The organism is Mycobacterium sp. MYCO198283 (assembly GCF_021213805.1).
GTDB lineage: Bacteria > Actinomycetota > Actinomycetes > Mycobacteriales > Mycobacteriaceae > Mycobacterium.
On sequence record NZ_JAJQJI010000008.1, the window covers coordinates 56,398 to 112,481 of the forward strand.

The 56,084-nt window shown below is 72.0% G+C and carries 57 protein-coding genes (2 of these 57 only partly in view); 42 read left to right on the forward strand and 15 right to left on the reverse strand.

All coding sequences use genetic code 11. The features are described from left to right. The 3 genes in view from lepB to LV457_RS15825 are tightly spaced (at most 3 nt apart) and all read left to right on the forward strand, a layout consistent with a single transcriptional unit that may run on beyond the window. Positions 1–663, forward strand: partial view of a signal peptidase I gene (lepB, locus tag LV457_RS15815; protein ID WP_374198870.1) — the 3' portion only. 231 nt of this gene lie to the left of the window's left edge; only the last 663 of its 894 coding nucleotides appear in the window; the start codon falls outside the window, past its left edge; the stop codon is at positions 661–663. 3 nt (positions 664–666) lie between these two features. After that, a complete protein-coding gene (locus LV457_RS15820) occupies positions 667–1,404 on the forward strand; it encodes a ribonuclease HII (RefSeq protein ID WP_374198871.1) in 738 nt (245 codons plus the stop codon). After that, complete coding sequence (locus LV457_RS15825; RefSeq protein ID WP_066983311.1) at positions 1,401–1,706, forward strand: DUF2469 domain-containing protein; 306 nt, start codon at positions 1,401–1,403, stop codon at positions 1,704–1,706. The genes LV457_RS15820 and LV457_RS15825 overlap by 4 nt, the downstream gene beginning before the upstream one ends. On the opposite strand, the gene LV457_RS15830 is transcribed toward LV457_RS15825, so the two are convergent. After that, the gene (locus LV457_RS15830; RefSeq protein ID WP_232172252.1) at positions 1,707–3,002 is read right to left on the reverse strand and encodes a multidrug effflux MFS transporter; all 1,296 of its coding nucleotides are present in this window, start codon (positions 3,000–3,002) and stop codon (positions 1,707–1,709) included. Positions 3,003–3,046: 44 nt separating this feature from the next. Here LV457_RS15830 and LV457_RS15835 point away from each other — a divergent pair, with 44 nt between their 5' ends. The 6 genes from LV457_RS15835 (at position 3,047) to LV457_RS15860 (ending at position 8,519) form a co-directional block, all read left to right on the forward strand. After that, positions 3,047–3,517 carry a MarR family winged helix-turn-helix transcriptional regulator gene (locus LV457_RS15835; protein WP_232172253.1) on the forward strand — a complete coding sequence of 157 codons (471 nt, stop codon included), beginning with the start codon at positions 3,047–3,049 and terminating at the stop codon, positions 3,515–3,517. Between the two features lie 89 nt (positions 3,518–3,606). Further along, a complete protein-coding gene (locus LV457_RS15840; RefSeq protein ID WP_232172254.1) occupies positions 3,607–3,975 on the forward strand; it encodes a YraN family protein in 369 nt (122 codons plus the stop codon). Beyond that, complete coding sequence (locus tag LV457_RS15845; protein WP_232172255.1) at positions 3,975–5,489, forward strand: YifB family Mg chelatase-like AAA ATPase; 1,515 nt, start codon at positions 3,975–3,977, stop codon at positions 5,487–5,489. The genes LV457_RS15840 and LV457_RS15845 overlap by 1 nt, the downstream gene beginning before the upstream one ends. After that, positions 5,486–6,622: a DNA-processing protein DprA gene (gene dprA / locus LV457_RS15850; protein WP_232172256.1), complete on the forward strand. Its 1,137-nt coding sequence runs from the start codon at positions 5,486–5,488 to the stop codon at positions 6,620–6,622. The genes LV457_RS15845 and dprA overlap by 4 nt, the downstream gene beginning before the upstream one ends. Before the next feature lie 68 nt (positions 6,623–6,690). Continuing rightward, the gene (locus tag LV457_RS15855; protein WP_232172596.1) at positions 6,691–7,545 is read left to right on the forward strand and encodes a siderophore-interacting protein; all 855 of its coding nucleotides are present in this window, start codon (positions 6,691–6,693) and stop codon (positions 7,543–7,545) included. A 62-nt stretch (positions 7,546–7,607) separates the two neighbouring features. Then, positions 7,608–8,519, forward strand: coding sequence for a tyrosine recombinase XerC (locus LV457_RS15860; protein WP_232172598.1), 912 nt, complete (start codon positions 7,608–7,610; stop codon positions 8,517–8,519). A 16-nt stretch (positions 8,520–8,535) separates the two neighbouring features. Here LV457_RS15860 and LV457_RS15865 read toward each other — a convergent pair whose 3' ends face one another. Continuing rightward, positions 8,536–9,018, reverse strand: coding sequence for a peptidoglycan DD-metalloendopeptidase family protein (locus LV457_RS15865; protein WP_374198872.1), 483 nt, complete (start codon positions 9,016–9,018; stop codon positions 8,536–8,538). A gap of 374 nt (positions 9,019–9,392) precedes the next feature. On the opposite strand from LV457_RS15865, the gene rpsB reads away from it, so the two are divergent. The 7 genes from rpsB to rlmN all read left to right on the forward strand — a co-directional run bounded on the left by rpsB (position 9,393) and on the right by rlmN (position 16,022). Continuing rightward, positions 9,393–10,229, forward strand: coding sequence for a 30S ribosomal protein S2 (rpsB, locus tag LV457_RS15870; protein ID WP_232172257.1), 837 nt, complete (start codon positions 9,393–9,395; stop codon positions 10,227–10,229). Between the two features lie 14 nt (positions 10,230–10,243). Then, positions 10,244–11,059, forward strand: a complete 816-nt coding sequence (gene tsf, locus LV457_RS15875; RefSeq protein WP_232172259.1) for a translation elongation factor Ts — start codon at positions 10,244–10,246, stop codon at positions 11,057–11,059. Between the two features lie 103 nt (positions 11,060–11,162). Beyond that, positions 11,163–12,584, forward strand: coding sequence for an amidase (locus LV457_RS15880; protein ID WP_232172261.1), 1,422 nt, complete (start codon positions 11,163–11,165; stop codon positions 12,582–12,584). A 50-nt stretch (positions 12,585–12,634) separates the two neighbouring features. Further along, complete coding sequence (gene pyrH, locus LV457_RS15885; RefSeq protein WP_232172263.1) at positions 12,635–13,387, forward strand: UMP kinase; 753 nt, start codon at positions 12,635–12,637, stop codon at positions 13,385–13,387. Positions 13,388–13,414: 27 nt separating this feature from the next. Continuing rightward, positions 13,415–13,972, forward strand: a complete 558-nt coding sequence (gene frr, locus LV457_RS15890) for a ribosome recycling factor (RefSeq protein ID WP_232172265.1) — start codon at positions 13,415–13,417, stop codon at positions 13,970–13,972. Continuing rightward, positions 13,972–14,850 (forward strand): phosphatidate cytidylyltransferase, encoded by an 879-nt coding sequence (locus LV457_RS15895; protein ID WP_232172267.1) that lies wholly within the window; start codon positions 13,972–13,974, stop codon positions 14,848–14,850. The genes frr and LV457_RS15895 overlap by 1 nt, the downstream gene beginning before the upstream one ends. A gap of 47 nt (positions 14,851–14,897) precedes the next feature. After that, positions 14,898–16,022 (forward strand): 23S rRNA (adenine(2503)-C(2))-methyltransferase RlmN, encoded by a 1,125-nt coding sequence (gene rlmN / locus LV457_RS15900; protein WP_232172269.1) that lies wholly within the window; start codon positions 14,898–14,900, stop codon positions 16,020–16,022. On the opposite strand, the gene LV457_RS15905 is transcribed toward rlmN, so the two are convergent. From LV457_RS15905 to LV457_RS15925, 5 genes are all read right to left on the reverse strand, one after another. Further along, on the reverse strand, positions 15,991–16,425 hold the full coding sequence (locus tag LV457_RS15905; RefSeq protein ID WP_232172271.1) for a nuclear transport factor 2 family protein: 435 nt from the start codon (positions 16,423–16,425) through the stop codon (positions 15,991–15,993). The two genes, rlmN and LV457_RS15905, sit on opposite strands and share 32 nt — an antisense overlap. 41 nt (positions 16,426–16,466) lie before the next feature. Further along, positions 16,467–16,721 (reverse strand): DUF2631 domain-containing protein, encoded by a 255-nt coding sequence (locus tag LV457_RS15910; RefSeq protein WP_232172273.1) that lies wholly within the window; start codon positions 16,719–16,721, stop codon positions 16,467–16,469. A 68-nt stretch (positions 16,722–16,789) separates the two neighbouring features. After that, positions 16,790–18,133, reverse strand: a complete 1,344-nt coding sequence (locus tag LV457_RS15915; RefSeq protein ID WP_232172274.1) for a deoxyribodipyrimidine photo-lyase — start codon at positions 18,131–18,133, stop codon at positions 16,790–16,792. A gap of 73 nt (positions 18,134–18,206) precedes the next feature. Next, positions 18,207–18,830, reverse strand: coding sequence for a vWA domain-containing protein (locus LV457_RS15920; RefSeq protein WP_232172276.1), 624 nt, complete (start codon positions 18,828–18,830; stop codon positions 18,207–18,209). A 118-nt stretch (positions 18,831–18,948) separates the two neighbouring features. Next, complete coding sequence (locus LV457_RS15925; protein ID WP_232172278.1) at positions 18,949–19,620, reverse strand: fasciclin domain-containing protein; 672 nt, start codon at positions 19,618–19,620, stop codon at positions 18,949–18,951. A 184-nt stretch (positions 19,621–19,804) separates the two neighbouring features. On the opposite strand from LV457_RS15925, the gene dxr reads away from it, so the two are divergent. From dxr to LV457_RS15970, 9 genes are all read left to right on the forward strand, one after another. After that, the gene (gene dxr, locus LV457_RS15930; protein WP_232172280.1) at positions 19,805–20,965 is read left to right on the forward strand and encodes a 1-deoxy-D-xylulose-5-phosphate reductoisomerase; all 1,161 of its coding nucleotides are present in this window, start codon (positions 19,805–19,807) and stop codon (positions 20,963–20,965) included. Further along, the gene (locus LV457_RS15935; RefSeq protein WP_232172282.1) at positions 20,962–22,179 is read left to right on the forward strand and encodes an RIP metalloprotease; all 1,218 of its coding nucleotides are present in this window, start codon (positions 20,962–20,964) and stop codon (positions 22,177–22,179) included. The genes dxr and LV457_RS15935 overlap by 4 nt, the downstream gene beginning before the upstream one ends. An 11-nt stretch (positions 22,180–22,190) precedes the next feature. Further along, the gene (ispG, locus tag LV457_RS15940; protein WP_232172283.1) at positions 22,191–23,351 is read left to right on the forward strand and encodes a flavodoxin-dependent (E)-4-hydroxy-3-methylbut-2-enyl-diphosphate synthase; all 1,161 of its coding nucleotides are present in this window, start codon (positions 22,191–22,193) and stop codon (positions 23,349–23,351) included. A 40-nt stretch (positions 23,352–23,391) separates the two neighbouring features. Continuing rightward, entirely contained in the window at positions 23,392–24,246 is an 855-nt protein-coding gene (locus tag LV457_RS15945; protein WP_232172285.1) for a GNAT family N-acetyltransferase, read from the forward strand. A gap of 90 nt (positions 24,247–24,336) precedes the next feature. Next, positions 24,337–26,154 (forward strand): penicillin-binding transpeptidase domain-containing protein, encoded by a 1,818-nt coding sequence (locus LV457_RS15950; RefSeq protein WP_232172287.1) that lies wholly within the window; start codon positions 24,337–24,339, stop codon positions 26,152–26,154. A gap of 43 nt (positions 26,155–26,197) precedes the next feature. After that, complete coding sequence (locus LV457_RS15955; protein ID WP_232172289.1) at positions 26,198–26,785, forward strand: DUF1707 domain-containing protein; 588 nt, start codon at positions 26,198–26,200, stop codon at positions 26,783–26,785. 9 nt (positions 26,786–26,794) lie between these two features. Next, positions 26,795–27,667 carry a type I methionyl aminopeptidase gene (map, locus tag LV457_RS15960; RefSeq protein ID WP_232172291.1) on the forward strand — a complete coding sequence of 291 codons (873 nt, stop codon included), beginning with the start codon at positions 26,795–26,797 and terminating at the stop codon, positions 27,665–27,667. Then, complete coding sequence (locus tag LV457_RS15965) at positions 27,664–29,160, forward strand: cobyric acid synthase (RefSeq protein WP_308192207.1); 1,497 nt, start codon at positions 27,664–27,666, stop codon at positions 29,158–29,160. The genes map and LV457_RS15965 overlap by 4 nt, the downstream gene beginning before the upstream one ends. 72 nt (positions 29,161–29,232) lie before the next feature. Next, complete coding sequence (locus tag LV457_RS15970) at positions 29,233–29,796, forward strand: alpha/beta hydrolase (RefSeq protein ID WP_232172293.1); 564 nt, start codon at positions 29,233–29,235, stop codon at positions 29,794–29,796. A gap of 4 nt (positions 29,797–29,800) precedes the next feature. Here the strand turns inward: LV457_RS15970 and ngg are convergent, their stop codons facing one another. After that, complete coding sequence (gene ngg / locus LV457_RS15975) at positions 29,801–31,591, reverse strand: N-acetylglutaminylglutamine synthetase (protein ID WP_232172295.1); 1,791 nt, start codon at positions 31,589–31,591, stop codon at positions 29,801–29,803. Between the two features lie 118 nt (positions 31,592–31,709). Continuing rightward, on the reverse strand, positions 31,710–33,263 hold the full coding sequence (locus LV457_RS15980; protein ID WP_232172296.1) for an amino acid permease: 1,554 nt from the start codon (positions 33,261–33,263) through the stop codon (positions 31,710–31,712). 96 nt (positions 33,264–33,359) lie between these two features. Here LV457_RS15980 and LV457_RS15985 point away from each other — a divergent pair, with 96 nt between their 5' ends. The 10 genes from LV457_RS15985 (at position 33,360) to LV457_RS16030 (ending at position 41,229) form a co-directional block, all read left to right on the forward strand. Next, entirely contained in the window at positions 33,360–34,724 is a 1,365-nt protein-coding gene (locus tag LV457_RS15985; protein ID WP_232172605.1) for a glutamine synthetase family protein, read from the forward strand. Next, positions 34,705–35,451, forward strand: a complete 747-nt coding sequence (locus tag LV457_RS15990) for a gamma-glutamyl-gamma-aminobutyrate hydrolase family protein (RefSeq protein WP_232172298.1) — start codon at positions 34,705–34,707, stop codon at positions 35,449–35,451. The genes LV457_RS15985 and LV457_RS15990 overlap by 20 nt, the downstream gene beginning before the upstream one ends. After that, positions 35,451–36,815 carry an aldehyde dehydrogenase gene (locus LV457_RS15995; RefSeq protein ID WP_232172300.1) on the forward strand — a complete coding sequence of 455 codons (1,365 nt, stop codon included), beginning with the start codon at positions 35,451–35,453 and terminating at the stop codon, positions 36,813–36,815. The genes LV457_RS15990 and LV457_RS15995 overlap by 1 nt, the downstream gene beginning before the upstream one ends. A gap of 2 nt (positions 36,816–36,817) precedes the next feature. Further along, positions 36,818–37,591, forward strand: coding sequence for a 3-oxoacyl-ACP reductase (locus tag LV457_RS16000; protein ID WP_232172607.1), 774 nt, complete (start codon positions 36,818–36,820; stop codon positions 37,589–37,591). A gap of 5 nt (positions 37,592–37,596) precedes the next feature. Then, positions 37,597–38,322, forward strand: a complete 726-nt coding sequence (locus tag LV457_RS16005) for a FadR/GntR family transcriptional regulator (protein ID WP_232172302.1) — start codon at positions 37,597–37,599, stop codon at positions 38,320–38,322. Between the two features lie 20 nt (positions 38,323–38,342). Beyond that, a complete protein-coding gene (locus tag LV457_RS16010) occupies positions 38,343–38,651 on the forward strand; it encodes a helix-turn-helix transcriptional regulator (RefSeq protein ID WP_232172304.1) in 309 nt (102 codons plus the stop codon). 94 nt (positions 38,652–38,745) lie between these two features. Next, positions 38,746–39,432, forward strand: a complete 687-nt coding sequence (locus LV457_RS16015) for an energy-coupling factor ABC transporter permease (protein WP_232172305.1) — start codon at positions 38,746–38,748, stop codon at positions 39,430–39,432. Then, positions 39,429–39,740 (forward strand): PDGLE domain-containing protein, encoded by a 312-nt coding sequence (locus tag LV457_RS16020; protein ID WP_232172307.1) that lies wholly within the window; start codon positions 39,429–39,431, stop codon positions 39,738–39,740. Before LV457_RS16015 ends, LV457_RS16020 begins: the two co-directional genes overlap by 4 nt. Continuing rightward, the gene (cbiQ, locus tag LV457_RS16025) at positions 39,737–40,498 is read left to right on the forward strand and encodes a cobalt ECF transporter T component CbiQ (RefSeq protein ID WP_232172309.1); all 762 of its coding nucleotides are present in this window, start codon (positions 39,737–39,739) and stop codon (positions 40,496–40,498) included. Before LV457_RS16020 ends, cbiQ begins: the two co-directional genes overlap by 4 nt. Further along, the gene (locus LV457_RS16030; RefSeq protein ID WP_232172610.1) at positions 40,483–41,229 is read left to right on the forward strand and encodes an energy-coupling factor ABC transporter ATP-binding protein; all 747 of its coding nucleotides are present in this window, start codon (positions 40,483–40,485) and stop codon (positions 41,227–41,229) included. Before cbiQ ends, LV457_RS16030 begins: the two co-directional genes overlap by 16 nt. Positions 41,230–41,235: 6 nt before the next feature. On the opposite strand, the gene mtr is transcribed toward LV457_RS16030, so the two are convergent. Next, positions 41,236–42,648: a mycothione reductase gene (mtr, locus tag LV457_RS16035; RefSeq protein WP_232172311.1), complete on the reverse strand. Its 1,413-nt coding sequence runs from the start codon at positions 42,646–42,648 to the stop codon at positions 41,236–41,238. Next, positions 42,645–43,679 carry an alpha/beta hydrolase gene (locus LV457_RS16040; protein ID WP_232172312.1) on the reverse strand — a complete coding sequence of 345 codons (1,035 nt, stop codon included), beginning with the start codon at positions 43,677–43,679 and terminating at the stop codon, positions 42,645–42,647. Before LV457_RS16040 ends, mtr begins: the two co-directional genes overlap by 4 nt. A gap of 155 nt (positions 43,680–43,834) precedes the next feature. Between LV457_RS16040 and mqo the strand changes: the two genes are divergently transcribed. The 6 genes from mqo (at position 43,835) to LV457_RS16070 (ending at position 52,215) form a co-directional block, all read left to right on the forward strand. After that, a complete protein-coding gene (gene mqo, locus LV457_RS16045; protein WP_308192209.1) occupies positions 43,835–45,400 on the forward strand; it encodes a malate dehydrogenase (quinone) in 1,566 nt (521 codons plus the stop codon). A gap of 76 nt (positions 45,401–45,476) precedes the next feature. Next, positions 45,477–47,240: a VWA domain-containing protein gene (locus LV457_RS16050; RefSeq protein ID WP_232172617.1), complete on the forward strand. Its 1,764-nt coding sequence runs from the start codon at positions 45,477–45,479 to the stop codon at positions 47,238–47,240. Between the two features lie 25 nt (positions 47,241–47,265). Continuing rightward, a complete protein-coding gene (gene cobO, locus LV457_RS16055; RefSeq protein ID WP_232172314.1) occupies positions 47,266–47,880 on the forward strand; it encodes a cob(I)yrinic acid a,c-diamide adenosyltransferase in 615 nt (204 codons plus the stop codon). 106 nt (positions 47,881–47,986) lie between these two features. Beyond that, the gene (locus tag LV457_RS16060; protein WP_232172315.1) at positions 47,987–49,417 is read left to right on the forward strand and encodes a cobyrinate a,c-diamide synthase; all 1,431 of its coding nucleotides are present in this window, start codon (positions 47,987–47,989) and stop codon (positions 49,415–49,417) included. Next, entirely contained in the window at positions 49,414–50,619 is a 1,206-nt protein-coding gene (gene cobA, locus LV457_RS16065) for a uroporphyrinogen-III C-methyltransferase (protein ID WP_232172317.1), read from the forward strand. Before LV457_RS16060 ends, cobA begins: the two co-directional genes overlap by 4 nt. A gap of 33 nt (positions 50,620–50,652) precedes the next feature. After that, positions 50,653–52,215: an MFS transporter gene (locus LV457_RS16070; RefSeq protein ID WP_232172319.1), complete on the forward strand. Its 1,563-nt coding sequence runs from the start codon at positions 50,653–50,655 to the stop codon at positions 52,213–52,215. A 53-nt stretch (positions 52,216–52,268) separates the two neighbouring features. Here LV457_RS16070 and LV457_RS16075 read toward each other — a convergent pair whose 3' ends face one another. Next, a complete protein-coding gene (locus LV457_RS16075) occupies positions 52,269–52,883 on the reverse strand; it encodes a TetR/AcrR family transcriptional regulator (RefSeq protein WP_232172321.1) in 615 nt (204 codons plus the stop codon). A gap of 113 nt (positions 52,884–52,996) precedes the next feature. Here LV457_RS16075 and LV457_RS16080 point away from each other — a divergent pair, with 113 nt between their 5' ends. Continuing rightward, positions 52,997–54,739 (forward strand): proline--tRNA ligase, encoded by a 1,743-nt coding sequence (locus LV457_RS16080; RefSeq protein WP_232172324.1) that lies wholly within the window; start codon positions 52,997–52,999, stop codon positions 54,737–54,739. Here the strand turns inward: LV457_RS16080 and LV457_RS16085 are convergent. From LV457_RS16085 to LV457_RS16095, 3 genes are all read right to left on the reverse strand, one after another. Continuing rightward, a complete protein-coding gene (locus LV457_RS16085; protein ID WP_232172325.1) occupies positions 54,736–55,050 on the reverse strand; it encodes a multidrug efflux SMR transporter in 315 nt (104 codons plus the stop codon). The two genes, LV457_RS16080 and LV457_RS16085, sit on opposite strands and share 4 nt — an antisense overlap. Before the next feature lie 72 nt (positions 55,051–55,122). Further along, positions 55,123–55,596: a ferritin-like domain-containing protein gene (locus tag LV457_RS16090; protein ID WP_232172327.1), complete on the reverse strand. Its 474-nt coding sequence runs from the start codon at positions 55,594–55,596 to the stop codon at positions 55,123–55,125. Further along, a protein-coding gene (locus LV457_RS16095; RefSeq protein ID WP_232172329.1) for a hypothetical protein crosses the window boundary here: on the reverse strand, positions 55,593–56,084 show its 3' portion. It continues 39 nt past the right edge of the window; 492 of the gene's 531 nt are visible here — the last part of the coding sequence; the start codon falls outside the window, past its right edge; it ends in the stop codon at positions 55,593–55,595. The genes LV457_RS16090 and LV457_RS16095 overlap by 4 nt, the downstream gene beginning before the upstream one ends.

The following is a 56,084-nucleotide window of genomic DNA, read 5'->3' on the forward strand; positions in this document are numbered from 1 at the left end:
ACGTTCGTCGCCCGGCCGTACCTCATCCCGTCGGAGTCGATGGAGCCGACGCTGCACGGCTGCTCGGGCTGTGTGGGTGATCGCATCATGGTCGACAAGGTCACCTACCGGTTCGGCGAACCGCGGCCCGGCGACGTCGTCGTCTTCAAGGGGCCGCCCGTCTGGAATCGCGGCTACCAGTCGATCCGGTCGGACAATCCGGCCATCCGCTGGCTGCAGAACGCGCTGTCGGTGGTCGGCTTCGTGCCGCCCGACGAGAACGACCTGGTCAAACGGGTCATCGCGGTCGGCGGTCAAACCGTGCAGTGTCGCAACGACACCGGGCTCACCGTCGACGGCGCCCGGCTCGACGAGCCGTACCTCGATCCGGAGACCATGGGCGTGTCCGCCATGGAGCTGCCGTGCCTGGGGCCGCAGTTCGGTCCCGTGACGGTGCCCGACGGCCGGCTGTGGGTGATGGGCGACAACCGCACACACTCGGCGGACTCCCGCGCGCACTGCGCGAGCCCGCGCGACGGCATGGACCGCGGCATCGCCTGCACCGGCGATCCCGAGTCGGGCACCGTGCCCGTCGAGAACGTGATCGGGAAGGCGCGGTTCATCGCCTGGCCGCCGGGGCGGTGGGGCGGTGTGGATTCGGTCAACCCGCAGCAGGGTGCCTGACCGATGGGTGCCGCCTGGCCGCCGCGCACCGTGATCCGCAGATCATCGGGGCTGCGCACGCTCGAGTCAGCGCTGTACCGCAGCGGCCTCGGACCGGTCGCCGGGGTCGACGAGGTGGGCCGCGGCGCCTGCGCGGGGCCGCTCGTGGTCGCCGCGTGTGTCCTCGGGCCGAACCGGCTGTCGAGCCTGGCCGACCTCGACGATTCGAAGAAGCTCACCGAGGCGTCCCGGGAGGCGCTGTTCCCGTTGATCCGCCGCTACGCGCTGGCCTATCACGTGGTGTTCGTGCCGTCGGAGGAGGTCGACCGGCGCGGCGTGCACGTCGCCAACATCGAGGGCATGCGCCGGGCGGTCGCCGGGCTCTCGGTGCGGCCGGGGTATGTGCTGTCGGACGGCTTCCCGGTGCCGGGGCTGCCGATGCCGTCGCTGCCGGTGATCGGCGGCGACGCGGCCGCGGCCTGCATCGCCGCCGCGAGCGTGCTGGCGAAGGTCAGCCGCGACCGGCTGATGGTCGCGATGGACGGCGACTTCCCGGGCTACGGGTTCGCCGAGCACAAGGGGTACAGCACGCCGGCGCACTCCGCGGCGCTGGCCGCGCTCGGGCCCTGCAGCCAGCACCGGTACTCGTTCATCAACGTGCGCCGGGCGGCACCGGTGTGTGATCCGGCCGCCGGCCAGTGGGCGAGACCGAGGTGGGGGAAGATGAAGCACACCGAGCGAAGGACGGCGGCGAGTTCATGAGTGCCGAAGATCTCGAGAAGTACGAAACCGAGATGGAGCTCTCGCTCTACCGCGAGTACAAGGACATCGTCGGGCAGTTCAGCTACGTCGTGGAGACCGAGCGCCGCTTCTACCTCGCCAACAGCGTCGAGATGGTGCCGCGCAACGCCGACGGCGAGGTCTACTTCGAGCTGCGGCTCGCCGACGCCTGGGTGTGGGACATGTACCGGCCCGCCCGCTTCGTCAAGCAGGTCCGCGTCATCACCTTCAAGGACGTCAACATCGAAGAGGTCGAGAAGCCGGAGCTGCGGCTGCCGGAGTGATCACCGGTTCGCGGTGTCACCTGCCGACCCGGTGACCGCCAGTTCGGGCGCCACCGGCTCGTCGTCGTCGGCGGCGGGGACGTGGCCGCGGGTGAGGCCGAACAGCGCCAGGCCCGCCACGACTGCGGCGGAGAACATGACCACGCCCATCGGGAGCGCGCTGTGCTGCCCGGCCAGGCCGACCAGCGGCGGCGTGACGGCCCCCATGCCGTACTGCAGGAAGCCCAGCACCGCCGAGCCGGTGCCCGCGGCGTGGCGGACCTCGCCGGTCGCCAGCGCCGTGGCGTTGGCGTAGACGAAGCCGACGCAGCCCATGAAGGACGCCATCAACGCGATGGTGAGCCAGCCGACCACGCCGCCGACGGTGACGTCGAGCAGCATCGCCGCGGTGACCGCGAGGACGCCGGTCACGCCGGCCGTCAGCACGCGACGGGGCGCCACGGTGCGGACCAGCCGCGCGGAGATGGCGCTGCCCACGCCGACCGCGAGCGCGCACGCGCCGAAGGTCAGCGAGTAGGTCGCCGGCGAGAACCCGAGGACGTTCTGCAGCACGAACGGCGATGCCGCGATGTAGGCGAACATCGCCGCGGCCGTGAACGCCATGGTCAGCGTGTAGCCGAGGTAGTGGCGGTTGGTGAGCACGCTGCGGGTGTTGGCCGCGAGAGCCCGCAGGCCGCCGGGCCGCCGCCGCTCCTCGGGCAGCGATTCGTCGACGGCGAGGACGACGCCGAGCAGCATCACGAGGTTCATGACGGCCAGCGCGGCGAACACCGCCCGCCAGCCGAAGCCGGTGACGATCAGGCCGCCGAGGACCGGGGCGGTGATCGGCGCCAGCACGCTGATGCCCATCATGACGGCGAACAGCCGAGCCGCGGCCGACCCCCGGGCGCGATCGGCGATCACGGCGCGGGCGATGACGACGCCGGCGGCGCCGCAGAACCCCTGCGCGAACCGCAGCACGGTCAGCAGCCCGATGGACGGCGCCAACGTGCATCCCAGGCTCACCAGCAGGCAGGCCGCGGTGCCGATGATGAGCGGGCGGCGCCGGCCGAAGCGGTCCGACAGCGAGCCGATCACGAGCTGTCCGGTGGCGAGGCCGACCAGGAACGTGGTGAGCGTCAGCTGGATCATCGACGCCGACGTCCCGAACTCCGTCGCCATCTCGGGGAAGGCGGAGAGGTACATGTCGATCGAGAACGGTGCGACGGCGTTGAGCAGCGCGAGCACCAGGATCAACCAGGCCGACGGCGGCGTACCGGGAGTGTGGGTGGGCTTGACGTCCTCACGGTCGGGCATACGCCAACATTAGGTATGTCCAGATATATATGTCAAAATATGTCATGACCGTCACGTCCTCGCCGACGCTGCACGAGCTCGCGCTGGCACTGCACGACCTGTCCTGGCGCGTCGCGCGCTTCGGGCCGGCGCAGGTCGGTATCGACCCGCTGCCGGCGACCGAGCTGGCGGTGCTGCGCGCGGTGATGATGACGCCCGGCGGCAGCGTCTCCGACGTCGCCGCGGCGCTGTCGATGCAGTCGAGCAATGTCAGCGCCGCGGTGCGGGTGCTCGTGAATCGCGGGCTGGTCGACAAACAGCCGAGTCCCACCGACGGCCGGGTGACGCTGCTTCGGCCGACGGCCAAGGCCCTCGACGAGCGGGACGTGATCGAGAAGGCCATTGCCGGAACGCTCGTCGCCGCGCTGGGCGAGATCTCCGAAGACGGCGTGCGAGCGCTCGTCGACGCGGTGCCGGCGATGCGCGAGTTGGCGGTTGCGGTGACGACGCAGGTCGGTCAGCGGATGTCGAGCTGAATGCGCCGGGCTGTGGACGAACCGGCGGCTGGGGATCGATAGGCCGTCGCGACCGGTTCGTGTCGGTGGCGTCGAGCAGGGTCGCCGGTATGACAGTGAGAACTCGCGCCGAGCTCGGCGCGCTGGGTGAGGAGTTGGCGGCGCAGCGGCTGACCGCGGCCGGTCTGCAGGTGCTCGACCGCAATTGGCGGTGCCGGTACGGCGAGCTCGACGTGGTGGCGGCCGAACCCGACACCGGCACGGTGGTGTTCGTCGAGGTGAAGACGCGCACCACCGACCGGTACGGCGGTGTGGCGGAGGCGGTGACGCCGGAGAAGGTGCGCCGGCTGCGGCGGCTGGCCGGGTTGTGGCTGGCGGGGCAGCAGCGCGGCTGGGCGGCGGTACGCATCGACGTGATCGGGGTGCGGTTCGGTCGCACGCGGGAGCCGGAGATCACCCACGTCCGGGGCGTCGGCTGATGGCGCTGGGACGGGCGTTCTCGGTGGCGGTGCGCGGGGTGGCGGGCGAGATCGTCGAGATCGAGGCCGACATCTCCTCCGGATTGCCCGGGGTGCACCTGGTCGGGCTGCCGGACACCGCGCTGCAGGAGTCACGGGACCGGGTGCGGGCGGCGATCACCAACTGCGACAACGAGTGGCCGATGACGCGGCTGACGTTGGCGCTGTCGCCGGCGACGCTGCCCAAGATGGGCTCGGTCTACGACGTGGCGCTGGCGCTGGCGGTGCTGTCGGCGCACAAGTTGGTCGCCCCGGCACGGCTCGAGAAGACGGTGGTGCTCGGCGAGCTGGCTCTCGACGGCCGGGTGCGGCCGGTGCGCGGCGTGCTCCCCGCGGTGCTCGCCGCCAAGCGCGAGGGCTGGCCCAGTGTCGTCGTGCCGGCCGGCAACCTCGCCGAGGCGAGCCTCGTCGACGGCATCGACGTGTTCGGCGCGACGTCGCTGCGCGCGGTGCAGGCGTGGGTCAACGGCAAGGGTGACCTGCTTCCGGCCTTGCCGCCGCCGGGGTACGACACCGACTGTGCCGGCGCCGATCTCGCCGACGTGGTCGGGCAGTCGCAGGCCCGGTTCGCCGTCGAGGTGGCCGCCGCCGGCGCCCACCACCTGATGCTGACGGGACCGCCGGGCATCGGGAAAACGATGTTGGCGCAACGGCTTCCGGGGCTGCTGCCGCCGCTCACGGAGCAGGAGGCGCTGGAGGTGACGGCCATCCACTCGGTCGCCGGGCTGCTGAGCGCCGACACCCCGCTGCTGACCCGTCCGCCGTTCGTGGCGCCGCACCACACGTCGAGCGTCGCCTCCCTGGTCGGCGGTGGCAGCGGGCTCGCCCGCCCGGGAGCGGTCAGCCAGGCGCACCGCGGTGTGCTGTTCCTCGACGAGTGCGCCGAGATGGGCCCCCGTGCGATGGAGGCGCTGCGAACCCCGTTGGAGGAGGGGGAGATCCGGCTGGCCCGCCGCGACGGCACGGTCACCTATCCCGCTCGATTCCAATTGGTGCTGGCGGCCAACCCGTGTCCGTGCGCGCCGGCCGACCCGCGCGACTGCCTGTGCCCGGCGGCGGCCAAGCGGCGGTACCTGGGCAAGCTGTCGGGTCCGCTGCTCGACCGGGTGGATCTGCGGGTGCAGCTTCACCCGCTCAAGACCAACGCGTTGCTGCAGGAGTCCGGGGAATCCACCTCGGCGGTGCGCGCGCGGGTCGCACATGCCCGGCAGGCCGCCGCCGAGCGGTGGCGGCAGCAGGGGGTGCGGACCAACGCCGAGGTGCCGGGCCGGTTGCTGCGCCGCGAGTTCCGGCTCAGCGTAAGCGCGATGAAACCGCTGCAGCGGGCACTGGATCGCGGCGTGTTCAGCATCCGCGGCGTGGATCGCACGCTGCGCGTCGCGTGGACGCTCGCCGACCTCGCCGGGCGCACGTCGCCCGGGATCGAGGAGGTGCTGACGGCGATGGGTTTCCGACAGGGGGGAGAGGACCGATGACCAGCGACACCGAGGCGTGGGCATATCTGTCCCGGGTCGTCGAGCCGCCGTGCGCCGAGCTGGTGCGGCTGGTGGCGCAGGTCGGGTGCGCGGAGGCCGCGGCGCGCATCCGGCGCGGGGAGGTGGCGGGCACCCTGCAGCGGCTGACCGCCGCCCGGCGGCACATCGACACCGCCGCAGCGGATCTCACGCGCATCGAGGCGATGGGCGGTCGGCTCGTCACACCGGACGACGACGAGTGGCCGGTGCTGGCGTTCTCCTCGTTCGGGCTCGTCGACGCCGAGGAGTACCCGAACGGCATTGCGCCGCTGGCCCTGTGGGTCAACGGGCCCGCCCGGCTCGACGACATCGCCGCTCGCGCCGCGGCGCTGGTGGGTACGCGGGCGGCGACGGCCTACGGCGAACAGGTCGCCGCCGACATGGCGGCCGAACTCGTCGGACGCGACGTCGCGGTGGTCTCGGGCGGCGCCTACGGCATCGACGGCGCCGCGCACCGGGCGGCACTCGGGGCCGGCGGGGTGACGGCGGCCGTGGTGGCCGGTGGAGTCGACGTGCCGTATCCGGCGGGGCACGCCGCGCTGCTACGTCGGGTGGCCGTCGACGGCGCGGTGGTCAGCGAGTACCCGCCGGGGGTGCGGCCGGCGCGGCATCGCTTCCTGGTGCGCAACCGGCTGGTCGCCGCGCTCTCGGGGGTGACCGTGGTGGTCGAGGCCGGCCTGCGCAGCGGTGCCGCCAACACCGCGGCCTGGGCGCACACGCTCAACCGGCCCGTCGGCGCGGTGCCGGGTCCGGTGACCTCGTCGGCCTCGGCGGGTTGTCACCGGTTGATCCGCAACCACGCCACCCTCGTCACGCGGGCCGACGAGGTGGTGGAACTGTGCGGTCGCATCGGCGAGCTGGCCGACGACGAACCACACCCGACGACGCCCCTCGACGGCCTGAGTGCCGAGGAGAAGCGGGTGTACGAGGCATTGCCCGGTCGCGGTGCGCGCACCTGCTGTGAGCTGGCCGTCGAATCCGGGCTTCCGGTGGCACAGGTCCAGGGCCGCCTGGCGATGTTGGAGCTGGCCGGCCTCGCGGCCACCACCGAGGACGGTCGGTGGCGGCTGATGCGGCGACCGCGGGCCGGGTGACGTAGCCGGCCGCGACCGGCGGCCGGCTCGTAGGATGGGCAAAGGTGCGTGAGCGTGAGGAGGCCAGTGTGGCGGGACGTCCGATACACACGTTCGAGGTGGTGCAGACCGAACAGCTGTCGCCGCACATTGTACGGGTCACGTTGGGAGGCAACGGGTTCGACACCTTCACCCCCAACGAGTTCACGGACGCCTACTGCAAGCTCGTCTTCGTCCGCGACGACGTCGACGTCTCGGAGCTGCCGGCGCCGCTCACCCTCGACAGCTTCGCCGAGCTGCCCCGCGAAGACCAGCCGACGGTGCGCACCTACACGGTCCGACGGGCCGACCCCCAGCGGCGCGAGATCACCGTCGACTTCGTCGTCCACGGCGAGCACGGCGTCGCCGGACCCTGGGCGCGCGCCGCGAAGCCCGGGCAGCGACTGTTCTGCATGGGTCCGAGCGGGGCCTACCGGCCCGACCCCGCCGCCGACTGGCACCTGCTCGCCGGCGACGAGTCGGCGCTGCCGGCCATCGGCGCGACGCTCGAAGCGCTGCCCGATGACGCGGTCGGCTACGTCTTCGTCGAGGTCGCCGACGCGCAGGACGAGATCGAGCTCACCGCCCCGGCGGGCATGCAGATCCGCTGGGTCTATCGCGGCGGACGCGCGGATCTGGTCGCCGAGGAGCGCGCCGGCGACAACGCGCCGTTGATCGACGCCGTCAGGAGCGCCGACTGGCTGCCCGGACAGGTGCAGGTGTTCATCCACGGCGAGGCGCAGGCCGTGATGCACAACCTTCGGCCCTACATCCGCAAGGAACGCGGCGTCGACGCCAAGTGGGCGTCCATCTCCGGATACTGGCGGCGCGGCCGCACCGAGGAGACGTTCCGGCAGTGGAAGGCCGAGCTTGCCAAGCGCGAAGCCGCCGAGGCGAACGCCTAGACACGCCCGCCCGGCTGCCGCACCGGGGCCGCGCGGTCTGCGACCGTGACACGGTGGCACGCATACCGCAGCAGGCCGCGATCCTCGACGAGTTCGCCGAACACCTCGCGCTGGAACGCGGCCGCTCCGCACACACCCGTCGCGCCTACCTCGGCGACATCGGCGCGCTGTTCGACTTCGTCGCCGAGCGCGCCCCCGACGCGACGATCGCCGAGCTCTCGCTGCCGCTGCTGCGGTCCTGGCTGGCGGCCCAGGCCCGCAACGGTGCCGCCCGCACCACACTGGCCCGGCGCACGTCGGCGGTGAAAACGTTCACCGCCTGGGCGACACGCCGCGGACTGCTCGACGTCGACCCCGCGACGCGGCTGCAGGTACCCAAGGCGCGGCGCACCCTGCCCGCGGTGCTGCGCCAGGATCAGGCGCTGCAGGCCATGGCGGCGGCGACGTCCGGAGCCGGCGAACGCGATCCGATCGCGCTGCGGGACCGGCTGATCGTCGAGCTGCTGTACGCCACCGGCATCCGCGTCAGCGAGCTGTGCGGCGCCGATGTCGACGACGTCGACGCCGGCCGCCGTCTGCTCCGGGTACTCGGCAAGGGCAACAAGCAGCGCACCGTCCCGTTCGGGGAGCCGGCGGCCGACGCGCTCGCGGCGTGGCTCGCCGACGGCCGGCCCGCGCTGGCGACGCCGGCCTCCGGTCCGGCCCTGCTGCTCGGCGCGCGTGGCGGCCGGCTCGACCCGCGCCAGGCGCGCACCGTCGTGCACCAGACGATGGCCGCGGTGCCCGACGCGCCGGACATCGGCCCGCACGGGTTGCGCCACAGCGCCGCAACGCACCTGCTCGAAGGCGGCGCCGACCTGCGCGTGGTGCAGGAGCTGCTCGGCCACTCGTCGCTGGCGACCACGCAGCTCTATACCCACGTCAGCGTTGCGCGGCTGCGTGCCGTCCACGACCGCGCCCATCCCCGCGCGTAGCGGTGGCGCCACCCGCTCAGCGCAGCGGTTTGAGCCGCACCGGCGTCTCGGCCAGCAGACCGAGCGGATCGACGTAGTCGGCGTCGGCCGCGCGGCCCCACATGGCGCCCCAGTGCAGGCAGGCCGGCGCGGCACAGCCGGGGTGACCCGCCTGCAGTGCGCCGAGCACCGCGCCCGCCGCCACCGCCTGACCACGCCGCACCGCCGGCGACACCGGCTCGTAGGACGTGCGCAGGCCGCCGGGGTGCTGCACCGACACCAGCGGACGGCCCGCCACCACACCCGCGGCGACCACGGTGCCCGCCGCCGCGGCGTACACCGGCTGACCCGGCTGACCGGCCAGGTCGACGCCGCGGTGTCCCCGCTGCCAATTCGGCGCCGGGGCGTCGAAGGCCCGGACCACCGCCGGCCGCGGCTGCAGCGGCCAGCCGAAGCGCTCGCCGTCCGCACCGGCGGGCACGGCGACCAGCAGCGCGGCGACCAGCAGCGCGGCGACCACCGCCGAAATCGCATTCCCGGTCGTGATTCGGCGCCCAGAACGACCGGGAATGCGATTTCGGCGCACGAGCGGAGGCATCGCACCAGCTCACCGGGTCCGGCGCAGCGGCGTCAGCAGCAGCGACCCGTCCTGGGGATCGACGGCCCGCTGGGGACGAAAGCACCGGTGACCGGGGTGTAAACTGCTCCGTGCAGCCCGTTTCGGCGGGCTGACTTCGCGCGTCTGCACCGCAACCCCGCTGTCCAGGGTCGCACCTTCGTGCCGGGCGGTCCCGCACTCGGTTGGTTCCGAGGCGGGTCCGGCACCCAAGCAGGCGCCAGGGCTCGACGTCACCCGACGCCGCGCAACAACCGACACACAAATGAGGCACAGGCATGGCCGTAGTCACCATGAAGCAGCTGCTCGACAGCGGCGCGCACTTCGGGCACCAGACCCGCCGGTGGAACCCCAAGATGAAGCGGTTCATCTTCACCGACCGCAACGGCATCTACATCATCGATCTGCAGCAGACGCTGACCTACATCGACAAGGCCTACGAGTACGTCAAGGAGACCGTCGCCCACGGCGGCACCATCCTGTTCGTCGGCACCAAGAAGCAGGCGCAGGAATCGATCGCCGAAGAGGCGACCCGCGTCGGCATGCCCTACGTGAACCAGCGGTGGCTCGGCGGCATGCTCACCAACTTCTCGACGGTCCACAAGCGCCTGCAGCGCCTCAAGGAGCTCGAGGCGATGGAGCAGACCGGCGGGTTCGAGGGTCGCACCAAGAAGGAAATCCTGATGCTGACCCGCGAGAAGAACAAGCTCGAGCGCTCGCTCGGCGGTATCCGCGACATGCAGAAGGTGCCGTCGGCCATCTGGGTCGTCGACACCAACAAGGAGCACCTGGCCGTCGCCGAGGCGCGCAAGCTGAACATCCCGATCATCGCGATCCTCGACACCAACTGCGACCCGGACCTGGTGGACTACCCGATCCCGGGCAACGACGACGCGATCCGCTCGGCGGCGCTGCTGACCCGCGTGGTGGCCGCCGCCGTCGCCGAGGGGCTGCAGGCCCGGGCGGGCGGCGGCAGCGCCGACGGCAAGCCCGACGCCGCGGCCGGCGAGCCGCTCGCCGAGTGGGAGCAGGAGCTCCTGGCGACGGCCACCGCCGCCACCGATGCGGGTGCGCCGGGGGCCGCCGAGACCACCCCCACCACCGAGTCTTCGTAAGAAAGGCTGAACCATTGGCGAACTACACCGCCGCTGACGTCAAGCGGCTCCGCGAGCTGACCGGCTCCGGGATGCTCGACTGCAAGAACGCGCTGGCCGACTCCGACGGCGACTTCGACAAAGCCGTCGAACTGCTGCGCATCAAGGGCGCGAAGGACGTCGGCAAGCGCGCCGAGCGCGCCACCGCCGAGGGCCTGGTGGCCGCCAAGGGCGGCGCGATGATCGAGCTCAACTGCGAGACCGACTTCGTCGCCAAGAACGCCGAATTCCAGGCGCTCGCCGACCAGGTCGTGGCGGCCGCGGCGGAGGCCAAGGCCGGCGACGTCGACGCGCTGAAGGCCGCGAAAGCCGGCGACAAGACGGTCGAGGAGGCCATCGCCGACCTGAGCGCGAAGATCGGCGAGAAGCTGGAACTGCGCCGCGTCGTCGTGTTCGACGGCAAGGTGTCGACGTACCTGCACAAGCGGTCGGCGGACCTGCCGCCGGCGGTCGGCGTGCTCGTCGAGTACACCGGCGACTCGGCGGAGGCCGCGCACGCCGCGGCGCTGCAGATCGCCGCGCTCAAGGCCAAGTACCTCACCCGCGACGAGGTGCCCGAGGACGTGGTCGCCAACGAGCGCCGCATCGCCGAGGAAACCGCCAAGGAAGAGGGCAAGCCCGAGCAGGCGCTGCCCAAGATCGTCGAGGGCCGGTTGAACGGCTTCTACAAGGACGTCGTGCTGCTCGACCAGCCGTCGGTGTCCGACAACAAGAAGACCGTCAAGGCGCTGCTCGACGAGGCCGGGGTGACCATCACCCGCTTCGCGCGGTTCGAGGTCGGACAGCACTAGCGGCGTCACGGCCGACGGCCCCGCACTCTTCCGGCGATCCCGGAACGGCGGGGCCGTGTCGTTTCCGCGCCGACGCCGTGGTACCCGTTGGTACCGTCTGCGCATGGCCCGACATGTGCACGCGTTCGGCGACGACGCGCTCGGAACCGATGACGCCGTCGACCTCGCGGCGCGGCTGGGTCGCGGTGAGGTCAGCCCCGCCGAGCTCGTCGAGGCGGCCATCGCGCGCACCGAGCGCGTCAACCCGGCGCTCAACGGGCTCGCCTACGAGGCGTTCGACCGGGCGCGTCGCCGGGCGGCCGGCTACCGGCCCCGCAGCTTCTTCGCCGGGGTGCCGACGTTCGTCAAGGACAACGTCGACGTGGCGGGCTGGCCGACGGCCCACGGCGCCGACGCATGGGATCCGCTGCCGCCGGCGGTCGACGGCGCCTTTGCCCGCGCCTACTTCGCGACCGGCCTGATCCCGCTCGGCAAGACGCAGCTGAGCGAATTCGGCTTCAGCGCCGCCGCCGAGCATCCGCGGCTCGGGCCGGTGCGCAACCCGTGGGACACCGACTACATCGCCGGAGCGTCGTCCTCGGGCTCGGGCGCGTTCGTCGCGGCCGGCGTCGTGCCGATCGCGCACGCCAACGACGGCGGCGGGTCGATCCGGATCCCGGCCGCGGTCAACGGGCTGGTGGGCCTCAAGCCGAGTCGCGGCCGGCTGCCGCTGGACGCCATGGTGCGGCACATGCCGGTCCGCGTCGTCGCCAACGGCGTGCTCACCCGCAGCGTGCGCGATACCGCCGCCTTTTACCGGGAAGCCGAACGGGTGTGGCGCAATCCGAAGCTGCCGGCCATCGGCGACGTCACCGGGCCCGACGGCCGCCGGCTGCGGATCGCGCTGATCACCAACTCGGTGGAGCGGGCCGCGGACCCGGTGGTGGCCGACGCCGTCGCGGCCACCGGACGGCTCCTCGGCGGGCTCGGCCACCGTGTCGAGCACGTCGACCGCCCGCCGATCCCGAGGTCGTTCGTCGACGACTTCGTCCTGTACTGGGGGTTGCTCGCGATGGCGATGGTGCGCGGCGGGCCGCGAACCTTCGGCCCGACGTTCGACGTGACGAAGCTCGACAACCTCACCCGCGGGCTCGACCGGCACGCGCGACGGAACCTGCACCGGTTGCCCGTCGCGATCGCCCGGCTGGCGACCACCCGGCGACACACCGCCCGGCTGTTCGCCGACTACGACGTCGTCGTGACCCCGACGCTGGCCGAGCCGACGCCCCGCGTCGGCCACCTCGACCCGACCGCCGAGTACGCCCAGATCATCGACCGGCTCGTCGACTGGGTCGCGTTCACGCCGCTGCACAACGTCACCGGCGAGCCGGCCCTGTCGCTGCCGCTGGCGCGGACCGCCGACGGCATGCCGATCGGGGTGATGTTCTCCGGGCCGCTCGGGCACGAGTCGCGACTGCTCGCGCTGGGCTACGAGCTGGAGCAGGCGCAGGGTTGGCCGCGGCTCGACCAGGCCGCCCAGCCATGAGGCAGGATGAGACCGGCCGCGAACCGGCCCGCGGCGGAAACGGAGAACAGATGGCGGACATCGGCACTGCCGGCACTGCCGGGGAACAACCCACCCGGCCGCTGTACTCGCGGGTGTTGCTGAAGCTGGGCGGCGAGATGTTCGGCGGGGGTTCGGTCGGCCTGGACCCCGACGTCGTGCACCTGGTGGCCCGCCAGATCGCCGAGGTCGTCCGCAGCGGCGTGCAGGTCGCCGTGGTGATCGGCGGCGGCAACTTCTTCCGCGGCGCGCAGCTGCAGCAGCGCGGCATGGAGCGCGCCCGCTCGGACTACATGGGCATGCTTGGGACGGTGATGAACAGCCTTGCGCTGCAAGACTTCCTGGAGAAGGAAGGCATCGACACCCGGGTGCAGACCGCCATCACGATGGGCCAGGTCGCCGAACCGTACATCCCGCTGCGGGCGCAGCGTCACCTGGAGAAGGGCCGCGTCGTCATCTTCGGCGCCGGCATGGGACTGCCGTACTTCTCCACCGACACCACCGCCGCCCAGCGCGCGCTCGAGATCGGCGCCGAGGTGGTGCTGATGGCCAAGGCGGTCGACGGCATCTACACCGACGACCCGCGCGTCAACCCCGACGCCGACCTGCTCACCGAGGTCAGCCACCGCGAGGTGATCGACCAGGACCTGCGGGTCGCCGACGCCACCGCGTTCTCGCTCTGCATGGACAACGGCATGCCGATCCTGGTCTTCAACCTGCTCACCGACGGCAATATCGCCCGGGCGGTGGCGGGTGAGAAGATCGGAACACTCGTCACCACCTGACACCACCCGAACGACGGGAGATACACCGTGATCGAAGAGGCCCTCTTCGACGCCGAGGAGAAGATGGAGAAGGCCGTCTCGGTGGCCCGCGACGATCTGTCGTCCATCCGCACGGGCCGGGCGAACCCGGGCATGTTCTCGCGCATCGTCATCGACTACTACGGCGCCGCGACCCCGATCACGCAGCTGGCGAGCATCAACGTGCCCGAGGCACGGCTGGTGGTGATCAAGCCCTACGAGCAGTCGCAGCTGCGGCCCATCGAGGACGCCATCCGCAACTCCGATCTCGGTCTGAACCCCAGCAACGACGGCTCGCTGATCCGGGTGGCCATCCCGCAGCTCACCGAGGAGCGTCGCCGGGAACTGGTCAAGCAGGCGAAGTCCAAGGGCGAGGACGCAAAGGTGTCCGTGCGCAACATCCGCCGCAAGGCGATGGAGGAGCTGCACCGCATCCGCAAGGACGGCGAGGCCGGTGAGGACGAGGTGGGGCGTGCGGAGAAGGACCTCGACAAGGCGACCGCACAGTACGTGAGCCAGATCGAGGACCTCGTCAAGCACAAAGAGGGCGAGCTGCTGGAGGTTTGATGACCGACCAGCACACCGAGCCCGTGACCGAGACCGACGCCGACGCAGCCGGGGCGAAGAAGTCCCGCGCCGGCCGCAACCTGCCCGCCGCCATCGCCGTCGGCGTGCTGCTCGGCGGCACCGTGATCGCGGCGCTGCTCTTCGCCCGGTACGTGTGGATCGGCGTCGTCGCCGTCGCCATGGTGATCGCGACCCTTGAAGTGGTGCGGCGGCTGCGGGAAGGCGGCTACCGCGTGCCGGTGATCCCGCTGCTGGTCGGCGGGCAGGCGATGATCTGGCTGACGTGGCCCTACGGCACGGCCGGTGCGCTCGGTGCGTTCGGCGGCACCGTCGTCGTCTGCCTCATCTGGCGGCTGGTGGAGCAGGGACTGGCCGCGGCGCCCCAGAACTATCTGCGCGACGTCGCCGTCACCGTCTTCCTGGCGGCCTGGATCCCGCTGTTCGGCGCGTTCGGCGCGCTGCTGGTCTACCCCGACGACGGCGCCGAGCGGGTGTTCTGCCTGATGCTCGGCGTGGTGTTCTCCGACATCGGGGGCTACACCGCGGGTGTGTTGTTCGGCAAGCACACGATGGTGCCGGCCATCAGCCCGAAGAAGTCGTGGGAAGGGCTCGCCGGATCGCTGGTCTTCGGCGTCACCGCCGCCGTGCTGGCCGTTGCCTTCTTGCTCGACAAACCGGCCTGGGTCGGGGTGCCGCTCGGCGTCATGCTGGTGCTCACCGGCACGCTCGGCGACCTGGTCGAGTCGCAGGTCAAGCGCGACCTGGGCATCAAGGACATGGGAACGCTGCTGCCCGGGCACGGCGGCCTGATGGACCGCCTCGACTCGGTGCTGCCGTCGGCGGTCGCCACCTGGATCGTGCTGACGCTGCTGGCGTAGCGCGATTTCGACAGCCGCCTTCCCGGCGGGGATACTGGCGGCTGACGATGTCTGCCCTACCGCTGGTCTTCAGCCCGCCGCGCCGCGCCATGCCGCCGCGGCATCTCGCCGACCTCGACGACGCCGGCCGCCGCGCCGCGGTCACCGACCTGGGCGCCCCGGCGTTCCGGGCGAATCAGCTGGCCCAGCAGTACTACGGCCGGCTGATCGCCGATCCGCAGCAGATGACCGACCTGCCCGCCGCGCTGCGCGACGCCGTCGGCGAGGCGCTGTTCCCCCGGCTGCTGACGCCGATCCGGCAGATCGAGTGCGACGCGGGCCAGACCCGCAAGACGCTGTGGCGGGCCGGCGACGGCACCACCGTCGAGTCGGTGCTGATGCGCTATCCGCAGCGCAACACCGTGTGCATCTCGTCGCAGGCCGGTTGCGGCATGGCGTGCCCGTTCTGCGCCACCGGCCAGGCCGGGCTGACCCGTAACCTCTCGACCGCCGAGATCGTCGAGCAGGTCCGCGACGCGGCCGCCGTGTTGCGCGACCTCGGGCAGCGGCTCTCGAACGTGGTGTTCATGGGCATGGGCGAGCCGCTCGCCAACTACTCGCGGGTGGTGGCGGCGGTGCGGCGCATCGTCGACGCACCGCCCCACGGCTTCGGCATCTCGCAGCGGTCGGTGACGGTGTCGACGGTCGGGCTGGCGCCGGCGATCCGCAAGCTCGCCGACGAGAAGTTGTCGGTGACGTTGGCCCTGTCGCTGCACGCGCCCGACGACGAGCTGCGCGACACCCTGGTGCCGGTCAACACGCGATTCAAGGTCTCCGAGGCGCTCGACGCCGCCCGCTACTACGCGGAGACCACGGGCCGCCGGGTGTCGGTGGAGTACGCCCTGATCCGCGACGTCAACGATCAGCAGTGGCGGGCCGACCTGCTCGGCAAGCGCCTGCACGGCGCGCTCGGCCCGCTCGTGCACGTCAACCTGATCCCGCTCAACCCGACCCCGGGCAGCCAGTGGGATGCGAGCCCGAAGGACCGCGAACGCCAGTTCGTGGCGCGCGTCAAGGCGCAGGGCGTGTCGTGCACGGTGCGCGACACCCGCGGCCGTGAGATCGCGGCGGCGTGCGGTCAGCTCGCCGCGGCCGGCCCGGTCACGCCGGGCTCCGCGCGGGCGCGTTCGTGAACCACACGTTCTCCTCGCGCAGCTCCCGGCTCCGCCAGCCCTGCGGGGTGCGCACCAGCTGGTGGTGGTAGTAGCCGCCGCAGTAGCTCAGCTCCGTCATGCCGGGGAGCTGCATCGGGTTGTAGAACATCGCCCGAACCTGCGCGGCGTCGTCCGTCAGCGCCAGCACCTCGATGTTGGTGATGTAGTGCATCGACATCGGGATGGCGCTGAAGCCCTGCGCCAGCCAGTCCGCGACCGCCTCGCGGCTGCCCGCGATCGCACCTGCCGACGAGTAGTCGATGCGGGCGTCGGCGGTGAACACCTCGCGGTACAGCTCCCAGTCCTTGGTGTCGACCGCGCGGGCGTAGCGGTGCAGCAGCGCGGTGATCTCGAGCTCGTCGCCGAGCCGTTGCATGTCCATGGCGGACAGCTTGGCGTCGGCGGAGGCGACTGTCAGCGGTTCTAGCGGATCCAGCCCCGGCGGCGCAGCCACCAGTTGCGGACGACGAGCACGACGATGGCGACGGCGAACCCGACCAGGAACAGGTCCTCCACCTTGCCGGTGTGGTTGCCGCGCAGCATCAGCAGCAAGAAGACGGCGCCCAGGATGCCGGCGACGTGCCAGACGCGGGGGCTGATGTCGCTCCAACCCCACTCGGCGGACGGAACCTCCACCGGGTCGACTCCGGTGTGGCGTTGAACCTCGGTGCTCGGCACGGCGCTCCTGGGACGTCGGGGCGGATCGGACGGCCACATTCTTTCATATCCGCCGGTGAGGCTGCCGGTCAGCTGATCTGGCTGTAGCGCCGCAACGCTTCGGCGCGCTCGGTCTTGTGGTCGACCATCGGTGGCGGATAGCCGTTCGGCCGGTCCGCGCCGAGGTGGTGCACGTCGGCGACGTCGGCCAGTTCGGGCACCCAGCGGCGCACGTAGCCGCCGTCGGGGTCGAACTTCTCGCCCTGCAGGGTCGGGTTGAAGATCCGGAAGAACGGCGCCGGGTCGGTGCCGCTGCCGGCGGTCCACTGCCAGCCGTGCTGGTTGTTGGCCATGTCGCCGTCGACGAGCTGGTCGAGGAACCACCGGGCGCCCCACTGCCAGGGCAGGTGCAGGTCCTTGACGAGGAACGACGCGACGATCATCCGGACGCGGTTGTGCATGTAGCCGATGCCCGACAGCTGGCGCATGCCGGCGTCGACGATCGGATACCCGGTCTGGCCGGCCTTCCACTTCTCGAACCGCTGTCGGGCCTCGTCGCCGGTGTCGACCTCGATGTCGTCGAAGTTGCGGTTGAAGTTCCACCAGACGCTGTGCGGCCACTCGTAGAGAACTCCTGCATAGAAGTCGCGGAACGCCAGCTCCCGCAGGTACGCCTGCGGACCCTTGCCGCTGCCGAGGTCCGCCGCCATGGTCCGCGGGTGGATGGTGCCGAATTTCAGGTGCGCGGACATGCGGCTGGTGTTGTCGCGGTCGGGGCGGCTGCGTTCCTCGGCGTAGTGGTCGACCAGCCCGTCGTCGATCCAGCGCCGCCAGTACTCGCGGGCGGCGTGCTCGCCGGCAGGCAGGTCGAGCTCGACGTCGACATCCGGGATGTCGCACACCGCTGCTTCGTCGGCCGCGACGTCTTTCGGGTCGATCCAGCGGGCGGACTCCGGACCGGACTGGGCCGGCGGCCGCCAGCCGTGTTGTGTCCATGCGCGGTGGAACGGCGAGAACACCTTGTACGGCTCGCCGTCGTCGCGGGTGACGCGGCCGGGGGACACCAGGTACGGCGAACCGGACGCCGTCAGCGGAATGTCGCCGAGCGCCTCGCGCACCCGGTCGTCGCGGCGCCGGCCGAAGGGTGTGTAGTCCTCCGAGACGTGAACCGAGGTGGCGCCGACCGCGCGGGCGAGCGCCGGGATGCGGTCCTCGGGCCGGCCCTCGGTGACCAGCAGCCGCCCGTCGAGCCGTTCGCGAAGCTCACGCAGGGAGTCGTAGAGGAACTTCAGCCGCCGGACGCCCGAGCTGGCGCGCAGCCGGGGATCGAGCACGTAGCAGGCGAGCACGTCGCCGTCTTCGTCGGCAGCGGCCAGCAGCGGCGGCAGGTCGTACAACCGCAGGTCCCGTCGGAACCACAACATCGTGGGCATTCCAGCAGAGCTGCCCGCAAAGGCCGGCGTGGAAACGCCGACGACCGCGGGCGCCGCCGATGTCAGCGTCTGGTCAGCTTCCCATCGACGAGCCGCGCTCCTCGTCGGAGAACCCATCGGCCACCCCGCTGCGGTAGCGCGTCGCGAACGACGCGACGTTCTCCATCGCGATGGGCGCCGCCGCGGCGGTGAAGTTCATGGTGCTCGCGGCGGCGATGCCCAGCCCGCCGGCCACGTCGAACGAGTCGATGTTGGCGCCGAGGAAGACGAACTCCCAATTCCACTGCTCTTGTTGATCCGTGACCAGCTTCTTGACGCCGGCGGCCGTCCATTCACTGCTCGAGTTCTCGTGACCGTCGGTGACGATGACGATGAGGACCTTGCCGGGCCGCTCGCGCTCCGGCAGCGCCGCCAGCTGCGCGCCGGTGTCGGTGACGAACCGGCCGACGGCGTCGAGCAGCGCCGTCGCGCCGCGCGGCTGCAGGTGGTAGCGCGGCACGGCGCTCAAGTCCGTGACCGGATAGACCGTCTCGTACTCGGCGTCGAACTGTGCGAGCGTCACCATGCAGCGGCCTGGCACATCCGCTTGGGACTCGAGGAAGGCGGCGATACCGCCCTCCATGTCGCTCTGCATGGTGGCCATGGAGCCGGAGCGGTCCACCAGCAGCCCGATCAGCGTCAGATTGGCGTCGGTCATCTCAACCCCCAGGTTCGTCGGATGGGCGACAGTGTGCACCGGGGCACCGACACGTGCCGCGAACGCGCGACGACCCCCGGTGCCGCAGCACCGAGGGTCGCGCGAGAGGAAGGAGCGCTCAGGCCGGCGGCATGAGCACGGTGTCGATCAGGTAGACCGTGGCGTTGGCGGTCTTCACGCCGCCGCAGACCAGGCCGGCGTTATTGACCTTCAGGTCGTTGCCGCTGCCGGTGACGGTGAGGTTGGCGCCCTGCACGGTCTTGTGGTCGCCGGCGACCTGCGAGGGATCGGCCTGGCCGGGCACGACGTGATAGGTGAGGATGCTGGTGAGCAGCTGGGAGTCGGTCTTCAGCTTCTCGATCGTCGCGGGGTCGATCTTGGCGAACGCGTCGTCGGTGGGCGCGAAGACGGTGAACTGCCCGCTGTCGAGCGTCTGAACCAGGTTGACGTTCGGGTTCAGCTTCCCGCTGATCGCCTGGGTGAGCGTCTTGAGCATGGGGTTGTTCGACGCCGCGACGGTCACCGGATCCTTCGCCATGCCGTTCACCGAGCCGGGGCCCGACGGGTTCTGCTGGGCGTAGGTGGCGCAGCCGGCGCCCACCAGGCCGGCGGCCGGGTCGGGGGCGGCGCTGCTCGTGGCCGACGACACGGCCGAGGAGGCTGCGGACGAGGCCGACGACGCGGCGGAACTCGCGCTGCTGGTGGCCGATTCGGCGTCCTCGGAGGAACAGGCCGACAACCCCACCACCGCCAGGGCGGCGATGCCTGCGGTGATCACTCTGTGCTTCATGTCGCGTGGAACTCCCTCGTCGTGGTCCGGCCGCGGTGGCCGTCCCATGGGCTCTGACGCCCGGGATTCGGGTCCTGCCCGAACGCGGATGGGCTGCCGCCTGCCGCGTCACGAACACGTCATCACTTACCGTCGCGTCCGCGTCCGGCGCCGGTCGGCACGCCGCGACGGGCACAATGGGCGGGTGACGTCGCGACAAAAGGTGCTGATCCTGGGCTCGACCGGATCGATCGGCACCCAGGCGCTCGAGGTCATCGCGGCCAATCCCGAGCGCTTCGAGGTGGTCGGACTCGCCGCGGGCGGCGCGAATGCGGAGCTGTTGGCGCAGCAGCGGGCCGCCACCGGCGTGCACCGGGTCGCCGTGGCCGACGCGGCCGCCGCCGACCGGATCGGGGACGTCACCTACGCCGGTCCCGACGCCGCGACCCGGCTCGTAGAGAACACCGAAGCCGACGTCGTCCTCAACGCGCTGGTGGGCGCCCGGGGACTGGCGCCGACGCTGGCGGCGCTGCACAGCGGCGCCCGGCTGGCGCTGGCGAACAAGGAGTCGCTGGTGGCGGGCGGGCCGCTGGTGCAGCGGGCCGCGGCGCCCGGACAGCTCGTGCCCGTCGACTCCGAGCACTCCGCGCTGGCGCAATGCCTGCGCGGCGGCAGCCACGACGAGGTGGCGCGACTGGTGCTCACCGCGTCGGGCGGGCCGTTTCGCGGATACTCCGCGGACCGGCTGCGCGACGTCACGCCCGAACAGGCCGGCGCCCATCCCACCTGGTCGATGGGGCCGATGAACACGCTGAACTCGGCGTCGCTGGTGAACAAGGGCCTGGAGCTCATCGAGACGCACCTGCTGTTCGGCATCCCGTACGACCGCATCGACGTCGTCGTCCATCCGCAGTCCATCGTGCACTCGATGGTGACGTTCACCGACGGTTCGACGCTGGCCCAGGCCAGTCCGCCCGACATGAGGCTGCCCATCGCGCTGGCGCTCGGCTGGCCCGCCCGGGTGCCCGGCGCGGCGGCGGCCTGCGACTTCCGCACCGCCGCCACCTGGGAGTTCGAACCCCTCGACGACGCGGTGTTCCCGGCGGTCGACCTGGCCCGGCAGGCCGGAACCACCGGTGGCTGCCTGCCGGCGGTGTACAACGCGGCCAACGAGGAGGCCGCGGAGGCGTTCTTGGCGGGGCGCATCCGGTTCCCCGCGATCGTGGGCACCATCGCCGAGGTGCTCGCCGCCGCCGACCGCTGGGCGGCCGAACCGGTTACCGTGGAAGACGTACTCGACGCGCAGCGCTGGGCCCGCGACCGGGCCCGGGCAGCCGTCCAGCAGGAGGAACAGCTCATCCGATGATGTACGCACTCGGCGTCGTCGCGTTCGCGATCGCGATCCTGGTGTCCGTCGCGCTCCACGAATGCGGACACATGGGGGTGGCGCGTGCCACCGGGATGAAGGTACGTCGCTACTTCGTCGGCTTCGGACCCACGCTGTGGTCCACCCGCCGGCCGAACAAGCTGGGCTCCACCGAGTACGGCGTCAAGGCGATCCCACTCGGCGGGTTCTGCGACATCGCGGGCATGACCGCCGTCGACGAGATCGACGACGCCGACCGCCCGTACGCGATGTACCGCCAGAAAGTCTGGAAGCGCGTGGCGGTGCTGTTCGCCGGCCCCGGGATGAACTTCGTCGTCGGCCTGGTGCTCATCTATGCCATCGCGATCGTGTGGGGGCTGCCGAACCTCAACCCGCCCGCGCAGGCGATCGTCGGCGAGACCGCATGCGTCGCACCGCAGCTCAGCAAGACCGAGTACGCCGCGTGCACCGGCCCCGGACCGGCGGCCAGCGCCGGCATCAAGCCCGGCGACACCATCGTGCGCATCGGGAACACCGACGTCGCGAACTTCGACGAGACCGTCGCCGCGGTGCGGCCGCTGTCCGGCCCCACGCCGGTGGTGGTGGAACGCGACGGGCAGCGCATCACCACGACGGTGAACGTCACCCGCACCCAGCGCTTCACCTCCGACGACGCGACCGAACCGTCGACCGTCGGTGCCATCGGCATATCGGCGAAGCAGTTCGGGCCGGTGCAGTACAACCCGCTGACCGCCGTGCCGGCGACGCTGAGCTTCACCGGCGACCTCGTCGTCGAGCTCGGCAAGTCGCTGGCCAAGATCCCCACCAAGATCGGCGCGCTCGCGTCGTCGATCACCGGCGGTGATCGTGATCCCGAGACCCCGATCAGCGTCGTCGGTGCGTCACGCATCGGCGGTGAGACCGTCGACGCCGGGCTGTGGGTGCTGTTCTGGCTGTTCCTCGCACAGCTGAACTTCGTGCTCGGTGCGGTCAACCTGCTGCCGCTGCTGCCGTTCGACGGCGGGCACATCGCGGTGGCCACCTACGAGAAGATCCGCAACATGATCCGGTCGTCACGCGGGCTGGTGGCCGCCGGACCGGTCAACTACCTCAAGCTCATGCCGGCCACCTACCTCGTACTGGCGGTGGTGGGTGGCTACATGCTGCTCACGGTCGCCGCCGACGTCGTGAACCCGGTCCGAGTGCTGCCCTAGGAGAGACACTTATGACTACGGCCATCGGTCTGGGGATGCCGACGCCCCCCGCACCCACCCTGGCGCCGCGCCGCAAGACGCGCCAGCTGATGGTGCGCGACGTCGGCATCGGCAGCGAGTACCCGATCGCGGTGCAGTCGATGTGCACCACCAAGACCCACGACGTGAACGCCACGCTGCAGCAGATCGCGGAGCTCACGGCGGCCGGCTGCGACATCGTGCGGGTGGCCTGCCCGCGCCAGGAGGACGCCGACGCGCTGCCGGCCATCGCGAAGAAATCACAGATCCCGGTCATCGCGGACATCCACTTCCAGCCGAAGTACATCTTCGCCGCGATCGACGCCGGCTGCGCGGCCGTGCGGGTGAACCCCGGCAACATCAAGGAGTTCGACGGCCGCGTCAAGGAGGTCGCCAAGGCCGCCGGGGCGGCCGGCATCCCGATCCGCATCGGCGTCAACGCCGGCTCGCTGGACAAGCGGTTCATGGAGAAGTACGGCAAGGCGACACCCGAGGCGCTCGTCGAGTCGGCGCTGTGGGAGGCCTCGCTGTTCGAGGAACACGGCTTCGGCGACATCAAGATCAGCGTGAAGCACAACGATCCGGTCGTGATGGTGGCCGCCTACGAGCAGCTGGCCGCGCAGTGCGACTACCCGCTGCACCTCGGCGTCACCGAGGCCGGCCCGGCGTTCCAGGGCACCATCAAGTCGGCCGTCGCGTTCGGGGCGTTGCTGTCGCGGGGCATCGGCGACACCATCCGCGTCTCGCTGTCGGCGCCGCCGGTGGAGGAGGTCAAGGTCGGCACGCAGATCCTGGAGTCGCTGAACCTGCGGCCCCGCGGGCTGGAGATCGTGTCGTGCCCGTCGTGTGGGCGCGCCCAGGTCGACGTCTACACCTTGGCCAACGAGGTGTCGGCCGGCCTCGACGGGCTGCAGGTACCTTTGCGCGTCGCCGTCATGGGCTGCGTCGTCAACGGCCCGGGGGAGGCCCGCGAGGCCGATCTCGGCGTGGCCTCGGGCAACGGGAAGGGGCAGATCTTCGTCAAGGGCGAGGTCATCAAGACCGTGCCGGAGGCGCAGATCGTCGAGACGCTCATCGAGGAAGCGATGCGCATCGCCGAGGAGATGGATCCGCAGGCAAGTCCGGGCGCCTCCCCGGTCGTCACCGTAAGCTGAGGTGCGGTAACACCGGCCACTGTCTGTCAGGACGCTGCCCATGTCGGCTCCCCCTCTTCTTCGCCGCGTCGAGGAGCGACGGGTCGCGGTGACGCGTGACGCGGCGGCGGTGCAGCGGGTGCTCGACGCCGACCCGGTCGCGGCCTGCATGGTGGCCGCCCGCGTCGCCGAGTACGGCCTCGAGCCCGCGGCCATCGGCGGCGAACTGTGGACGCGGCGGCGCCCCGAGGACTCCCTGTGCTTCGCGGGCGCCAACGTCATCCCGCTGCGGGGCGCCGCGGCCGACATGCAGGCGTTCGCCGAGAAGACCGCGTCGGCGCCGCGGCGCTGCTCGTCGCTGGTCGGCCGCGCCGAGCTGGTGGTGCCGATGTGGCAGCGGTTGGAGCGGTACTGGGGCGCGGCGCGCGACGTGCGGGACGCCCAGCCACTGCTCGCCATGCCCACGGTGCCGCAGGGCACGATCGACCCCGCGGTGCGGCGGGTGCGGGCCGACGAGCTCGACGCCTACCTCGCGGCGGCCATCGACATGTTCATCGGCGAGGTCGGCATCGACCCGCGGCTCGGCGACGGCGGTCGCGCGTACCGCCGGCGGGTGGCGGGGCTGATCGCCGCGGGCCGCGCCTGGGCGCGCATCGAGCACGGCGAGGTGATCTTCAAGGCGGAGGTCGGATCGCAATCGCCGCGGGTCGGGCAGATCCAGGGCGTGTGGGTGCATCCGGACCGCCGCGGCCAGGGCCTGGGATCGGCGGGCACGGCCGCGGTCGCGGCCGCCGTCGTGCGCAGCGGGCGCATCGCGAGCCTCTACGTGAACAGCTACAACACGGTGGCGCGGGCGGCGTACGCCCGTGTCGGATTCAGCGAGGTCGGCACGTTCGCGACCGTGCTGCTCGACTGACCGCCGGCGGCCCATGTCACCGGCCAATCACGATCGGGTCTCGGTGCGCCTCCCCGGTGGGACCGCCCAAGGTTCGTAACATCTGCCTCAATGGCATCACAGTTCACTGCACGCATCCGGGTCGCCGGGCTGCTCGTCACCGCTGTCCTCGCGGCCGCCTCGCTGAACGCCTGCACGCCGCGGCCCGACGGTCCCGCGCCCGCCGCCGAGCGATTCTTCTCGGTGCTGGCCACCGGCGACACCGCCGCGGCCGCCGCGCTCACCGACCGGTCCGACGCCGCCAAGACCGCCCTCGACGCGGCCTGGGACGGGCTGCAGGCCGACCAGCTGGAGGCGCACATCCTCGGCTCGACCTACACCGAGGACACCGGCCGGATCGACTACCGCTACACCTGGCACCTGCCGAAGAACCGCACCTGGACCTACGACGGCCACCTCGCGATGGTCCGCGACGAGGGTGTGTGGCGGATCCGCTGGAACGCCACCGACCTGCACCCGCGGCTGGGGGAGAACCAGACGTTCGCCCTGCGGGCCGATCCGCCGCGACGGGCCTCGGTGAAGGAGCTCGGCGGCACCGAGGTGCTGGTGCCCACCAACCTCTACCGCTACCGGCTCGACGCCCGGGCCGCCGGCCGGGAGCTGATGCCCACCGCGCGAGCCGTGGTGGACGCGCTGCGGCCGTTCGATCCGGGGCTGGACCCGCAGCGGCTGGCCGAAGAGGCGAGCGCGGCGCCGCAACCCGTCGACCTGGTGACGCTGCGGCCCGACGACGACGGCCGGGTGCGGCCGGCCATCGGATCGCTACCCGGCGTGGTGGTCACGCCGCAGGCCGACCTGCTGCCCACAGACGACACGTTCGCCCCGGCCATCGTCAGCGAGGTCCGCAAGGCCGTGATCGACGAAGTGGACGGCGACGCGGGCTGGCGGATCGTCACGGTCAACCAGAACGACGTCGACGTCGACGTGCTGCACGAGGTGCCCGGCTCGCCGGCGCCGTCGATCACCATCAGCCTCGACCGCGCGGTGCAGCTGGCGGCGCAGCACGCCGTCGACTCCACCGGCCGCAAGGCCATGATGGTGCTGCTCAAGCCGTCGACCGGGGAGATCCTGGCGCTCGCGCAGAACGCCGCCGCCGACGCCGACGGGCCGGTGGCGACGATGGGTCTCTATCCGCCGGGGTCGACGTTCAAGATCATCACCGCCGGCGCGGCGATCGACCGCCGGCTGGCCACCCCCGACACCATGCTGCCGTGCCCGGGAACCCTGGACATCGGCCACCGCACGGTGCCGAACTACGGCGGCTTCGACCTCGGCGTGGTGCCCATGTCGCGGGCGTTCGCCAGCTCGTGCAACACCACGTTCGCCGAACTGGCGAGCCGGATGCCGCGCGACGGGCTGACGGTCGCGGCCGCGCAGTACGGCATTGGTCCCGACTACGTGGTGCCGGGCCTGACCACGGTGTCGGGGTCGGTGCCGCCGACGGTGAACCTCGCCGAGCGCACCGAGGACGGCTTCGGGCAGGGCAAGGTGGTGGTCAGCCCGTTCGGCATGGCGCTGGCCGCGGCGACGGTCGCCGCCGGCCACACGCCGGTGCCCCAGTTCATCCGGGGCCGGGAGACCACGGTCAGCGGCACCCGCACGCCGATCAGCCCGGCGATGATCGAGGCGCTGCGGCCGATGATGCGGCTGGTGGTCACCGACGGCACCGCGCGCGACATCGACGGTGCCGGTGAGGTCCGCGGCAAGACCGGGGAGGCGGAGTTCCAGGGCGGATCGCACTCCTGGTTCGTGGGCTACCGCGGCGATCTGGCGTTCGCGTCGCTGATCGTCGGTGGGGGCACGTCGGAGTACGCGGTGCGGATGACGAAGCTGATGTTCGACTCGCTGCCGGCCGACTACCTGGTGTGAGCACGGCCGGCATGGCGGCTGCCGCAGGTAGGTTGAAGATGTCATGACCAGTGGCCACGGTGAGTTCATCGCGCTGCGGATCTCCGATGCCGACCGCAACGGCACGCTGCGCCGGCTGCACAACGCCGTCGCGCTGGGGCTCATCGACATCGGCGAATTCGAGCAGCGGTCGGCCCAGGTGTCGGCGGCCCGCACGCACGCCGACCTGAACGCCCTCGTCGACGACCTGCCGGGGCCCGGGGCCATCGTCACCTCCGCCGCCGACCGGGTGGAGCTCCGGGGGTCGTTCGGCTCGCTCAAACGGCACGGCGAGTGGATGGTCCCCACCCGGCTGGCGCTGGTGCGGCGGATGGGATCGGTGGACCTCGACCTCACCCGCGCCCGGTTCGCCGGTCCGGTGGTCGTCGTCGAACTCGACATGGTGCGCGGCTCGGTCGACATCCGGCTGCCCGACGGCGCGAGCGCGTCGATCGACGACGTGGTCGTCACCTTCGGCAGCGCGCGCGATCACCGCGCCGACGCGCCGGCCGAGGGCAACCCGCACGTCGTCTTCACCGGGCGGGTGACCTGGGGTTCGCTACACATCCGCGGTCCCCGACGGTCGCGGCTGCGCCGCCCCGGCCGGCGGTAACCTGAAACGATGACCGCAGCTTCCGTGCGCCCTGCGCTGCGCCCCGGCGTCGTCTCGCCGATCCGGCCGGTGCCGAAGTCCATCCCGCGGCCGGAGTACGTGTGGAAGCCGACCGCGAACGAGGGCTCCGAGCCGTGGGTGCAGACCCCGGAGGTCATCGAGAAGATGCGCGTCGCGGGCCGCATCGCCGCCGGCGCGCTCGCCGAGGCCGGCCGCGCCGTCGCACCCGGCGTCACCACCGACGAGCTGGACCGCGTCGCCCACGAGTACATGCTCGACCACGGCGCCTACCCGTCCACGCTGGGCTACAAGGGTTTCCCGAAGTCGTGCTGCACCTCGCTCAACGAGATCATCTGCCACGGCATCCCGGATTCGACGGTGATCGCCGACGGCGACATCGTCAACATCGACGTCACCGCCTACTACGACGGCGTCCACGGTGACACCAACGCCACCTTCCTCGCGGGCGATGTCGCCGAGGAGCACCGGCTGCTCGTGGAGCGCACCCACGAGGCCACGATGCGCGCCATCAAGGCCGTCAAACCAGGGCGCCAGCTGTCGATCGTCGGCCGGGTGATCGAGAGCTACGCGAACCGGTTCGGCTACCACGTCGTCCGCGATTTCACCGGCCACGGCATCGGCACCACCTTCCACAACGGTCTGGTGGTGCTGCACTACGACCAGCCCGCGGTCGAGACGGTGCTGGAGCCCGGCATGACGTTCACGATCGAGCCGATGATCAACCTCGGCTCGCTGGACTACGAGATCTGGGACGACGACTGGACGGTGGCCACCCGGGACCGCAAGTGGAGCGCGCAGTTCGAGCACACGCTGGTGGTCACCGACACCGGAGCCGAGATCCTGACGCTGCCGCCGGAGTGAGCCGCGCCGCCAGCGGTGCGCTGCTCGTCGCGGGCACCACGTCGGACGCGGGCAAGTCCATGGTGGTCGCCGGGCTGTGCCGGCTGCTGGTGCGCCGCGGCGTCGCGGTCGCGCCGTTCAAGGCCCAGAACATGAGCAACAACTCGGCGGTGACCGTCGAAGGCGGGGAGATCGGCCGGGCGCAGGCGGTGCAGGCGCGCGCGGCCGGGCTGGCGCCGAGCGTGCGGTTCAACCCGGTGCTGCTCAAGCCGGGCAGCGACCGCAGTTCGCAGCTGGTGGTCCGCGGCCGCGCCACCGGCAGCGTGCGGGCCCGTGACTACCTCACCCACCGACGGCGGCTGAGCGAGGTGGTGGGGCGCGAGTTCGAGTCCCTGCGAGGCGATTTCGACGTCGTGATCTGTGAGGGCGCCGGTTCGCCCGCCGAGATCAACCTGCGCGCCACCGATCTGGCGAACATGGGGCTCGCGCAGGCGGCCGGCCTGCCGGTGCTCCTGGTCGGCGACATCGACCGCGGCGGGGTGCTGGCCCACTTTTTCGGCACCGTCGCGATCCTGGACCCTGCCGACCAGCGGTTGATCGCGGGTTACGTCGTCAACAAGTTCCGCGGCGACCCGACGCTGCTCGAGCCGGGCTTGGAGCGGCTGCGGGAGCGCACCGGCCGGCCGACCTACGGCGTCCTGCCGTATTGCGACGACCTGTGGCTCGACACCGAGGACTCGCTGTCGGTGGTGGCCGGCGAGCTGGTGGGCCGGCCGTCGCCGCCGGTCGGCGACCAGTGGCTGCGCATCGCCGCCATCCGGCTGCCGCGGATCTCGAACTCGACCGACGTCGAAGCGCTGGCGTGCGAACCCGGGGTGCAGGTGCGGTGGGTGACCGACGCCGCCGACCTCGCCGGTGCGGACGCCGTCGTGATCCCCGGCAGCAAGACCACCGTCGCCGACCTGCGCTGGCTGCGCGAGCGCGGCCTGGCCGACGCGATCGTGGCGCACGCCGCGGCGGGCCGGCCGGTGCTCGGTGTCTGCGGGGGATACCAGATGCTGTGCCGGTCGATCACCGACGACGTCGAGAGCGGTGCTGGCACGGTCGACGGGCTCGGGCTGCTCGACGCCGAGATCGCCTTCGCCGCCGAGAAGACGTTGCGGCACCACTCGGAACCGTTGCGCGGCTACGAGATCCATCACGGCCAGGTCGCCCGCGCCGCCGCCGACGACTGGCACGGCGTCGGGCACCGCCGCGGCGTGGTCTACGGCACGCACTGGCATGGGCTGCTGGACAACGACGCACTGCGGCGCGGCTGGCTCGCCGAGGTGGCCGAGAGCGCCGGGCGCACCGGGTTCGTCGCGGCGCCGGACGTCGACGTAACTGCCCGCCGCGACGCGCAACTCGACGTGATGGCGGATCTGCTCACCGCCCACCTCGACGTCGACGCCGTGCTCGACCTGCTCGCCGGACCGCCGGCGCGGCCGGTCATCCGCACGGCGCTCGACGGCTGACCGACCGCGAATCAGCGCGCGCGACAACCGAAACCGCCACACTGGATTCACGACGCCGGTACCGTTCGGGGAATGCCCTCGACGATGGTCACCGTCGACGGATTCCCCGCTTCCGTGAGCGTCACGGGCCCGGAGAAGGGTTCCGTCGTGCTGCTGCTGTGCGCCGCCCACCACGCGCCGGTGGCCTACGAGGCCGTGTGCCACCGGCTGCACACCGCATCGCTGCGCACGGTGGTGGTGGGGGCGGACCGGCGGCTGACACCGAAGTCGGTGATCGGCATCCTCGACAGCCTGGGGGTGCAGTGGTCGGTGGTCGTCGGCGACCGCAGCGGCGGCGAGCTGGCGTGGGAGCTGGCGGCCGCGCGGCTCGACCGGTTCACCGGCCTGATCGCGATCGACCGGGGTCATCCGCGCGTCGCCGACCTCACCGGCGCGGTGCGCGACGAGCACTGCCCGCCGGTCGAGATGAATGTCACGGCCCTGGTCAGCACACCGGCGGCGCGCAACGTCGCCCGCGCCAGCCAGCGCTACGTCTACGGCGACTTCCGGCTGGTCGAACTGCTCGGCCGCCGCAACGCCGCCGAGTCGACGGCGCAGCTGGCCGCCGAGATCGTGATGCGCACCGCCACGCTGTAGCCCGCTAGTTGGCGGGCGCGCCGCCGGCGTGCTCGGGCGGTGTCCAGGTCTGCGGCAGCGCCGGCTGGCCGGGGAACAAGAAGTCGACGAACGCCTGCGCGGTGGGCTGCGGTTCGTGGTTGGCGAGGCCGGGCCGCTCGTTGGCCTCGATGAACACGTACTCCTCGCCCTTGACGTCGGGCACCAGCAGGTCGATGCCGGTGACCGGGATACCGATGGCCTCGGCCGCGGCTACCGCGACCCGGCACAGCGTGCTGTGCACCTCCGCGGTGACGTCGTGGATGGTGCCGCCCTGGTGGAGGTTTGCCGCCCGGCGGACGCGCAGGCGCTCGCCCTCGGGCAGCACGTCGTCGAAGCGGTAGCCGGCCTCCCGGACGGTGCTCTCGGTGACGTCGTCGATCGGGATGACCGACTCGCCGCCGGTCGCGGCGGCTCTGCGGCGGCTCTGCGCCTCGATGAGCTCGCGGATGGTGTGCTTGCCGGTGCCGACCACCTCGGGGGGTTTGCGCAGCGCCGCGGCGACGACCTTCTTGTCGATGACCACCAGCCGCAGGTCGTCGCCGTTCGCCCGCTGCTCGATCAGCACCTCGGGGTGCTGTTCGCGGGCGCGGGCGAGGGCCGCGTCCAGCTCCTGCGGCGTGGTGACGCCCACGGTGATGCCCTTGCCCTGCTCGCCGCGGGTGGGCTTGACCACCACGTCGCCCACCTCGGCGAGGAACTCGTGGTCCCGCTCGTCGAAGGTCGCCAGCCGGGCCTTCGGCACCACCACACCCGCCTCGGCCACGATGCGGCGGGTGAGCCGCTTGTCGTCGCAGCGCGCCATCGCCACCGCGGAGGTGAACTCCGACAACGACTCTCGGGTGATGACGCTGCGGCCGCCGTGCGACAGCCGCATCTCGCCGGTCTCGGCGTCGATCACCTCCACGTGGATGCCGCGGCGCATCGCCTCGTCGGCGATGATGCGGGCGTAAGGGTTCAGGTCGTCGATGGTCTCGGCGGTGGGTGTGAACAGCGACTGGTTGATGGCGTTCTTGCGTTTGATGGCGAGCACCGGCACCCGGACGAAGCCGAGCTTCTCGTACAGCCCGATCGCGGCGGCGTTGTCGTGCGCCACCGACAGGTCCAGGTAGGAGCGGCCGGCTTCCCGCATCAGGTGCGCCAGCGTGCAGGTCAGCGCGGCGCCGACGCCCGGCAGGCTCGCGGTGGGATCGACGGCCAACGTCCAGAGGCTCGACCCGTTCTCGGGGTCGGAGAACAGCTTGAAGTGGTCGACGCCGGTGACGGTGCCCACGACCGCGCCGTCGTCGTCGCGGACGGCCACCAGGTAGGTGACGACGTCGGAGTGCAGGTGGTTGTCCCAGATGACGTCGACCGGCGCGGGCACCATGCCGCACTTGACGTAGACGCGGTTCATCGCGTCGGCCTCGTCGCGGTCGCGCGGCGGGCGCACGGTGAAGCCCGACGGTGTCGGCGGTGCGGCGTCGTCGTCGCCGAACCGCAGCCGGTAGGTGTGGCTGGGATCGATGAACAGCTCGTTGGGTGCCAGGCTGACCAGCACGTGCGACTCGCGGGCGTAGATGCAGATGTCGCGCCGGCCGATCTCTTCGTCGCGCAGCACCTCCGCCAGGCGGGCGGGGTCGGCGAACGTCTGGCCGAAGATCAGCCGGCCCCACCCCAACTCGAGCACCACGTCGTCGGCCATCGCCGCCACCAGGTGTGGCGGCGACGCGTCGTGGAGGCCGAGCGTGATTTCCTCGGTGTGGTCCTCGACGCCCGCGACGGCTGGGTCAGTCATCCGCGATCCGCTCCGCTCGTGTGGGTCGGCCGATCACGCGGCTGGTGCTGCGCAGGCTCGACCCTACCGGGTATCCGTCGTCTGATCAGGACGAGCGATCACCCGGCCGACGAGCCGGTCACGCACCTCGGTTGTCGGTGTGACCTTTGAGGATCTCGTCCTCGATGGTGCCGCCGAGCCCCTCGGCCTCCGGGTCGTAGCCGTGCAGGCCGCCGGTCACCGCGTACTCCTCCTCCGGAGACAGCACCAGCCGGTGCCGGCCGTAGAGCCCGAAGACCAGCAGCCCGAGCACGTAGAAGATCACGATCGCGACGACGGCCGGCCGATAGTCCGGGTTGAGCAGGACACCGACGAACGTGATGGCGGCGATGACGAGCGCGACGACGGCCCCGGCGTTGCCGGTCGGACTGACCCAGGGCCGCCGCGCGTTCGGGAAGTTCCGGCGCAGCAGCAGAAACGAGATCATCTGGAGCCCGTAGGCGAGCACCGCGCCCCAGACGGCGATGTTGAGCACGACGGCGCCGGCGCCCTCGTAGACGTCGACCACCAGCAGCGCGAGGAACCCGATGACCGCGCCGACGAGCAGCGCCACGTAGGGCGTCTGCCGGGCGCCCGTGAGCGACAACGTCTTCGGGTAGTAGCCCGCCCGGCTCAGCGAGTACATGTTGCGCCCGTAGGCGTACATGATGCCCTGCAGGCTGGCCAGCAGGCCGATGAGCGCAAACGCCGACAGCGCGGCCGCGAGGTTGCCGGGGAGGAATGCCCGGAACCCGTCCAGCAGGGGCTCATCGGATTCGCCGAGCGCTTGGGACCCGGTGACCGCGGGGTTGAGGAAGAACACGATCGCGCCGCAGGCGACCAGCGTGAGCATGCCCCAGAGGCCGGCTCGCGGGATGTCGCGCGCCGGCTCGTGCGCCTCCTCGGCGGCCAGCGGCAACTCCTCGATGCCGAGGAAGAACCACATCGCGAACGGCAGCGCGTAGAGGATCGTGATCCAGCCCATCGGCAAAAAGGTGCTGGCCCCGGCGGCTCCGGCGTCGGGCGCGATGTCGAACAGCCGGCTGAAGTCCACTGCGCCGTTGGCGAGCGCCAGCACGCCGAACAGCACGAGGATGCCGATCGAGATGACGGCGACGACCAGCGCGAACCTGAAGGACAGCGCGGCGCCCCAGGAGTTCAGCGCCACGAAGATTGCGTAGAGGATGATCCACCACAGCCAACCGGGCAGGGTGACCTCGAACAGGTCGCTGGTGACGGCGTCGGCGTAGCTCGCCGAGTAGTACACCACCACCGCCGTGGTGAAGACGTACTCGATGGTTTCGGCGAAGCCGGTGACGAAGCCGCCCCACGGGCCCATCGCCGCCCGCGCGAACGAGTACGCGCCGCCGGTGTGCGGCATGGCCGCGCTCATCTCGCCGATCGAGAACAGCATGCCGAAGTACATGACGATGATGAGGACGGACGCGATGGCCAGCCCGCCCCAGCCGGCGGTGCCGATGCCGAGGTTCCAGCCCGAGAAGTCGCCCGACACCACCGCCGCGATCCCGATGCCCCAGATGCCCCAGAAGCCGGCGGTGCGTTTGAGCTGTCGTTTCTCGAAGTAGCCGGCCTCGGCGCGGGCGTAGGTTGCGCCGGAGGACCTCATGGGTGGGGATGTGTTGTCGGCGGCCATGGGAGGGGACCTTAGTGCGGTCAAAGGTCTGATGTCCTACCTTTAGCGCAGCAGGTCGTTCGGCGAACAGGAGCTGGCGTGACATCGAGACCCGGCATGTTGTCGCGGACCGACCTGGAGCGCCTCATCGCGGCGGGCGAGGTCGACACCGTCATCGTCGCGTTCTGCGACATGCAGGGCCGGCTGACGGGGAAGCGGGTGTCGGCCGAGTTGTTCGTCGACGACGTCGCCGAGCACGGCGCCGAGTGCTGCAACTACCTGTTGGCCGTCGACGTCGACATGAACACCGTCGGCGGTTACGCCATGTCGAGCTGGGAGACCGGCTACGGCGACATGGTGATGACGCCCGATTTCGAGACGCTGCGCCGGGTGCCGTGGCTGCCCGCCACGGCCCTGGTGATGGCGGACCTGAGCAAAACGGACGGCACGCCGGTGGTGCAGGCGCCGCGCAGCATCCTGCGCCGCCAGCTCGACCGGCTCGCCGAGCGCAACCTGGTGCCCTACGCCGGCACCGAGCTGGAGTTCATGGTGTTCGACACCGGGTTCCGCGACGCGTGGGCGGCCGGCTACCGGAACCTGCGCCCGGCCAGCGACTACAACGTCGACTACGCCGTGCACGCCTCGACGCGGATGGAGCCGCTGCTGCGCGACATCCGGCAACACATGATCGGCGCGGGCATGTACTGCGAGGGCGTCAAGGGCGAGTGCAACCTCGGCCAGCAGGAGATCGCGTTCCGCTACGACCACGCGCTCGTCACCTGCGACAACCACACGATCTACAAGAACGGCGCCAAGGAGATCGCCGACCAGCACGGCAAGAGCCTGACGTTCATGGCGAAATTCGACGAGCGCGAAGGCAACAGCTGCCACATCCACATCTCGCTGCGGGGCTTGGACGAGGAGGGCCGGCCCAATGTTCCGGTGTTCGCCGACGACACCGACGGCTGCGGCATGTCGCCGCTGTTCCGCAGCTTCGTCGCCGGCCAGCTCGCCACGCTGCGCGAGTTGACGCTGCTGTACGCGCCGAATGTCAACTCCTACAAGCGGTTCGTCGAGGGCAGCTTCGCCCCCACGGCCGTGGCGTGGGGCCTCGACAACCGCACCTGCGCGGTGCGGGTGGTGGGCCGCGGCCACGGCATGCGCATGGAGCTCCGTGCGCCCGGCGGCGACGTCAACCAGTACCTGGCCGTCTCCGCGCTCATCGCCGGTGGGCTGCACGGCATCTCGGCGGGGCTCGAGCTGGCGGAGCCGACCGCCGGGAACGCCTACACCGGCGGCGCCGATCGGCTGCCCACGACGCTCGGGGAGGCGGCCGAGCTGTTCGCGGCGTCCGCGGTGGCCCGCGAGGCCTTCGGCGACGAGGTCGTCGAGCACTACCTGAACATGGCCGCCGTCGAGCTGAAGGCCTTCAACGCGACGGTCACCGACTGGGAGCGGATCCGTGGCTTCGAACGGCTCTGATGCCCGGCCCGTGATCGGCCTGACGACCTATCTGCAGCAGGCGCAGACCGGGGTGTGGGACGTGCGTGCCAGTTTCCTGCCCGCCATCTACCTCGACGGCGTCACGCTGGCCGGTGGTGTCGCGATGCTACTGCCGCCGCAGCCGGTCGATCAGGTGGTGGTCGACCGCGTCCTCGACCGGCTCGACGGGCTGGTGCTCACCGGCGGCAGGGACGTCGATCCGGCCTGTTACGGCCAGGACCCGCACCCGGCGACCGACGAGCCGGGCCGCGATCGCGACGCCTTCGAGGTGGCGCTGGTTGCCGGGGCGCTGCGCCGCGGCCTGCCGGTGCTGGGCATCTGCCGCGGCGCGCAGGTGCTCAACGTCGCGCTCGGCGGCACGCTGCACCAGCACCTGCCCGACGTCGTCGGGCACGCCCGCCACCAGCAGGGCAATGCGGTGTTCTCGACGTCCACCGTGCGCACCGCTCCGGGCAGCCGGCTGGCCGCGCTCGTCGGCGAGCGCACCGACGTGCAGTGCTACCACCACCAGGCGATCGACGCGCTCGGCGACGGGCTCGTCGTGTCCGCACGCGACGACGACGGGGTGATCGAGGCGGTCGAGCTGCCCGGCGACCGGTTCTGCGTGGCGGTGCAGTGGCACCCCGAGGAGCGGCTCGACGACCTGCGGCTCTTCTCCGGCGTGGTGGCGGCCGCCACCGAGTTCGCGACGGGCAAGGTGCGGTGATGACCGAGAGCCAACTGATCAACCCCGCCACCGAGGAGGTGCTGCGCACGGTCGAGCACGTCGACGTCGCCGGCGTCGACGACGCGGTCGCTCGCGCCGCCGCGGCGCAGAGACGCTGGGCGGCACTGGCTCCCGCCGAGCGCGCGGCCGGGCTGCGGGCCTTCGCCGCGGTCGTCGACGCCCACGTCGACGAGCTGGCCGCCCTCGAGGTGGCCAACTCCGGGCACCCGATCACGTCGGCGGAATGGGAGGCCGGCCACGTCCGTGACGTCCTGACCTATTACGCGGCGGCGCCGGAGCGGTTGTCCGGCAAGCAGATTCCGGTGGCCGGCGGCCTCGACGTCACCTTCCACGAACCGCTGGGCGTCGTCGGCGTCATCACGCCGTGGAACTTCCCGATGACCATCGCGGCGTGGGGATTCGCGCCCGCGCTGGCCGCCGGGAACGCCGTCGTGCTCAAACCCGCGGAATGGACGCCGCTCACCTCGATCCGGCTCGGCGAGCTGGCGGTCGAGGCCGGCCTGCCCGCCGACCTGTTCCAGGTGCTGCCCGGGCGCGGATCGGTGGTCGGGGAGCGCTTCGTCACTCACCCGGAGGTTCGCAAGGTGGTCTTCACCGGGTCGACGACGGTCGGCAAGCAGGTGATGGCCGGCTGCGCCGGGCAGGTCAAACGGGTGACGCTGGAGCTGGGCGGCAAGAGCGCCAACATCGTCTTCGACGACTGCGACCTGGAGCGGGCCGCCGCCACCGCGCCCTACGGGGTGTTCGACAACGCCGGCCAGGACTGCTGCGCGCGCAGCCGGATCCTGGTGCAGCGCAGCGTCTACGACCGGTTCCTCGAATTGCTCGAACCCGCCGTGCAGGGCGTGACCGTCGGCGATCCGCGCGCCCGCGACACCGAGATGGGGCCGCTGGTGTCGCGGGTGCACTGGGACCACGTGGCGTCGTTCGTGCCCGCCGACGCACCCGTCGCCTTCCGGGGCAGCGCGCCCAGCGGCGCCGGCTTCTGGTTTCCGCCGACGGTGCTGACGCCGCCGCGCGACCACCCCACCGTCACCGAGGAAATCTTCGGCCCGGTCGTCGCGGTGCTGCCGTTCGACGACGAGGCCGACGCCGTCGCACTCGCCAACGACACCCGCTACGGCCTCTCCGGCTCGATCTGGACCGAGAACCTGTCGCGGGCGGTGCGGGTGTCCCGCGCGGTCGAATCCGGGAACCTGTCGGTGAATTCGCATTCCTCGGTGCGTTACGCGACCCCGTTCGGCGGGTTCAAGCAGTCCGGGCTGGGCCGCGAACTCGGGCCCGACGCGCCGCTGCACTTCACCGAGACCAAGAACGTGTTCTTCGCCATCCGGGAGGCGTGACAGTGGACCTGACGCAACGGTTGTCGGGCAAGGTCGCGGTGATCACCGGCGGCGCCGGCGGTATCGGGCGGGCGAGCGCCACCCGGATGGCCGCCGAGGGCGCCACGGTCGTCATCGGGGACATCGACCCGCAGGCCGGCGAGTCCGTGGCAGCCGACCTGGGCGGCACCTTCGTCGCCGTCGACGTGTCCGACCAGGCCGCGGTGGACGCACTGTTCGACACCGCGGCGCAGGTGCACGGCTCGGTGGACATCGCATTCAACAATGCCGGCATCAGTCCGCCGGAGGACGAACTCATCGAGCACACCGGCATCGACGCCTGGCAGCGGGTACAGGACGTCAACCTCAGGTCGGTGTTCTTCTGCTGCAAAGCCGCGCTGCGCCACATGGTTCCGCAGCAGCAGGGGTCGATCATCAACACCGCGTCGTTCGTCGCGGTGATGGGGTCGGCGACGTCGCAGATCTCCTACACCGCGTCCAAGGGCGGCGTCTTGGCCATGTCGCGGGAGCTCGGGGTGCAGTACGCGCGCCAGGGCATCCGGGTCAACGCGCTGTGCCCGGGCCCGGTGAACACCCCGCTGCTGCGGGAGCTGTTCGCCAAGGACCCGGAGCGGGCGGCGCGGCGGCTGGTGCACATTCCGGTCGGCCGGTTCGCCGAGCCCGAGGAGCTGGCCGCCGCGGTCGCCTTCCTCGCCAGCGACGACGCCTCGTTCGTCACCGCGTCGGCCTTCCTGGTCGACGGCGGGATCAGCGGCCACTACGTGACGCCGCTGTAGTGCGCATGTCGGCCGGTCCGGAGCGCCACGAGCACGCGGCGGCGGTGGTGCTGCGGCCGGTCCGGTCGGGAAATGCGTTCGAGGACACCGTGGCCCGCCTGATGGAAGCCATCCGGCTGGGGATGCTCGCCCCCGGTGCGGCGCTGCCGCCGGAGCGGGAGCTGGCCGCCCGGCTCGGGGTGAGCCGCGACACCGTGCGGGAGGCCATCAAGTCGCTCGCTGACGCCGGTTACCTGGTGTCGCGCCGCGGGCGCTACGGCGGCACGTTCCTGGCCGACGAGTTGCCCGCGCCGCGCCCGGACGGCGTCCGGTTGAGCCGGGCCGGGATCGACGACGTCCTGCGGTTGCGGGAGATCCTGGAGGTCGGCGCCGCCCGGATGGCCGCCGGCCGCGAGCCGGGGGGCGCCGAACGGGAGCTGCTGTGCGGTGCGCTCGCCGACGTGCGCGGCGCGGCGCCCGAGGACTACCGGCGGCTGGACTCGCGGCTCCACCTGGCGATCGCCGAGGCCGCCGCCACCCCGTCGCTCGTGCCGCTGGTCGCCGACAACCGGATGCGGCTCAACGAGCTGCTCGACCAGATCCCGCTGCTCGCGCGCAACATCGCCCACTCCGACCGCCAGCACGACCAGATCGTCGCCGCCATCCTCGGCGGCGACCCCGAGCGGGCGGCCGCGGCGATGGCGGCGCACGTCGCGGGCTCGGCCGCGCTGCTGCACGGCTTCCTCGACTGAGCCGACTAGGGTGGCCAGCCGTGGGCGAGCAGCCAGACCCGTCGCGACCCGCCGAGGTCGACATCGCCGGCTGGACCACCCGCTTCGACCTGCTCAGCGACCCGCACCGGCTCGAGATCCTGCTGGCGTTGCACCGCGCGCCGGGCATCAACGTCGGTGACCTCGCCGCCGCCGTGGGGCGCTCGGAGAACGCCGTCTCGCAGGCGCTGCGAATCCTGCGCGGCCAAGGCTGGGTGAGCTCCACCCGCGTCGGGCGCGCCGTGCGCTACCGGCTGGCCGACGCCACCGTTCACGACCTGCTGCACTGGATCGGGGCCCGGCACAGCTGAGGGCGCGGGTCGGTCCGACCGCCGACCCGTCCGCGCCCGATCTGCTCATCTGTTCACCTGGACAGGTGTCGGGCGACCTGCCTACGCTGCCCGCATGGTCGCTGCCATGCACATGAGCGACGGCATCGTCGACGCCCCGACGTCCCTGCTGTTCGGAGCGCTCGCCCTCGCGGTGGTCGCGGTCTGCGCGCGGCGCGCCCGGCAGGAACTCGACGAACGGGCCGTGCCGCTGGCCGGACTGGTCACCGCCTTCATCTTCGCGGTGCAACTGGTGAACTTTCCGGTGCTCCCGGGGGTCAGCGGGCACCTGCTCGGCGGCACGCTGGCCGCCGTCCTGGTAGGGCCGTTCACCGGGGTGCTCTGCATCAGCATCGTGCTGACGGTCCAATCGCTGCTGTTCGCCGACGGCGGCGTGACCGCGCTCGGCCTGAACGTCGTGAACATGGGCGTCATCGGCGTCGGTGCCGGCTACGCGGTGGCCGTGCTGCTGCGGCGGGCAGTGGGGTCCCGGGCCGCGCACCCGCCCACGCTGGGCGTCATCGCGGCGGTCGCCGGTCTCGTCGGAACCTGCTGCGCGGCGCTGGGATTCGTCGCCGAGTACGCGATCGGTGGCGTCGCGACGACCTCACTGCCCGAGGTGGCCGGCTATCTGTTGGGGACGCACCTGCTCATCGGGGTCGGTGAGGGCGTCATCACCGCGCTCACCGCCGTCGCCGTCGCCCGGGCGCGGCCCGAGCTGGTGTACCTGCTGCGTCACGCGCCCGCGGCGGTCCCGGCGTGAGGCGGTTCTGGCTCGGCTTCGTCGCCGTGATCGTGCTGGTGGCGGGTGGGCTGTCGTATCTGGCCAGCTCGCAGCCCGACGGACTGGATTCGGCGACCCGGCGCGGCTGCGAGGTGTCCGGCGAAGAGCTGCGCGGCACCTGCATCGCGCAGCACGCCGACGCCCATGCGCTGGCCGGTTCCCCGCTGGCCGACTACACCATCGCCGGGCACGAGGCGACGGTCGGCGTGGCGGGACTCATCGGCGTCGCCGTCACGCTGCTGCTGGCTGCCGGGCTGTTCCGGCTCATCGCGCGCCGTCGCGAGTGACCGCCGCGCACCCGCTCTACCGCCCGGAACCCAGCGCGGTCCACCGGGCGCCGGCCGAGGTGAAGATCGCCGCGCTGCTGCTGTTCGTCGCCGCGGTGGTGGCGACCCCCGGCGGCGCGTTGTGGCCCTTCGCGGTCTACGCCGTGCTGGTGGCGGCAACCTGGCGGGCCGCGCAGCTCCGGTGGCGGTGGGTGCTGCCGCGGATGCTCATCGAGACGCCGTTCGTCGTCCTGGCCGTGCTGCTGCCGTTCGCCGAGGGCGGCGAGCGGGTGACGGTGGCCGGCGCGTCGCTGTCGGTGGCCGGCCTCTACGCGGCGTGGGCGATCGTCGCCAAGGGCACCGTCGGCGTCGGAGCCTCGCTGGCCGTCGCGGCGACGACGTCGGCCCGCGAGCTGCCGGTCGGTCTGAGCCGGCTCGGCGTTCCGCCGCTGATGACCTCGATCCTGACGGTGGCGCTGCGGTACGTCGACGTGCTGGCCGCCGAGGCGGCGCGCATGCGGATCGCCCGGCTGTCGCGGGGCGACTCGCCGCGGGCGCTGCACCAGGCGGCGGCCGTCGGGCACAGTGTCGGCACGCTGTTCCTGCGGTCCTACGAGCGCGGGGAACGCGTCCACCTCGCGATGCTGTCACGGGGGTTCGACGGCCGGATCCCGCAGCTGGGCGGGCCGCCGCGGGCCAGCCTGCGGCAGTGGCTGCTCGCGATGATCCCCGCGGCCGCAGCCGCGTCGACGGCCGCCGCGGCGTGGGTGACGGCGTGACGCCCGCGCTGCGGGTCAGCGGACTGCGCCATGTCTACTCCGACGGCACCGTCGCGCTCGACGGCGTCGACCTCGCGGTGGCGGCGGGGGAGCGGGTGGCGGTGCTCGGGCCCAACGGCGCCGGCAAGACCACCCTGATGCTGCACCTCAACGGCGTGCTGACCGCCACCGCCGGCGAGGTCGCGATCGCCGGGACGCCGGTGCGCCGCAACACCCTTCGCGACATCCGCCGCCGCGTCGGGCTGATGTTCCAGGACCCCGACGACCAGCTGTTCATGCCGACCGTTGCGCAGGACGTGGCGTTCGGACCCGCCAACTTCGGCGTCCGCGGCGACGAGCTGTCGCAGCGCGTGGCCGATGCGCTGGCCGCGGTGTCGCTCACCGCGGCGGCCGACCGCAGCCCCGCGCACCTGTCGGCCGGGCAGCGGCGCCGCGCCGCGCTGGCGACCGTGCTCGCGTGCCGGCCCGACGTGCTGGTGCTCGACGAGCCCTCGGCGAACCTCGACCCGCAGTCGCGCCGCGAGCTCGCCGACACCCTGGCCGCCCTGGACGCCACGCTGCTGGTGGTCACCCACGACCTGCCCTACGCGGCGCAGCTGTGCAGTCGGGCCGTGATCCTCGACGGCGGCCGGGTGGTCGCCGACGGCCCGATCGCCGAGCTGCTCGCCGATACGGCGCTGCTCGCCGCCCACCGGCTCGAGCTGCCGTGGGGTTTTCGCATCGGGAGCTGAGCCGGACTAGTGCCGGCGCGACGGCGGCCAGGCCGGCTCGCCGCAGAGGTCCAGCAGCGCGTTCTCCACCACCTCCGGCAGCGCCGGGTGGATCCAGTACTGGCCGCGGGCCATCTCCTGGGCGCCCAGCCCGAAGCTCATCGCCTGCACCAGCGGCTGGATCAGCGACGACGCCTGGTACCCCATGATGTGCGCGCCCAACAGCGTGCCGGTCTCGTCGCACACGATGAGCTTGGCGAAGCTGGTGGTGTCCTCCATGGCCCAGCCGTAGGCGACGTCGGCGTAGTCCTTCACCTTGACCTTGACGGTGTAGCCGGCGGCCACCGCCTCGTTCTCGGTCATCCCGACGCTGGCGATCTGCGGGTCGGTGAACACCGCCGACGGCACGTACCGGTGGTCGCTGGTCCACAGCGACTCGGTGTCGTCCCAGTCCTCCAGCAGGTTGTGGCGCACCACCCGCGCCTCCTGGTTGGCGACGTGTTTGAGCTGGTAGGGGGAGCTGACGTCGCCGAGCGCGAAGACGTTGCGGGCCGACGTGCGCTGGTAGCAGTCGGCGACCACCCGTGCCCCGTCGAGCGCCACACCGGCGTTCTCCGCCCCCAGTCGGTCGCCGTTGGGCCGGCGCCCGGTGGCCACCAGCACCGCGTCGGCGTGCAGCTCGGAGCCGTCGTCGAGGTTCAGCGTCGCACCGGAGCGGTGCTGGGTGGCGTCGACGACGTTGCGGTGCGTGCGCAGCTCCCACTTCTTCGCCGCCATCGCGGTGAACCGCTCGCCGACCGTGTCGTCGGTGCCGTTGAGCAGCGTCGAGCCTCGCACCACCAGCGTCACCCGGCTGCCCAGCGCCGAGAAGATGTGCGCGAACTCGCACGCCACATAGCCGCCGCCGACGATCACCAGGTGCTCGGGCAGCTCGGGGATGCGCATGATCGTGTCGCTGGTGTGGAAGTCGACGCCGCACGCGGCGATCGCCGGCGGCACGACGATCCGCGAACCGGCCGCGAGTACCACCTGCGTGGCGGTGAACTCGTCGCCCGCGGCGGTGAGCAGCGCGTAGCCGTCGTCGGGGCGGCTGGTCCCGAACCGGGTGTGGCTGTCGAACACCGTGACGTTCGCGGCGGCGCGCCGGTACCGTTCGCCGGCATCGCCGAGCGGGTCGATCCGCCCGAACACCCGCGACACGATGTCCGGCCAGCGCACCCCGTCGAGGTGGGCGTCGACGCCGAAGCGCGCCGCGTCGCGCACGTGGGCCGCGACCTCGGCGGCGTAGACGAACATCTTCGTCGGGATGCAGCCGACGTTGAGGCAGGTGCCGCCGAAGGTGCCCTGCTCGCAGATCGCGACGGACTTGTCGGCGTAGCGCGAGTCGAGAATCGTGTTGCCCGAACCGGTTCCGATGATCGCGAGGTCGAAGTCCGTCATGTGGCTGCTCCTGCCTGTGGGTCCGGCGCCCCGTACACCGTCGCATACCAGTCGAGCCACGCGCCGAGCTCGGCGAACGCCCGCGTCCGCGGCGCCCGCTGCGACAGGAACACGTCGTGCCGGGCGTCCGGGATCGGGACCACCAGGGTCCGGTTGCCCAGGCACCCGGCCCAGCGGGCGATCTGGGCCACGTCGAGCACCGCGTCCCCGCACTGGGCCTGCGCGGGATCGTCGGCGCCCAGCACGCTGCGGTCCGACCGCAGCACCAGGTTCGGCACGCCGACGTCGAGGCCGCGGTGCAGCCGGGCGTGCCCGCGCCGCACCGCGTGCAGCCAGCCGTAGGTGACGGGGAAACCGCCGACCGGCTTCCACTCCAGGTTGTAGTCGAACTCGCCACCGAAGTCGCGGTGCAGCGTCGACCCGTAGGCCCCGCTGGTGCGGACCGGGATGACCTGTTTGCTGCGCAGCCGCGCCAGCGCCAGCAACGCCGCGGCCGTACCCGGGCTGCGGAGGATCGGGCGGCCCTGCAGGTCGAACCACGGGCTGTTCAGCACCAGCCCGCCCGCGCTGGGTCGGCCGTCGCGCATCCGACGGTCGAGCCACAGCAAGACGACGAGCCCGCCGGCGGAATGCCCGTAGACCAGCGTGCGGGCGCCCCCGGTCTCGTCGGCGATCACGTCCATCGCCCACTCCAGCTCGGCGTCGTAGCGCGCCAGGTCGGTGGTGAAGTGGGGCGTCTGCCCGTTGCGCCACGACCGCCCGCACTTGCGCAGGTCCAACGCGTAGAACGCGAAGCCGCGGGCGGTGAGGAAGTCGGCGACCTCGGTGTGGAAGAAGTAGTCGGTGTAGCCGTGCACGGCCAGCACCGCGTGACCGGTCCGGGCCGCCTCGCCGCGGCGCACCAGCGTCGCGACGATCTCGCCCTCGCCGTCGGGATCCGCTCCCAAGACGTGCGTGGCCTGCGCGTACCCCGGCAGGACGTCCGGTCGCCACGGCGGCGCGCCGGCCGGTGCAGCGCTGGGGGGCGTCACGCGGTTCACCCTAGCCGCGCGCGCCGCCCGGCGACCGTGACGAACATGACGGCCATCGGTCGAGGTCCTGGGATTACCGGGGGCACCAGCGGGCTAACCTGGCAACCAGGATGCCGCGGCAGCGGTGTCGGCGAAGAGGCGAAGGACGGACATCCGTGTCGAACGATACGAAAGTGCTCAAGACCGACGTCGTGCTGATCGGTGCCGGCATCATGAGCGCCACGCTGGGCGCGCTGCTGCGGCTGGTGGAGCCGAACTGGTCGATCACCCTCATCGAGCGCCTCGACGGCGCCGCGGCGGAGAGCACCGACCCGTGGAACAACGCGGGCACCGGCCATTCCGCGCTCTGCGAGCTGAACTACACGCCGGAGCAACCCGACGGCTCGATCGACATCACCAAGGCGGTCACCGTCAACGAGCAGTTCCAGGTGTCGCGCCAGTTCTGGACGCACGCCGTCGAGAACGGCGTGCTCACCGACGTGCGGGGCTTCCTCAACCCGATCCCGCACGTCAGCTTCGTCGAGGGCGCCGACCGCGTCGACTACCTGCGGCGGCGCCGCGAGGCGCTCGTCCACAACCCGCTGTTCGCCGGCACCGAGTTCATCGACGACCCGCAGGAGTTCGCCCGCCGGCTGCCGTTCATGGCCGAGGGCCGCGACTTCTCGACGCCGGTGGCGCTCAACTGGAGCCAGGACGGCACCGACGTCAACTTCGGGGCGCTCGCCAAGCAGCTGATCGCGTTCGGCGTGAAGAACGGGACGACGGCGCTGTTCGGCCACGAGGTGCGCAACCTCGGCCGCGACACCGACGGCACCTGGACGCTGAAGGTCAAGAACAACCGGACGGGCGCCGTCCGCAAGGTCAACTCACGCTTCGTCTTCGTCGGCGCCGGCGGCGACGCGCTGCCGCTGCTGCAGCGCGCGGGCATCAAGGAGGCCAACGGCTTCGGTGGTTTCCCGGTCGCGGGCAAATTCATCCGGACCGACAATCCCGAGCTGGCGGCCCTGCACCGCGCCAAGGTGTACGGCTTCCCGCCGCTGGGTGCGCCGCCGATGTCGGCGCCGCACCTCGACGCCCGCGTCATCAACAACAAGTCCTGGCTGCTGTTCGGCCCGTTCGCGGGCTGGTCGCCGAAGTTCCTCAAGCAGGGCCGCTACACCGACCTGTTCCGGTCGGTGAAGCCGAACAACCTGTCGTCGATGGTCACCGTCGGGCTCAGCCAGTTCGGCCTGGTGAAGTACCTGCTGAGCCAGCTGTCGCTCACCGAGGCCGACCGCGTGGAGGCGCTGCGGGAGTTCGCGCCGAGCGCGTCCGGCGCCGACTGGGAGACCATCGTCGCGGGCCAGCGCGTGCAGGTGATCCGGCCCGTCGGCAAGGGCGGCACGCTGGAGTTCGGCACCACCGTGTTGTCCGCCGGCGACGGCAGCATCGCCGGCCTGCTCGGCGCCTCCCCGGGCGCCTCGACCGCGGTTCCGGCGATGCTAGAGGTGATGGAGACCTGTTTCGCCGACCGCTACCAGGGCTGGCGGACCAAGCTCAAGGAGATGATCCCGTCGCTGGGCGTCAAGCTCTCCGACGAGCCGGAGCTGTTCGCCGAGGTGTGGGAACGCGGCAGCAAGGTGCTCGGCCTCGGCGGCCCGGCCGCACTGGGCGCGGCCGCGGCGGCGGCCGCGCACGAGGGCGCCGACACGCCACAGGATCCCGCCGGCGTCACTGCATGACGGCAGCGTCGGTGCTCGCGCGGTGACCGGGCGCGTCGACTATCCGTTCAGCGCCGTCGTCGGCCACGACCGATTGATGCTGGCGCTGCTGCTGTGCGCGGTGCGGCCCGAGATCGGCGGAGTGCTCATCCGCGGGGAGAAGGGCACCGCGAAGTCGACGGCCGTGCGCGGGCTCGCCGGTGTGCTGCGCCGCGCCGGCGGCGGCCGGCTCGTCGAACTGCCCATCGGCGCCACCGAGGACCGGGTGATCGGCTCGCTGGACCTCGGCCGGGTGCTGCGCGACGGCGAGCAGTCCTTCACCCCGGGCCTGCTGGCGCAGGCACACGGCGGCGTGCTCTACGTCGACGAGGTGAACCTGCTCGGTGACCACCTCGTCGACGTGCTGCTCGACGCGGCGGCCATGGGTCGGGTGCACATCGAGCGCGACGGCGTCTCGCACAGCCACGACGCACGGTTCGTGCTCATCGGCACCATGAATCCCGAGGAGGGGGAGCTGCGACCGCAGCTGCTCGATCGCTTCGGGTTGACGGTGGAGGTGCGGGCGTCGCGGGACGTCGAGGAGCGGGCGGAGGTCATCCGCCGCCGGCTCACGTTCGAAGCCGATCCCGCGGCGTTCGCGGCCGCCTACGCCGACGCCGACGCCGCCCTGGCCGCCCGGCTCGCTGCCGCCCGCGCCGCGGTTGACCGGATTGCGCTGTCGGACAACGATCTACGGCAGATCGCTGCGCTGTGTGCGGCGTTCGAGGTCGACGGAATGCGCGCGGATCTCGTGGTGGCGCGCACCGCGGTGGCCCATGCGGCGTGGCGGGGTTCCACCGCCGTCGCCGAGGAGGACATCCGGGTGGCCGCCGAGCTGGCGTTGCCGCACCGCCGTCGCCGCGACCCGTTCGACGAGCCGGGCCTCGACGAAGAGCGCCTCGACGAGGCGCTGGCGCAGGGCCGCACGCCCGCCGGCGACGAGCCGGAACCCGACCCGCCCGGTGGCGGGGCAGCCGCCGACGACGCGTCCGCCGGGGAGCCGACCGCCGGCAGCACCGAGGCCCCGCCGCGCCGCAGCGCCGCGCCCACCGGGTCCTACCGCACCCGCGCGCTCACGGTGCCCGGCGTCGGCGACGGGGTGCCGGGCCGCCGGTCGCGGGCCCGCAACCGCTCGGGCGCGGTGGTCACCGACGGCGCCGAGGGGCAAGGCGTGCACCTGTTCGCGACCGTGCTGGCCGCGGCCCGCCGCGCTCGCCGCCCCGGGCCGCCGCGGGTCGCCGCCGAGGACGTGCGCCGCGCGATCCGGGTCGGCCGCGAAGGCAACCTCGTCGTCTTCGTGGTGGACGCGTCGGGCTCGATGGCCGCGCGCGACCGGATGTCGGCGGTGGCCGGGGCGACGGTCTCGCTGCTGCGCGACGCCTACCAACGCCGCGACCGGGTCGCCGTCATCACCTTCCGCCAGGACCGCGCGCAGCTGCTGCTGCCGCCCACGTCGTCGGTGCACATCGCCGCGCATCGGCTCGACGGCTTCGCCACCGGCGGCCGGACGCCGCTGGCCGCGGGATTGCTGGCCGCCCGGGACCTGGTGGTGCGCGAGCGGACCCGCGAGCCGGCCCGCCGCGCTCTGATCGTGCTGCTCACCGACGGCCGCGCCACCGGCGGGGCGGACCCAGTCGGTCGCTCGCACGCCGCGGCCGGAGTGCTCGCCGCCGAGGGCGCCGCGGCGGTGGTGGTCGACTGCGAGACGTCCTACGTTCGGTTGGGGCTGGCCACCGAGCTCGCCGAGACGCTGCGGGCGCCCGCGGTGCGGCTCGGTGAGCTGCGCGCCGACGGCCTCACAGACGTCGTCCGCGCCGCCTGAGAAGCCGCCCGAAAGGATTCCGCAGATGCCGCAGGGCCGGCCGCCCGCCGTTCCCGACGACGGGCTCACCACCCGGGCGCGCCGGCGTGCCCCGCTGCTGGCGGTGCACACCGGTCCGGGCAAGGGCAAGTCGACGGCCGCGTTCGGCATGGCGCTGCGGGCGTGGAACGCCGGCTTGGACGTCGCGGTGTTCCAGTTCGTCAAGAGCGCGAAGTGGAAGGTCGGCGAGGAGTCGGTGTTCCGGCGGCTCGGCGAGCTGCACGACGCCGACGGCAGCGGCGGCGCGGTGGAGTGGCACAAGATGGGCGCCGGCTGGTCGTGGACGCGCAAGGCGGGCAGCGAACAGGACCACGCCGCGGTCGCCGCCGACGGCTGGGCGGAGATCGCCCGCCGGCTCGCCGCGGAACGCCACGACTTCTATGTGCTCGACGAGTTCACCTATCCGCTGAAGTGGGGCTGGGTGGACACCGGCGAGGTGGTCGAGACGCTGCGGGCGCGACCCGGTACGCAGCACGTCGTCATCACCGGCCGCGACGCGCCGGCCGCGCTCCTCGACGCCGCCGACCTGGTGACGGAGATGACGAAGCTCAAGCACCCCATGGACGCCGGCCGCAAGGGGCAGAAGGGCATCGAGTGGTGAGCGCGTGTGCCGTCGGTGCACCCTCGCGGGGCCGCGAGCGTGCGCAGATGCCCGCCGTTTGCGGCGTGGCGGCGTACCGACACGCACGGTCGCGGGGCACGGGGCGGTGAGTACGCCCGCGGTGGTGATCGCCGCGCCGGCGTCGGGCAGCGGCAAGACCACGGTGGCGACGGGCCTCATCGGCGCGCTGCGGCGGGCGGGTGAGCGCGTCGCACCGTTCAAGGTCGGGCCGGATTTCATCGACCCCGGATATCACGGCCTGGCGGCGGGCCGGCCGGGCCGCAACCTCGACCCGGTGCTGGTGGGCGACGACCTCGTCGGGCCGCTGTTTTGCCACGGCGCGAACGGCGCCGACATCGCGGTGGTCGAGGGCGTCATGGGGCTTTTCGACGGCCGCATCGAGGGCCTGGGCGAGCGGAGCGACAGGACACCCGACGCGGCCTCCACCACTGCGGCCCGCGGCTCCACGGCCCACGTCGCGGGGCTGCTGCACGCGCCGGTGGTACTGGTCGTCGACGCGCGCGGCCAGAGCCAGAGCCTCGCCGCGCTGCTGCACGGCTTCGCCACCTTCGACCCGCACACCCGCGTCGCGGGGGTGATCCTCAACCGGGTCGGATCGGCGCGCCACGAGGCGGTGCTGCGGCAGGCGTGCACCCACACCGGACTGCCGGTGCTGGGCGCGATCCCGCGGGCCGCCGAACTGCAGGTGCCGTCGCGGCACCTCGGGCTGGTCACCGCCGCGGAGCACGGCGCCGCGGCCCGCGCCGCCGTGACCGCGATGACCGAGCTGGTGGGCCGCCACGTCGACCTGGCCGCGCTGCGCGCCGTGGCCCGCAGCGCCGTGACCGCGCCGGCGTGGGATCCCGCTGTGAGTTTCGCCACGGCAACTCCCGCGACGATCGCGGTCGCCGCCGGGCGGGCGTTCAGCTTCGGCTACGCCGAGCACGTCGAGCTGCTGCGCGCGGCCGGCGCCGACATCGCCGTCTTCGACCCGCTCGGTGACGATCTGCCCACCGGCACAACAGGACTCGTGCTCCCCGGTGGCTTCCCCGAGGAGCATGCGGCGGAGCTTGCGGCCAACGTCGGGCTGCGTGCACAGGTCGCCGACCTCGCTGCGCGCGGCGGGCCGGTGCACGCCGAGTGCGGCGGGCTCACCTACCTGATGGACGCACTCGACGGCCACCCGATGTGCGGGGTGCTGCGGGGGACCGCGGCCTTCACGGCCCGGCTGACGCTGGGGTACCGCGACGCCGTCGCCGTGAGCGAATCGCCGCTGCATGCCGTGGGGGAGCGGGTGGTCGGCCACGAATTCCACCGCACGGCAGTAGAGTTCGGCATGAACTACCCGCCGGCCTGGGCGCACCGCGGCGGCCCCGACGGCGCCGTCGCCACCGAGGGTGCGGTGCACCGCGGCGTCCACGCGTCGTATCTGCACACCCATCCCGCGGCGCAGCCGGCCGCGGCGGCCCGGTTTGTCGCCCGCGCCGCCGCGCTTAGGCTGCCGCCGATGTGGCACGAAGAGAAAGTCGAACCGTGACCGACAACGCCTACCTGGTGGGCCTGCGACTGGCGGGCAAACGGGTCGTCGTGGTCGGCGGCGGCACCGTCGCGCAACGGCGGCTCGGCCTGCTCGTCGCGGCCGGTGCGGACGTGCACGTGGTCACGCGGGCGGCGACGCCGGCGGTCGAGGGGATGACGGCGATCAGCTTGACCCTGCGCGACTACCGCGACGGCGACCTCGACGGCGCCTGGTACGCGATCGCCGCCACCGACGATCCGGAGGTCAACGCGGCGGTGGTCGCCGAGGCCGAGCGGCGCCGCATCTTCTGCGTGCGCGCCGACGCCGCCCGCGAGGGCACCGCGGTCACGCCCGCGACCTTCGAGTACGAGGGGCTGGCGGTCGGTGTGCTCGCCGGTGGGGAGCACCGCCGGTCCGCGGCCATCCGCTCGGCGATCTACGAGGCGTTCCAGCGCGGCGTCATCGCCGCCGACACCGAGGCCGCTGCCGGCGCCCTGGCCGGCACGGTCGCGCTCGTCGGCGGCGGGCCGGGCGACCCCGAGCTGATCACCGTGCGCGGTCGGCGGCTGCTCGCGCTCGCCGACGTGGTGGTCGCCGACCGCCTCGCGCCGGCCGAGCTGCTGGCCGAGCTGCCGCCGCACGTCGAGGTGATCGACGCCGCGAAGATCCCCTACGGGCGGGCGATGGCGCAGGAGGCCATCAACGCCGTCCTGGTCGAGCATGCGATGGCCGGCAGGTTCGTCGTCCGCCTCAAGGGCGGTGACCCGTTCGTGTTCGCGCGCGGCTACGAGGAGGTCATCGCGTGCGCCGACGCGGGGGTTCGGGTGACCGTCGTTCCCGGCGTCACCAGCGCGATCGCGGTGCCCGCGCTGGCCGGGGTGCCGGTCACCCACCGGCACGTCACGCACGAGTTCGTGGTCGTCAGCGGTCACGTGGCCCCCGACCATCCCGAATCGTTAGTGAATTGGGACGCACTGGCGGCGATGAGCGGGACCATCGTGCTGCTGATGGCGGTGGAGCGCATCGAACTGTTCGCCGAGGTCCTCATCGCAGGCGGCAGACCAGCGCAGACGCCGGTTCTGGTGGTGCAGCAGGGGACGACGGCCGCCCAGCGCACCGTGCGCGCCACGCTGGCCGACGCGCCGCGACGGATCCGCGAGGCGGCCATCAGACCGCCCGCGATCGTCGTCATCGGCGCCGTCGCGGGTTTCGGCAGTTAAGTGAACTCTAAGATTACGGTAGGGTAGCCCTTTATGACAGCGCTCAACGATGCTGAGAAAGCTGCCGTGTTCAGCGCCGACAAGTCGGCCGCGCGACGCGCCGGTCGGGCCAGGCGGCCGGGGACGAAGCCCGCGCCCTGGTTGCCGTCGCGCCGGTTCATCTCGGCGGTCATCGCGATCGGCGGCATGCAGCTGCTGGCCACCATGGACAGCACCATCGCGATCGTCGCGCTGCCGCGGATCCAGGACGAGCTCAGCCTCACCGACGCCGGCCGCAGCTGGGTGATCACCGCCTATGTGCTGACGTTCGGCGGGCTGATGCTGCTCGGCGGCCGCCTCGGCGACACGATCGGCCGCAAGCGCACCTTCATCGTCGGTGTCGCGCTGTTCACCATCGCGTCGATCCTGTGCGGCGCCGCGTGGAACGAGGCGACCCTGGTGACCGCCCGGCTGCTGCAGGGCGTCGGCGCGGCCATCGCGTCCCCCACCGGCCTGGCGCTCATCGCGACGACGTTCCCCAAGGGCCCGGCCCGCAACGCCGCCACCGCGGTCTTCGCGGCGATGACCGGCGTCGGTTCGGTGATGGGCCTGGTCGTCGGCGGTGCCCTCACCGAGGTGTCGTGGCGGCTCGCGTTCCTGGTCAACGTGCCGATCGGCGCGTTGATGATCTTCCTGGCCTACACGACGCTGCGCGAGACGCATCGGGAGCGGATGAAGCTGGACGCCGCCGGGGCGCTCTTGGCCACGCTCGGCTGCACCGCCGCGGTGTTCGGCTTCTCCAACGGCCCGGAGAACGGCTGGGTCACGCCGGTCACCATCGGCTCGGGCATCGTCGCGCTGTTGGCGTTCGCGGGCTTCCTGGTCGTCGAGCGCACCGCCGAGAATCCGGTCGTGCCGTTCGACCTGTTCACCGAGCGCAACCGGGTGGCGACCTTCGCGGCGGTCTTCCTCGCCGGTGGGGTCATGTTCACGCTGACGGTGCTGATCGGCCTGTATGTGCAGGACATCATGGGCTACAGCGCGCTGCGGGCCGGGATCGGCTTCATCCCGTTCGTGATCGCACTCGGCATCGGCCTGGGGTTGTCGTCGCACCTGGTGTCGCTGTTCCCGCCGCGCCTGCTGGTCATCGGCGGCGGCGTGCTGGTGCTCGGCGCGATGATCTACGGCTCCACGCTCAACGGCGACATCCCGTACTTCCCGAACCTGGTCATCCCGATCACCGTCGGCGGCTTCGGCATCGGCATGATCGTCGTCCCGCTGACGGTCTCGGCGATCGCGGGCGTCGGGTTCGACCGGATCGGTCCGGTGTCGGCCATCGCGCTCATGCTGCAGAACCTCGGCGGGCCGGTGGTGCTCGCCGTCATCCAGGCCGTCATCACGTCGCGGACGCTGTACCTCGGCGGCACCACCGGCCCGGTGAAGAACATGAACGAGGCGCAGCTGCACGCCCTCGACCAGGGCTACACCTACGGCCTGCTGTGGGTCGCGGCGGTTGCGGTGCTGGTCGGCGGCGCGGCGTTGCTGATCGGCTACACGTCGCAGCAGGTGGCGCACGCGCAGGAAGTCAAGGACGCGATCGACGCCGGAGAGCTTTAGCTCGACATCGGGCGGACGAGAGCTGTAGCTCGACATCGGGCGGACGCGAGCTTCTAGTTCGGGAACTGCCGCGCCAGCCGCTGGTAGGCGGCGCTGATGCGGTCGGCCATGATCGCGGGCACCCGGTGGGCGTCGCTCGGCTGGTCCGGTAGCCAGTCGGTCGGTCCGACGAACGCGGCGACGATGACGGCGATGCCCACCGCCACCACGATCCGGGCGTCGTGGTCGTCGTCGACGCGGTCGCGGATCACGTCGAGCAGCGGTCCGCCGTCGAAGCCGCCGACGAGCTGACGCAGGTTCGGGGATTGCCCGACGACCTGCATGAGCGCGGCGATCTCGGTGGTCCGCACCGGGCCGTGGCCGGCGCTGAGCTTGCGGAGCATGGTGACGTGCCCGGAGATGAGTGCCTCGAGCGGTGCGACGTCGGGCGGCACGGTGGCGACCTCGTCGGCCGCGACGCCCGCGAGATCGGTGACCAGTGCCAGGATCACCGACTCCTTGGTGGGGAAGTAGCGCGCGAAGGTGCGGGGCGAACTGTCGGCGCGCGCCACGATCTGTTCGATGGTGGTGCGTTCGAATCCCTTCTCCTGCGCCAACTCCAGCGCTGCCTCGATGAGCTGGGCGCGTGTCCGCTGCTTCTTGCGCGACCGAAGGCTGTCGTCCTCCACTGACCACACGGTAGTGCCATATCGGGTAACGGTGTGGGCCACAGCGGGTTCACGGCGAGCGCTGTCCCTCGCCGGCCTATCCCGCCGGGCCGGCGAAGCTAAGGTGGGCGGCTGTGATCACCCGCATGTCCGAGCTGTTCCTGCGCACGCTGCGCGACGATCCCGCGGACGCCGAAGTGCCCAGCCACAAACTGCTCATCCGCGCCGGATATGTGCGTCCGATCGCGCCCGGGCTGTACAGCTGGCTGCCGCTGGGGCTGCGGGTGCTGCGCCGGATGGAGGCGGTGGTCCGCGAGGAGATGGCGGCGATCGGCGGGCAGGAGATCCTGTTCCCGGCGCTGCTGCCCCGCGCGCCGTACGAGACGACCAATCGCTGGACCGAGTACGGGGACAACCTGTTCCGGTTGCAGGACCGCCGTCGCAACGACTACCTGCTCGGACCGACGCACGAGGAGCTGTTCGCGCTGACGGTGAAGGGTGAGTACAGCTCCTACAAGGACTTCCCGCTGCGGCTCTACCAGATCCAGACGAAGTACCGCGACGAGGCGCGCCCCCGCGCCGGCATCCTGCGTGGCCGCGAGTTCGTCATGAAGGACTCCTACTCCTTCGACGTCGACGAGGACGGCCTGAAGGCTGCCTACGGCGCCCACCGCGAGGCCTATCAGCGGATCTTCGACCGGCTCGCGGTCCGGTACGTCATCGTGTCGGCGGTGTCGGGCGCGATGGGCGGCAGCGCGTCGGAGGAGTTCCTGGCCGAGAGCGAGATCGGCGAGGACACGTTCGTGCGCTGCCTGGAGTCGGGTTACGCGGCGAACGTCGAGGCGGTGCTCACCCGCGCACCCGTGGACCTGCCGGTCGACGGCCAGCCCGACCCGGTGGTGTACGACACCGGCGACACCCCGACCATCGCCACGCTCGTCGCGTGGGCCAACGGCGCCGGACTGGGCCGTGAGATCACCGCGGCCGACACGCTCAAGAACGTGCTGCTGAAGGTCCGGCAGCCGGGCGGAGACTGGGAGCTGCTCGCGATCGGGTTGCCCGGCGACCGGGAGGTCGACGACAAACGCCTGGGCGCGGCGCTCGAGCCGGCGGAGTACGCGCTGCTCGACGACGCGGACTTCGCGCGCCACCCGTTCCTGGTGAAGGGTTACATCGGTCCGAAGGCGCTGGCCGCCAACGGGGTTCGCTACCTGGTCGATCCGCGGGTGGTCACCGGCACCAGCTGGATCACCGGCGCCGACGAGCCCGGCCGCCACGTCGTCGGCCTGGTGGCGGGCCGCGACTTCACACCGGACGGCACGATCGAGGCCGCGGAGGTCCGCGACGGCGACCCGTCACCGGACGGCGCCGGCCCGCTGGTGAGCGCCCGCGGCATCGAGATCGGCCACATCTTCCAACTCGGCCGCAAGTACACCGACGCGTTCACGGTCGACGTGCTCGGGGAGGACGGGAAGCCGGTGCGGCTGACGATGGGGTCCTACGGTATCGGGGTGTCGCGGCTGGTGGCGGTGATCGCCGAGCAGCACCACGACGGGCTGGGGCTGCGGTGGCCGGCGGCCGTGTCCCCGTTCGGCGTGCACCTGGTGATCGCGAACAAGGACCCGGACGCCCGCCACGGTGCCGGCGAACTGGCCGGCGATCTCGACCGGCTGGGGATCGAGGTGCTGCTCGACGACCGGCAGGCCTCGCCGGGCGTGAAGTTCAAGGACGCGGAGCTGCTCGGGGTGCCGTGGATCGTCGTCGTCGGCCGCGGCTGGGCGAACGGCGTGGTGGAGCTGCGCAACCGCTTCACCGGTGACACGCAGGAGGTGGCGGTCGACGGTGCGGCGGCACAAATCTCGTCGCTCGTCGGTTAGTGCAGCACCTTGAGGCCGACGACGCACCCGACGATGCCCACCAGGAGCAGTAGCTTGGCGACCGACACCGGTTCGTCGCCGGTGGCCATGGCGTACGCCACGGTGAGGGCGGCGCCGATGCCGACCCACACCGCATACGACGTGCCGACCGGCAGTTCACGCATCGCGTAGGCCAGCCCGACCATGCTCAGCAGCACGGTGACCGCGAAGACGACGGTGGGCGCCGGTCGGGTGAGCCCCTCGGATCTGCCGAGCGCCGTCGCCCACACCGCTTCGAGTACTCCGGACAGGATGAGGACGAGCCACGCCATGCCGACCTCCGTAGCAGCTGGTCCATATAACGCACCGTGACAGCGGCGCCGCCGGCGGGCAACGCCCCGACGTCATTCGGGGCCGCCCGGAAACGGCTCGGTGAGCGGCGGGGTCTGCAGCACCTGCCGCCACCGCGCGGCACGCACCGCGCAGCCGGTCAACGCCCCGACGGCGAAGCGCCGTTCCTCCGCTGAGCCGGCCTGTTCGACCACAGCCCGCCACGCCACCGCCGCGTCGTCCTCCATCCGCGTCGCCAGGCGTGCGGCGTCGGCGGGCCCGGCCACCCGGTCGGGAAGCTGGTAGCCCGCCGCGGCGACCGGGGCGGTCACGTCGCGGGCCGTCAACCGGCCGGTGGCGGCGTCGCGGAGCCTGCGGTGCTCACGCAGCGACGCCGAGACGAGGTGGTTGACGTCCGGCGCGCAGTGCGCCGAGACGACGCCGTAGCCGTAGATGGTGGCGTGCTCGACGGCGACCGCGTCGGCGAGCGCGGCGTCGGCGGGGTCGTCGGGGCGGGCGGTGCTCGGTGGCGGCGCCGGAGACGTCATGTGTCCTCCCCGAGGTCGAGGGGCACCGCGGCCGCGGCGGTGCAGCACGCCGAGATCGACGCCAGCAGGCCCGCACGGTAGCCGGTCTGCTCGGCCGCCAGGTCTGCGGCGCGCCGCGCCGACTCTTGCAGTGCCCGGCCGACGTCGCGCGCGGTCGGTGGTGGCGGCGGCGGACCCGTCGGCGACGGCGGCGGCGCCGCGGTGGTGCCGGGAAGGGCCGCGGTCGAGGTGTCGGTGGGCGCCGGGCGGCCGGCGGCGCGGGCGATCTCGACGGCGAGTGCGTGGGCGTGTTCGCGCCGCTGGGCGGCGATCACCGACAGCGCCGGCGTGAAGGGCGACGTCGGCGCGGCGGCGGCCCGCTCGGCCAGCGCGCGGTCCGCCTCGGCGCGGTCGAGCTGCTCCTGCAGGGCGTCGACGACCTCGGGCGGCGTCTCGGGGGCGCAGGCCGCCGCACTGCCCGCGGCCAGCACCGCCAGGGCGGCGAGCAG

What these genes read in the sequence shown, in the direction of transcription:
- LV457_RS15920 (WP_232172276.1), bottom strand. Translation starts at nt 18,830, where the DNA reads ATGACCGACGCCAATCTGACGCTGATCGGGCTGCTGGTGGACCGCTCC.
- LV457_RS15835 (WP_232172253.1), top strand. Translation starts at nt 3,047, where the DNA reads ATGACCGTCACGTCCTCGCCGACGCTGCACGAGCTCGCGCTGGCACTG.
- LV457_RS15985 (WP_232172605.1), top strand. Translation starts at nt 33,360, where the DNA reads ATGTTGTCGCGGACCGACCTGGAGCGCCTCATCGCGGCGGGCGAGGTC.
- ngg (WP_232172295.1), bottom strand. Translation starts at nt 31,591, where the DNA reads ATGACTGACCCAGCCGTCGCGGGCGTCGAGGACCACACCGAGGAAATC.
- LV457_RS15945 (WP_232172285.1), top strand. Translation starts at nt 23,392, where the DNA reads ATGTCGGCTCCCCCTCTTCTTCGCCGCGTCGAGGAGCGACGGGTCGCG.
- LV457_RS15935 (WP_232172282.1), top strand. Translation starts at nt 20,962, where the DNA reads ATGATGTACGCACTCGGCGTCGTCGCGTTCGCGATCGCGATCCTGGTG.
- LV457_RS16090 (WP_232172327.1), bottom strand. Translation starts at nt 55,596, where the DNA reads ATGACGTCTCCGGCGCCGCCACCGAGCACCGCCCGCCCCGACGACCCC.
- LV457_RS15955 (WP_232172289.1), top strand. Translation starts at nt 26,198, where the DNA reads ATGACCAGTGGCCACGGTGAGTTCATCGCGCTGCGGATCTCCGATGCC.
- LV457_RS15925 (WP_232172278.1), bottom strand. Translation starts at nt 19,620, where the DNA reads ATGAAGCACAGAGTGATCACCGCAGGCATCGCCGCCCTGGCGGTGGTG.
- pyrH (WP_232172263.1), top strand. Translation starts at nt 12,635, where the DNA reads ATGGCGGACATCGGCACTGCCGGCACTGCCGGGGAACAACCCACCCGG.
- mtr (WP_232172311.1), bottom strand. Translation starts at nt 42,648, where the DNA reads ATGACGGACTTCGACCTCGCGATCATCGGAACCGGTTCGGGCAACACG.
- dprA (WP_232172256.1), top strand. Translation starts at nt 5,486, where the DNA reads ATGACCAGCGACACCGAGGCGTGGGCATATCTGTCCCGGGTCGTCGAG.
- ispG (WP_232172283.1), top strand. Translation starts at nt 22,191, where the DNA reads ATGACTACGGCCATCGGTCTGGGGATGCCGACGCCCCCCGCACCCACC.
- LV457_RS15825 (WP_066983311.1), top strand. Translation starts at nt 1,401, where the DNA reads ATGAGTGCCGAAGATCTCGAGAAGTACGAAACCGAGATGGAGCTCTCG.
- LV457_RS15880 (WP_232172261.1), top strand. Translation starts at nt 11,163, where the DNA reads ATGGCCCGACATGTGCACGCGTTCGGCGACGACGCGCTCGGAACCGAT.
- LV457_RS15840 (WP_232172254.1), top strand. Translation starts at nt 3,607, where the DNA reads ATGACAGTGAGAACTCGCGCCGAGCTCGGCGCGCTGGGTGAGGAGTTG.
- rlmN (WP_232172269.1), top strand. Translation starts at nt 14,898, where the DNA reads ATGTCTGCCCTACCGCTGGTCTTCAGCCCGCCGCGCCGCGCCATGCCG.
- LV457_RS15970 (WP_232172293.1), top strand. Translation starts at nt 29,233, where the DNA reads ATGCCCTCGACGATGGTCACCGTCGACGGATTCCCCGCTTCCGTGAGC.
- rpsB (WP_232172257.1), top strand. Translation starts at nt 9,393, where the DNA reads ATGGCCGTAGTCACCATGAAGCAGCTGCTCGACAGCGGCGCGCACTTC.
- LV457_RS15915 (WP_232172274.1), bottom strand. Translation starts at nt 18,133, where the DNA reads ATGCCCACGATGTTGTGGTTCCGACGGGACCTGCGGTTGTACGACCTG.
- LV457_RS16070 (WP_232172319.1), top strand. Translation starts at nt 50,653, where the DNA reads ATGACAGCGCTCAACGATGCTGAGAAAGCTGCCGTGTTCAGCGCCGAC.
- LV457_RS16005 (WP_232172302.1), top strand. Translation starts at nt 37,597, where the DNA reads ATGTCGGCCGGTCCGGAGCGCCACGAGCACGCGGCGGCGGTGGTGCTG.
- LV457_RS15950 (WP_232172287.1), top strand. Translation starts at nt 24,337, where the DNA reads ATGGCATCACAGTTCACTGCACGCATCCGGGTCGCCGGGCTGCTCGTC.
- map (WP_232172291.1), top strand. Translation starts at nt 26,795, where the DNA reads ATGACCGCAGCTTCCGTGCGCCCTGCGCTGCGCCCCGGCGTCGTCTCG.
- LV457_RS15995 (WP_232172300.1), top strand. Translation starts at nt 35,451, where the DNA reads ATGACCGAGAGCCAACTGATCAACCCCGCCACCGAGGAGGTGCTGCGC.
- LV457_RS15845 (WP_232172255.1), top strand. Translation starts at nt 3,975, where the DNA reads ATGGCGCTGGGACGGGCGTTCTCGGTGGCGGTGCGCGGGGTGGCGGGC.
- cobO (WP_232172314.1), top strand. Translation starts at nt 47,266, where the DNA reads ATGCCGCAGGGCCGGCCGCCCGCCGTTCCCGACGACGGGCTCACCACC.
- LV457_RS16015 (WP_232172305.1), top strand. Translation starts at nt 38,746, where the DNA reads ATGGTCGCTGCCATGCACATGAGCGACGGCATCGTCGACGCCCCGACG.
- LV457_RS16085 (WP_232172325.1), bottom strand. Translation starts at nt 55,050, where the DNA reads ATGGCGTGGCTCGTCCTCATCCTGTCCGGAGTACTCGAAGCGGTGTGG.
- LV457_RS16050 (WP_232172617.1), top strand. Translation starts at nt 45,477, where the DNA reads ATGCTGGCGCTGCTGCTGTGCGCGGTGCGGCCCGAGATCGGCGGAGTG.
- LV457_RS15895 (WP_232172267.1), top strand. Translation starts at nt 13,972, where the DNA reads ATGACCGACCAGCACACCGAGCCCGTGACCGAGACCGACGCCGACGCA.
- LV457_RS15905 (WP_232172271.1), bottom strand. Translation starts at nt 16,425, where the DNA reads ATGGACATGCAACGGCTCGGCGACGAGCTCGAGATCACCGCGCTGCTG.
- LV457_RS15980 (WP_232172296.1), bottom strand. Translation starts at nt 33,263, where the DNA reads ATGGCCGCCGACAACACATCCCCACCCATGAGGTCCTCCGGCGCAACC.
- LV457_RS15830 (WP_232172252.1), bottom strand. Translation starts at nt 3,002, where the DNA reads ATGCCCGACCGTGAGGACGTCAAGCCCACCCACACTCCCGGTACGCCG.
- LV457_RS15820 (WP_374198871.1), top strand. Translation starts at nt 667, where the DNA reads ATGGGTGCCGCCTGGCCGCCGCGCACCGTGATCCGCAGATCATCGGGG.